56 protein-coding genes and 3 tRNA genes (2 of these 59 running past the window's edge) are annotated in these 55,341 nt (G+C 63.3%); 31 read left to right on the top strand and 28 right to left on the bottom strand.

Translation table 11 applies throughout. The features are described from left to right. On the bottom strand, positions 1-1,169 hold the 5' portion of the coding sequence (gene tig, locus AC07UX_RS04275; RefSeq protein ID WP_495190735.1) for a trigger factor. It extends 433 nt beyond the left edge of the window; the window shows 1,169 of its 1,602 coding nt (coding positions 1-1,169); it begins with the start codon at positions 1,167-1,169; the stop codon falls past the left edge of the window. A 58-nt stretch (positions 1,170-1,227) separates the two neighbouring features. After that, positions 1,228-1,312 (bottom strand) — tRNA-Leu (locus AC07UX_RS04270). A 123-nt stretch (positions 1,313-1,435) separates the two neighbouring features. Here AC07UX_RS04270 and AC07UX_RS04265 point away from each other — a divergent pair. The 3 genes from AC07UX_RS04265 (at position 1,436) to AC07UX_RS04255 (ending at position 3,408) form a co-directional block, all read left to right on the top strand. Next, positions 1,436-1,633, top strand: coding sequence for a hypothetical protein (locus AC07UX_RS04265; RefSeq protein ID WP_495190734.1), 198 nt, complete (start codon positions 1,436-1,438; stop codon positions 1,631-1,633). A gap of 232 nt (positions 1,634-1,865) precedes the next feature. Beyond that, positions 1,866-2,471 (top strand): sigma-70 family RNA polymerase sigma factor, encoded by a 606-nt coding sequence (locus AC07UX_RS04260; RefSeq protein WP_495190733.1) that lies wholly within the window; start codon positions 1,866-1,868, stop codon positions 2,469-2,471. Further along, positions 2,389-3,408, top strand: coding sequence for a FecR family protein (locus AC07UX_RS04255; RefSeq protein WP_495190732.1), 1,020 nt, complete (start codon positions 2,389-2,391; stop codon positions 3,406-3,408). The genes AC07UX_RS04260 and AC07UX_RS04255 overlap by 83 nt, the downstream gene beginning before the upstream one ends. Positions 3,409-3,467: 59 nt before the next feature. Here AC07UX_RS04255 and AC07UX_RS04250 read toward each other — a convergent pair whose 3' ends face one another. The 6 genes from AC07UX_RS04250 to AC07UX_RS04225 all read right to left on the bottom strand — a co-directional run bounded on the left by AC07UX_RS04250 (position 3,468) and on the right by AC07UX_RS04225 (position 9,924). Further along, positions 3,468-5,210 carry an MFS transporter gene (locus AC07UX_RS04250; RefSeq protein WP_495190731.1) on the bottom strand — a complete coding sequence of 581 codons (1,743 nt, stop codon included), beginning with the start codon at positions 5,208-5,210 and terminating at the stop codon, positions 3,468-3,470. A gap of 2 nt (positions 5,211-5,212) precedes the next feature. After that, the gene (locus AC07UX_RS04245; protein WP_495190730.1) at positions 5,213-5,959 is read right to left on the bottom strand and encodes an FkbM family methyltransferase; all 747 of its coding nucleotides are present in this window, start codon (positions 5,957-5,959) and stop codon (positions 5,213-5,215) included. Then, a complete protein-coding gene (locus AC07UX_RS04240; protein WP_495190729.1) occupies positions 5,956-7,101 on the bottom strand; it encodes a glycosyltransferase family 4 protein in 1,146 nt (381 codons plus the stop codon). Before AC07UX_RS04240 ends, AC07UX_RS04245 begins: the two co-directional genes overlap by 4 nt. After that, positions 7,098-8,399, bottom strand: a complete 1,302-nt coding sequence (locus tag AC07UX_RS04235; protein ID WP_495190728.1) for a hypothetical protein — start codon at positions 8,397-8,399, stop codon at positions 7,098-7,100. The genes AC07UX_RS04240 and AC07UX_RS04235 overlap by 4 nt, the downstream gene beginning before the upstream one ends. After that, complete coding sequence (locus AC07UX_RS04230; protein WP_495190727.1) at positions 8,396-9,148, bottom strand: class I SAM-dependent methyltransferase; 753 nt, start codon at positions 9,146-9,148, stop codon at positions 8,396-8,398. The genes AC07UX_RS04235 and AC07UX_RS04230 overlap by 4 nt, the downstream gene beginning before the upstream one ends. A 74-nt stretch (positions 9,149-9,222) precedes the next feature. Continuing rightward, positions 9,223-9,924 carry an NAD-dependent deacylase gene (locus AC07UX_RS04225; RefSeq protein WP_495190726.1) on the bottom strand — a complete coding sequence of 234 codons (702 nt, stop codon included), beginning with the start codon at positions 9,922-9,924 and terminating at the stop codon, positions 9,223-9,225. A 107-nt stretch (positions 9,925-10,031) separates the two neighbouring features. Here AC07UX_RS04225 and dapB point away from each other — a divergent pair, with 107 nt between their 5' ends. The 4 genes from dapB (at position 10,032) to AC07UX_RS04205 (ending at position 12,103) form a co-directional block, all read left to right on the top strand. Further along, positions 10,032-10,796 (top strand): 4-hydroxy-tetrahydrodipicolinate reductase, encoded by a 765-nt coding sequence (gene dapB, locus AC07UX_RS04220; protein ID WP_495190725.1) that lies wholly within the window; start codon positions 10,032-10,034, stop codon positions 10,794-10,796. Further along, positions 10,797-11,459 carry an endonuclease III gene (nth, locus tag AC07UX_RS04215; RefSeq protein ID WP_495190724.1) on the top strand — a complete coding sequence of 221 codons (663 nt, stop codon included), beginning with the start codon at positions 10,797-10,799 and terminating at the stop codon, positions 11,457-11,459. It abuts the gene before it with no gap. A gap of 104 nt (positions 11,460-11,563) precedes the next feature. Beyond that, the gene (locus AC07UX_RS04210) at positions 11,564-11,953 is read left to right on the top strand and encodes a hypothetical protein (RefSeq protein WP_495190723.1); all 390 of its coding nucleotides are present in this window, start codon (positions 11,564-11,566) and stop codon (positions 11,951-11,953) included. 73 nt (positions 11,954-12,026) lie between these two features. Beyond that, positions 12,027-12,103, top strand: a tRNA-Arg gene (locus AC07UX_RS04205). Positions 12,104-12,108: 5 nt separating this feature from the next. On the opposite strand, the gene AC07UX_RS04200 is transcribed toward AC07UX_RS04205, so the two are convergent. The 4 genes from AC07UX_RS04200 to AC07UX_RS04185 all read right to left on the bottom strand — a co-directional run bounded on the left by AC07UX_RS04200 (position 12,109) and on the right by AC07UX_RS04185 (position 18,477). After that, a complete protein-coding gene (locus AC07UX_RS04200; protein ID WP_495190722.1) occupies positions 12,109-12,603 on the bottom strand; it encodes a methylated-DNA--[protein]-cysteine S-methyltransferase in 495 nt (164 codons plus the stop codon). Positions 12,604-12,691: 88 nt separating this feature from the next. Beyond that, positions 12,692-14,104 (bottom strand): efflux transporter outer membrane subunit, encoded by a 1,413-nt coding sequence (locus tag AC07UX_RS04195; RefSeq protein WP_495190721.1) that lies wholly within the window; start codon positions 14,102-14,104, stop codon positions 12,692-12,694. Between the two features lie 2 nt (positions 14,105-14,106). Further along, positions 14,107-17,283, bottom strand: coding sequence for an efflux RND transporter permease subunit (locus tag AC07UX_RS04190; RefSeq protein WP_495190720.1), 3,177 nt, complete (start codon positions 17,281-17,283; stop codon positions 14,107-14,109). Positions 17,284-17,286: 3 nt separating this feature from the next. Beyond that, positions 17,287-18,477 (bottom strand): efflux RND transporter periplasmic adaptor subunit, encoded by a 1,191-nt coding sequence (locus tag AC07UX_RS04185; RefSeq protein WP_495190719.1) that lies wholly within the window; start codon positions 18,475-18,477, stop codon positions 17,287-17,289. Positions 18,478-18,595: 118 nt separating this feature from the next. On the opposite strand from AC07UX_RS04185, the gene AC07UX_RS04180 reads away from it, so the two are divergent. Beyond that, entirely contained in the window at positions 18,596-19,183 is a 588-nt protein-coding gene (locus AC07UX_RS04180; protein WP_495190718.1) for a TetR/AcrR family transcriptional regulator, read from the top strand. Between the two features lie 180 nt (positions 19,184-19,363). Continuing rightward, positions 19,364-19,522 (top strand): hypothetical protein, encoded by a 159-nt coding sequence (locus tag AC07UX_RS04175; RefSeq protein ID WP_495190717.1) that lies wholly within the window; start codon positions 19,364-19,366, stop codon positions 19,520-19,522. Between the two features lie 26 nt (positions 19,523-19,548). Here AC07UX_RS04175 and AC07UX_RS04170 read toward each other — a convergent pair whose 3' ends face one another. From AC07UX_RS04170 to AC07UX_RS04160, 3 genes are all read right to left on the bottom strand, one after another. Continuing rightward, complete coding sequence (locus tag AC07UX_RS04170; protein WP_495190716.1) at positions 19,549-22,440, bottom strand: M16 family metallopeptidase; 2,892 nt, start codon at positions 22,438-22,440, stop codon at positions 19,549-19,551. Between the two features lie 268 nt (positions 22,441-22,708). Then, positions 22,709-24,094 (bottom strand): DEAD/DEAH box helicase, encoded by a 1,386-nt coding sequence (locus tag AC07UX_RS04165; protein ID WP_495190715.1) that lies wholly within the window; start codon positions 24,092-24,094, stop codon positions 22,709-22,711. A 302-nt stretch (positions 24,095-24,396) separates the two neighbouring features. After that, positions 24,397-24,867: a pyridoxamine 5'-phosphate oxidase family protein gene (locus AC07UX_RS04160; RefSeq protein WP_495190714.1), complete on the bottom strand. Its 471-nt coding sequence runs from the start codon at positions 24,865-24,867 to the stop codon at positions 24,397-24,399. 95 nt (positions 24,868-24,962) lie between these two features. Between AC07UX_RS04160 and AC07UX_RS04155 the strand changes: the two genes are divergently transcribed. The 11 genes from AC07UX_RS04155 to AC07UX_RS04105 all read left to right on the top strand — a co-directional run bounded on the left by AC07UX_RS04155 (position 24,963) and on the right by AC07UX_RS04105 (position 34,258). After that, a complete protein-coding gene (locus AC07UX_RS04155) occupies positions 24,963-25,538 on the top strand; it encodes a NifU family protein (protein WP_495191785.1) in 576 nt (191 codons plus the stop codon). A gap of 97 nt (positions 25,539-25,635) precedes the next feature. Continuing rightward, the gene (gene tsaB / locus AC07UX_RS04150) at positions 25,636-26,262 is read left to right on the top strand and encodes a tRNA (adenosine(37)-N6)-threonylcarbamoyltransferase complex dimerization subunit type 1 TsaB (protein WP_495190713.1); all 627 of its coding nucleotides are present in this window, start codon (positions 25,636-25,638) and stop codon (positions 26,260-26,262) included. After that, complete coding sequence (locus AC07UX_RS04145) at positions 26,259-26,738, top strand: GNAT family N-acetyltransferase (protein ID WP_495190712.1); 480 nt, start codon at positions 26,259-26,261, stop codon at positions 26,736-26,738. The genes tsaB and AC07UX_RS04145 overlap by 4 nt, the downstream gene beginning before the upstream one ends. Before the next feature lie 112 nt (positions 26,739-26,850). Continuing rightward, positions 26,851-27,276 (top strand): Ros/MucR family transcriptional regulator, encoded by a 426-nt coding sequence (locus AC07UX_RS04140; protein WP_495190711.1) that lies wholly within the window; start codon positions 26,851-26,853, stop codon positions 27,274-27,276. A 121-nt stretch (positions 27,277-27,397) separates the two neighbouring features. Further along, positions 27,398-27,820, top strand: a complete 423-nt coding sequence (locus AC07UX_RS04135) for a Fur family transcriptional regulator (protein ID WP_495190710.1) — start codon at positions 27,398-27,400, stop codon at positions 27,818-27,820. Positions 27,821-27,825: 5 nt separating this feature from the next. Beyond that, the gene (locus AC07UX_RS04130; protein ID WP_495190709.1) at positions 27,826-28,587 is read left to right on the top strand and encodes a lysophospholipid acyltransferase family protein; all 762 of its coding nucleotides are present in this window, start codon (positions 27,826-27,828) and stop codon (positions 28,585-28,587) included. Positions 28,588-28,595: 8 nt separating this feature from the next. Beyond that, entirely contained in the window at positions 28,596-29,945 is a 1,350-nt protein-coding gene (gene miaB / locus AC07UX_RS04125; RefSeq protein WP_495190708.1) for a tRNA (N6-isopentenyl adenosine(37)-C2)-methylthiotransferase MiaB, read from the top strand. A gap of 121 nt (positions 29,946-30,066) precedes the next feature. Beyond that, complete coding sequence (locus AC07UX_RS04120) at positions 30,067-31,071, top strand: PhoH family protein (RefSeq protein WP_495190707.1); 1,005 nt, start codon at positions 30,067-30,069, stop codon at positions 31,069-31,071. Positions 31,072-31,159: 88 nt separating this feature from the next. After that, a complete protein-coding gene (ybeY, locus tag AC07UX_RS04115) occupies positions 31,160-31,669 on the top strand; it encodes an rRNA maturation RNase YbeY (RefSeq protein WP_495190706.1) in 510 nt (169 codons plus the stop codon). Positions 31,670-31,717: 48 nt separating this feature from the next. After that, on the top strand, positions 31,718-32,659 hold the full coding sequence (locus AC07UX_RS04110) for a hemolysin family protein (protein ID WP_495190705.1): 942 nt from the start codon (positions 31,718-31,720) through the stop codon (positions 32,657-32,659). 156 nt (positions 32,660-32,815) lie between these two features. Next, the gene (locus tag AC07UX_RS04105; RefSeq protein ID WP_495190704.1) at positions 32,816-34,258 is read left to right on the top strand and encodes a DUF2142 domain-containing protein; all 1,443 of its coding nucleotides are present in this window, start codon (positions 32,816-32,818) and stop codon (positions 34,256-34,258) included. Here the strand turns inward: AC07UX_RS04105 and AC07UX_RS04100 are convergent. From AC07UX_RS04100 to AC07UX_RS04085, 4 genes are read right to left on the bottom strand one after another with little or no spacing between them, the layout of a single operon-like run. Then, on the bottom strand, positions 34,232-34,873 hold the full coding sequence (locus tag AC07UX_RS04100) for a phosphatase PAP2 family protein (RefSeq protein WP_495190703.1): 642 nt from the start codon (positions 34,871-34,873) through the stop codon (positions 34,232-34,234). The two genes, AC07UX_RS04105 and AC07UX_RS04100, sit on opposite strands and share 27 nt — an antisense overlap. Next, positions 34,851-36,245 (bottom strand): dihydrolipoyl dehydrogenase, encoded by a 1,395-nt coding sequence (gene lpdA / locus AC07UX_RS04095; protein WP_495190702.1) that lies wholly within the window; start codon positions 36,243-36,245, stop codon positions 34,851-34,853. Before lpdA ends, AC07UX_RS04100 begins: the two co-directional genes overlap by 23 nt. A 17-nt stretch (positions 36,246-36,262) precedes the next feature. After that, complete coding sequence (locus tag AC07UX_RS04090) at positions 36,263-36,679, bottom strand: acyl-CoA thioesterase (RefSeq protein WP_495190701.1); 417 nt, start codon at positions 36,677-36,679, stop codon at positions 36,263-36,265. Next, a complete protein-coding gene (locus tag AC07UX_RS04085) occupies positions 36,679-37,989 on the bottom strand; it encodes a pyruvate dehydrogenase complex dihydrolipoamide acetyltransferase (RefSeq protein WP_495190700.1) in 1,311 nt (436 codons plus the stop codon). Before AC07UX_RS04085 ends, AC07UX_RS04090 begins: the two co-directional genes overlap by 1 nt. Positions 37,990-38,172: 183 nt before the next feature. Between AC07UX_RS04085 and AC07UX_RS04080 the strand changes: the two genes are divergently transcribed. Further along, positions 38,173-38,628: a universal stress protein gene (locus AC07UX_RS04080; RefSeq protein WP_495190699.1), complete on the top strand. Its 456-nt coding sequence runs from the start codon at positions 38,173-38,175 to the stop codon at positions 38,626-38,628. 77 nt (positions 38,629-38,705) lie between these two features. On the opposite strand, the gene rnr is transcribed toward AC07UX_RS04080, so the two are convergent. From rnr to AC07UX_RS04065, 3 genes are all read right to left on the bottom strand, one after another. Next, positions 38,706-41,015 carry a ribonuclease R gene (gene rnr / locus AC07UX_RS04075; protein WP_495190698.1) on the bottom strand — a complete coding sequence of 770 codons (2,310 nt, stop codon included), beginning with the start codon at positions 41,013-41,015 and terminating at the stop codon, positions 38,706-38,708. Positions 41,016-41,332: 317 nt separating this feature from the next. Continuing rightward, complete coding sequence (locus tag AC07UX_RS04070; RefSeq protein ID WP_495190697.1) at positions 41,333-41,986, bottom strand: MOSC domain-containing protein; 654 nt, start codon at positions 41,984-41,986, stop codon at positions 41,333-41,335. Positions 41,987-42,072: 86 nt separating this feature from the next. After that, a complete protein-coding gene (locus tag AC07UX_RS04065; RefSeq protein WP_495190696.1) occupies positions 42,073-42,291 on the bottom strand; it encodes a hypervirulence associated TUDOR domain-containing protein in 219 nt (72 codons plus the stop codon). 124 nt (positions 42,292-42,415) lie between these two features. Here AC07UX_RS04065 and AC07UX_RS04060 point away from each other — a divergent pair, with 124 nt between their 5' ends. The 4 genes from AC07UX_RS04060 (at position 42,416) to AC07UX_RS04045 (ending at position 45,902) form a co-directional block, all read left to right on the top strand. Next, complete coding sequence (locus AC07UX_RS04060; protein WP_495190695.1) at positions 42,416-43,594, top strand: glycosyltransferase family 4 protein; 1,179 nt, start codon at positions 42,416-42,418, stop codon at positions 43,592-43,594. 27 nt (positions 43,595-43,621) lie between these two features. Beyond that, positions 43,622-44,941 carry a replication-associated recombination protein A gene (locus tag AC07UX_RS04055; protein ID WP_495190694.1) on the top strand — a complete coding sequence of 440 codons (1,320 nt, stop codon included), beginning with the start codon at positions 43,622-43,624 and terminating at the stop codon, positions 44,939-44,941. Then, positions 44,938-45,798 carry a hypothetical protein gene (locus tag AC07UX_RS04050; RefSeq protein ID WP_495190693.1) on the top strand — a complete coding sequence of 287 codons (861 nt, stop codon included), beginning with the start codon at positions 44,938-44,940 and terminating at the stop codon, positions 45,796-45,798. The genes AC07UX_RS04055 and AC07UX_RS04050 overlap by 4 nt, the downstream gene beginning before the upstream one ends. Before the next feature lie 29 nt (positions 45,799-45,827). Continuing rightward, positions 45,828-45,902: transfer RNA gene (locus tag AC07UX_RS04045), tRNA-Thr, on the top strand. A 581-nt stretch (positions 45,903-46,483) separates the two neighbouring features. Here the strand turns inward: AC07UX_RS04045 and AC07UX_RS04040 are convergent. Then, positions 46,484-46,924 carry a cupin domain-containing protein gene (locus AC07UX_RS04040; RefSeq protein ID WP_495190692.1) on the bottom strand — a complete coding sequence of 147 codons (441 nt, stop codon included), beginning with the start codon at positions 46,922-46,924 and terminating at the stop codon, positions 46,484-46,486. A gap of 122 nt (positions 46,925-47,046) precedes the next feature. Here AC07UX_RS04040 and AC07UX_RS04035 point away from each other — a divergent pair, with 122 nt between their 5' ends. Beyond that, entirely contained in the window at positions 47,047-47,349 is a 303-nt protein-coding gene (locus tag AC07UX_RS04035; protein ID WP_495190691.1) for a glycine zipper 2TM domain-containing protein, read from the top strand. Between the two features lie 125 nt (positions 47,350-47,474). On the opposite strand, the gene AC07UX_RS04030 is transcribed toward AC07UX_RS04035, so the two are convergent. Both AC07UX_RS04030 and AC07UX_RS04025 read right to left on the bottom strand, forming a co-directional pair. Next, positions 47,475-47,765: a hypothetical protein gene (locus AC07UX_RS04030; RefSeq protein ID WP_495191784.1), complete on the bottom strand. Its 291-nt coding sequence runs from the start codon at positions 47,763-47,765 to the stop codon at positions 47,475-47,477. A gap of 151 nt (positions 47,766-47,916) precedes the next feature. After that, complete coding sequence (locus tag AC07UX_RS04025; RefSeq protein WP_495190690.1) at positions 47,917-48,324, bottom strand: EVE domain-containing protein; 408 nt, start codon at positions 48,322-48,324, stop codon at positions 47,917-47,919. A gap of 106 nt (positions 48,325-48,430) precedes the next feature. On the opposite strand from AC07UX_RS04025, the gene AC07UX_RS04020 reads away from it, so the two are divergent. Beyond that, entirely contained in the window at positions 48,431-49,378 is a 948-nt protein-coding gene (locus tag AC07UX_RS04020) for an isopenicillin N synthase family dioxygenase (RefSeq protein WP_495190689.1), read from the top strand. A 92-nt stretch (positions 49,379-49,470) separates the two neighbouring features. Here the strand turns inward: AC07UX_RS04020 and AC07UX_RS04015 are convergent, their stop codons facing one another. Further along, complete coding sequence (locus AC07UX_RS04015) at positions 49,471-49,854, bottom strand: dihydroneopterin aldolase (RefSeq protein WP_120249962.1); 384 nt, start codon at positions 49,852-49,854, stop codon at positions 49,471-49,473. Positions 49,855-49,977: 123 nt separating this feature from the next. Here AC07UX_RS04015 and AC07UX_RS04010 point away from each other — a divergent pair, with 123 nt between their 5' ends. From AC07UX_RS04010 to AC07UX_RS03995, 4 genes are read left to right on the top strand one after another with little or no spacing between them, the layout of a single operon-like run. Next, on the top strand, positions 49,978-50,514 hold the full coding sequence (locus AC07UX_RS04010) for a GNAT family N-acetyltransferase (RefSeq protein ID WP_495190688.1): 537 nt from the start codon (positions 49,978-49,980) through the stop codon (positions 50,512-50,514). Between the two features lie 42 nt (positions 50,515-50,556). Then, positions 50,557-51,123: a DUF1285 domain-containing protein gene (locus AC07UX_RS04005; RefSeq protein ID WP_495190687.1), complete on the top strand. Its 567-nt coding sequence runs from the start codon at positions 50,557-50,559 to the stop codon at positions 51,121-51,123. Beyond that, positions 51,120-51,728 (top strand): CoA pyrophosphatase, encoded by a 609-nt coding sequence (locus AC07UX_RS04000; RefSeq protein WP_495190686.1) that lies wholly within the window; start codon positions 51,120-51,122, stop codon positions 51,726-51,728. The genes AC07UX_RS04005 and AC07UX_RS04000 overlap by 4 nt, the downstream gene beginning before the upstream one ends. Further along, positions 51,709-52,923, top strand: coding sequence for a CCA tRNA nucleotidyltransferase (locus tag AC07UX_RS03995; RefSeq protein WP_495190685.1), 1,215 nt, complete (start codon positions 51,709-51,711; stop codon positions 52,921-52,923). The genes AC07UX_RS04000 and AC07UX_RS03995 overlap by 20 nt, the downstream gene beginning before the upstream one ends. On the opposite strand, the gene AC07UX_RS03990 is transcribed toward AC07UX_RS03995, so the two are convergent. Both AC07UX_RS03990 and parC read right to left on the bottom strand, forming a co-directional pair. Further along, positions 52,887-54,641: a putative bifunctional diguanylate cyclase/phosphodiesterase gene (locus tag AC07UX_RS03990; RefSeq protein WP_495190684.1), complete on the bottom strand. Its 1,755-nt coding sequence runs from the start codon at positions 54,639-54,641 to the stop codon at positions 52,887-52,889. The two genes, AC07UX_RS03995 and AC07UX_RS03990, sit on opposite strands and share 37 nt — an antisense overlap. Before the next feature lie 88 nt (positions 54,642-54,729). Further along, positions 54,730-55,341, bottom strand: the end of a protein-coding gene (parC, locus tag AC07UX_RS03985; RefSeq protein ID WP_495190683.1) for a DNA topoisomerase IV subunit A. Its footprint extends 1,677 nt past the window's final position; the window shows 612 of its 2,289 coding nt (coding positions 1,678-2,289); its start codon lies beyond the right edge, outside the window — the gene reads right to left on this strand; its stop codon occupies positions 54,730-54,732.

The raw sequence follows: 55,341 nt of genomic DNA, 5'->3' as shown, positions 1-55,341 counted from the left end.
TCACGGTCCTGCGGGCCATACTGCTGCGCAGCCTGCATGATAAGGCGGTTCATTTCCTGGTCGGACACGACGACGCCATTGGCCTGGCCGATTTCCGAAAGGAGCAGGCCGAGGCGGACACGACGCACGGCGATGGCGCGATAATCTTCCTTTTCGGCTTCCATTTCGGCGATCGCGGCGGCCGGATCTTCCTCATGGGTCGCTTCATGCTGAAGCTGCTGCCAGATTTGATCGAACTCGGCTTCCACCATGCTGGGCGGTACGTCGAAGTCGTGGGCAGCGGCCAGCTGATCGAGCAGCTTGCGCTTCATGTAGGTGCGGGTCAGGCCGTTATGTTCCTGCTCGATCTGGCCCTTCAGAAGCTCCTTGAGCTTGTCCAGACCTTCAAGACCCAGCGACTTGGCGAAGTCTTCGTCGACCTTGGGCTTGTCGGCATTCAGGATCGACTGCACGGTGACGTCGAACGTCGCTTCCTTGCCGGCGAGATGCTCAGCGCCATAATCTTCCGGGAAGGTGACGGTGATCGTCTTTTCCTCGCCCTTCTTCACGCCGGTCAGCTGCTCTTCGAAGCCGGGGATGAACTGGCCGGCACCGATCTTGAGGTTCACGCCCTCGGCCGAACCGCCTTCGAACGCCTCGCCGTCCACCTTGCCGACGAAATCGATCTTCAGCGTGTCGCCATCCTTTGCCTTGTGGGCAGCGGGATGTTCTTCAAGAGCGCCCTGCTGGCTGGCAATGCGGCCAGCGGCTTCATCGACCTGTGCGTCGGCAACTTCGACGGTCAGGCGTTCCAGCTTCAGACCATCGACGCTGGGCGCGGCGATTTCGGGCAGCACTTCCAGAGCGACCTTGATCTCGGCGTCCTTGCCGAATTCGAAGCCTTCGTCCAGTTCGACCGAAGGCTGCATCGCGGGACGCAGCTTCTGGTCGGCGATCAGCTTCTGGATGCTTTCCTGGATGCTGTTGTTCAGGGCGTCGCGCTGAAGCGATTCACCGTGCATCTTCTTTACAAGGTTGGCAGGCACCTTGCCGGCACGGAAACCGGGCATGCGCACTTGCGGTGCGATGGCCTGCACTTCCTTGTCGACACGGGCGTCGATGTCCTTCGACGTGATGGTTACGGTGTAGGCGCGCTTAAGGCCCTCGTTCAACGTCTCGACAGTCTGCATCTCTTCTCTCAAACGCTTTCTTCAGCTGAATTTCGGTGGCGTCGCCGCAGGCGGCGTCTGGTGCGGGCGAAGGGACTCGAACCCCCACATCATACGATACCAGAACCTAAATCTGGCGCGTCTACCAGTTTCGCCACGCCCGCATCGGTCGCCGGTCGGCGCGGCATAGAGAAAAGCGCGGTAAGAGGCAAGCTATAGTGGAACGCCCTGCGGAACCGCCCTGCTGCCCGAACGTAGGTCCATTGCGTTACACAGGAGATACAGAGATGGCCACCCGCCCAGACCATAATCCCGACGGCCTCCCCCCGCCCGACCGGATAGAGCCGCAATCACCCGACGAACAGCCCGCGCCCCGTACGCCGGACGAAACCCCGATGACCCAGCCGGACGAAATCAGCCCGGTCGGCCCGGATTACGACCAGCCCGACAGTGCGCCGGCCGAATTGCCGCCGCCGCCGGATTAAGCGGTGCGGCGCTACGGCAGGCGTCACGGCAAAGGATTGCCGCGACACAAGTGTGCGCTTGCCGCAACATATCCACAATTAATTTACGATCGAGGGAACCATTTTGGTATTTTGCCGGAAAATGACTGATCCGTGGCTGGACAGGCCCCTGCATCCATGATTGAAATATGTCATCGAGAAGACAGAAAATGAAATGCTGGAGAGGCGCGGCTGACAAAATAAGGGGGTCAACGTGCATAGGGTTCGCGCTAAGTTAGACTGGTTCAAGACGGTTATCCTGCCACAGGAAGCCGCCCTTCGTGGCCGCCTTCGCAGGATATTGCCATCCACCCACGAGCTGGAAGACATGGTCGCCGAGGTATTGGCCCGCGCCTATGCCACGGAGAATTGGGAGAATGTGACGACAGGCCGCGCCTATCTGTTCACGATCGCCCGCAACCTCGTCATCGATACCGCTCGCCGCAACAAGGTGGTCAGCTTCGAAACCATCGCCGATCTGGAATTGCTGGGTGGCGAAAATAATATCGAGGCGCAGCTTCATGCCCGCGAGGCACTTCGGCAGGTGGAAACCATCGTCGAGTCGTTGCCGACCCAATGTCGCCGCGTCTTCATTTTGCGGCGCATCCATGAAAAATCGATGCTGGAAATAGCGGAGGAAATGACTCTATCCGTTTCTACTGTTGAAAAACATCTGGCCAAAGCCATCGCGATAGTTATGCGGGCCTGGGCAGAACGTGAGGAAACGGACTTCGAGCGTGCAGGCGTCGGGACCAGGGTCGATCAACGTAGGCAGGGACTCGATCGAGGCGCAAGCCGCGCGCCTGCTAGCCCGGCTTAACAGCGCCCCTACACCACAAGACGAAGCTGAAATTTGCGACTGGGTCGAAAGCGACCCGCGCCATGCCATCGCCTTTGCCCGCGCCGAAGCCGCGTGGGAGGCCGCCGAGCGATTGAAGAGCGCCGCGGCCGACGTCACATTGCCCCCCATGGCGGAGATCGTCAGCGAGGAACAGCAGCGCCGCCTGTCCCGCAACATCATGATCGCCGCTGCCATCGCGATCATTTTCTTCATCGTCGCCGCGGTCGTGACCATCCGCACCTTCAACGGCGTCGATCGCTATCAGACCGCGATCGGCGAATTGCGCGATGTGAAGCTGGACGACGGATCGGTCCTGCACCTCAACAGCGACAGCGAAGCCGAAGTGCGGTTCACCGCGCATGGCCGCAAAGTGCGCCTGTTCAAGGGCGAAGCCTCGTTCGACGTCAATCAGGACAAGAAACGGCCGTTCGATGTCGAAGCCCGGTCGGCGGTGATTCGATCCGAAGGCACCACCTTCAACGTGCGGATGCGCCCGTCGATCGTCGAACTGACCGTGACGCGGGGCAAGGTCATCGTCTATTGCAGCAAGGGCAAGCCGCACCCGGTTTCCGCAGGTGGCGGCGCGGTGATCCAGCCCCGCACGGTTGCGCTCACCAACCTTGGCCCCAAGCTGGTCGACCAGCGTACCGCCTGGCGAGCGCAGATGGTCGAACTGGATGGCGAAACGATCGAGCAGGCGGCAGGCGAATTCAACCGTTATCGCGCCGCACCCATATTGATCGGCGATTCGCGCGTGTCGGCTCTGCGTATTGGCGGCCGCTTTCCAACCAAAGGTAGCCGGGAATTTCTGTCGGTGCTGCAATTGAGCCTGCCGATCCGTGCCGTCCATGGCGAAGACGGGTCGGTGATGCTGCTCTATCGCGATGAAGTCGCCGCTGCGCTGACGGTCAATTAGACCGCGCTTTCTTCCTATGCTCGCAATGACGGATTAGGTCAGCTTTATAGGATCGTAGGCTACATCGCGTTGTCGGCGGCGTTCAACGCATCGTCAAAGCTTTCGGGTAGCGGCGGCTGCACCGGACGATCGCAGCCCTGCTCCTTCATATGGGCGCGCAAGGCATCCATGCGGCCGAGATTCCAGCGCGCAAGCGGCACGCCGAGGGGACGAAATTCGGCCCGGTCGAACAACTCCACCACGTAGGATTTGCAGAGGTCGTCCACCTGATCGAGCGACAGCATCCCAAGGTTCATGACCATGGGCTTACCCGGCACGCCGTTGCGACCGCGCACAAGGTCCGTGACATACAGCCCGCCGCGCGGATCGATCAGCACCACGTCCGCCTCGCTCGAATCGATGAGGCGATGGCTGGCGGCATAGGGCGCGACAAAGGCATGGGTGCGCCAGACCAGATAGGTGCTGGCCAGGATGGTGATGGCCATGCCGATAAGGAGCGGGCGCATGGCCCCCTGTGGACGGAAGCGTGCCCAGCCCAAACCGGCCAGCAAACAGAAAGGGCCGATAAAGCCATGGGCATAACGGAAACCCCAACCATAGCCCTGCGCCAATGCCAGCAGGCAGCCGGCAAGGCAGCCCATAGCCAGCGGCAGCGCGATTTCCTGCCCCCGGATCATCGCGCGCCAGCGCATGGCGGCGATGCCGAGCATGGCCAGCGGCACCATCAAAATATTGTTCCAGGCGACGTAACGGGTGATGTTGACCAGCGGTTGCCAACGATCGCCAAGCCGCTCGAACAGGCTGCCCACCTTGTCGGCGACACCGGCGGAGGGACGGATATCGATCGGGGCGCCGAGCGCGTGCATCAAGAATGTCGGCCAGACCTTCGCCCAGATAATGACGATCGCCACCAAGGTCAGCACATGGAAGGCCGCGACCGTCCAACGCCGTGCCAGCAGCATCCACAAGATGAAGGGCGCGATGAAGATCGGCGGAAAATGCCATTGGTGCAGGCCAGCGGCGATCAGCGCCACCACGCCGGCACTCACATGGCCGATCAATCCCCCGCGCAGGACGAGCGCCAGCCAGACCATGTTGAGCGCAAAATGGCCGGTCATGGCATAAGGGGTCATCGCCGTGACCCAAAGCTGGCTGGAGGAGAAGCCCAGCAATATCGTCACCCAGACCGCATCCGGGCGATCGGGCATCAGGTGCAGCGCCACGCGCCACAGCGCAAACAGCCCCACCATCAACAGCGCCGGGCCGGCCAAGTTGGGATCGCCCAATTGCCAGAAGAGCGCCTGGATCGCGCTGTTCACCGGCAGATAGGCTGCCGTCCAATAATCCGCCGCGCCGAAGGGCGAGAAAAATTCCGGCATGATCGCGCGGCGATAGGGTTCCCACTCCATGGGGATCGGCCGGGCAAACAGGCCTTCGCGCATATAGGCAGCGGCGAAGCGGGCGACTTCTTCATCCCGGCTGATCGCATAATCCTGAAACAGGGCATAATGGCCGGCCCATGCCGCCATGCCCAGCAGAACGATGAGCGGCACAACGATGCGCGCGGTCGGCCGGGGGAACGCAAACCCCTTCCCCTCCGCCCAGGGCGCAGCGAGCGCCAGCAACAACAGCGATCCCAAAAGCGCGGGGAAATCCTGATCCAGCAGCAGGATGACGGCCAGGCTGACGCCCTGGCGATAGGTGACATGCCAAAGGAAGGTGGCGCCAAGCCACAGGGCCAGGCCGATCGCTCCAGCCAGAAACAGGCGTCGCGCGCTGACGAACCCGGCTGTGTCGCCCATGGTCAAGCCCCGACCACCGTCCGGTTGACGAATATGCCATCCATTTCGACCAACAGGGGGAAATGGCCCTTATTATTGGCAAAGAAGGCGGAGGGGACGAAGCCGCGATCGGCCAGCCAATCGATCATCTCGCGATAGCCGGTGCCGCCTTCATAGATGGGGCGGACGCCCAGCTCCGTCTGGACGCCAAGCATGTTCGTAAGGACCGCGCCCGCGCCTTCGCACACCGACAGGTCGTGCCCCTGTGTGTCCATCTTCAGGAAAGGGCGCGCAAAGCCATGTTGCGCGACAAGTTCGGGAAGCAGCGTGTCGAGGCGACGGCATTGCATCTCCACCGTCTTCGTCACCTTGTTGCGGTCGGCGAAGATGGGGTCCTGTTCATCCGATGGGTTTTTCAGCGAGCTGAACTGGTCTGCGGCCATGATGTTGAAGCTGGCGGTGCCATCGAAATCGGACAGGGCCATGTTGAAGACGTGCCAGTGCCGGTCGGACGCAGCGGCCTTCTGCAATTCGACGAACACATCCGGGTTCGGCTCGAAGGAGAGGATCAGCCCCTTATAGCCCGCATCCTGGCGCAACATGGTGGCATATTGGCCGCGATTGGCGCCGACATCCAATAGGCAATCGACCGAGAAGACCGACAGGAAGCGCTTGAGCGCCTGAATTTCCGGATATTGGTGGACGCGGCCGGCCAGCGCCAGACGCAGGGCCAGCTTGCGGTCGGCCAGTTCGCGCAGATAACGGTTCATGCGCGCGCGGCCAATGCGGTTTCATAAATGCCGATGGTCGCCACCGCCATATCCTTCCAACTTCCCATTGCCTGTCCATGGGCGCGTGCCTGCGCGCCATGGCTGTGCCTGATGGCCGCGCTTTCGATCAGCGGCAAGAGGGCTTGGGCCAGTGCAGGCGCATTTCCCGCCCGCGCCCTGACCGCGACGCCGTCCGGCAACTGGCCAAACATGCCTGCATCGGACGTCACCATCGCCTTGCCATGGTGAAGGGCGGACAGGAAAGCACCGCTCGAATCGATATGGCGGTACGGGAAGACGATCATGTCGGCCCGGGCCATATGCGCGTCGAGCCGGGCTTCGTTGAGGAAGCCGAAATCAGTGGCGAGGCGGTGAGAGAAGCCGGCCTGGGCGACGGCGTCGATCAGCGGCGCCATGTCCATGAAGGGCTTGCCGGCAAGGACCAGTTGGAAGGCATGGCCGGCGCGCCAGAGCTGAAGGCAAGCCTCGATCAATATATCGACGCCCTTATAGGGGCGGATCGTGCCGAAGAAGAGCAGGCGCGGGATGGTGGCCGCGGGGATGGCGGCGAAATCGGCGGGCGCGGCCGGGGCGAGGCGCATCGGCGGGTGCGGGGTCACCTGGATGCGGGCCGGATCGATGCCCTGCCCGATCAAGGCCGCGCGGGTGGTTTCGCCATGGACGACCAGCGCGTCGAACAGATCGAGCAATGCGCGATAGCCGCGTCCCTGAAGGCCGGCATCGGCATGATAGGCGTCGGCATTATGGACGGTGTGGACCAGCGCCGCGCGCCCCTTCAGCCGGTTCAGCAGCAACCGGTCGGCAGGCGCCAGCGGGAGCCACTGGACATGGACGACATTCGCTTTTGTGAGGGGCGCGATGTCGCCCAATGCGCAGGTCAGGCCATATTCCGCCGCCTTGGCCATGCGGAAGGCGCGCCCTTCCCCCAATCGCGTCCGCAAGGCTTCGCTGCGCCGAAAATATCGCGGCCGATAGGTGTAGCCGCGCGGTACGATCGCGTCGGTGTCGCGCATCGGGCGACCGAGCAGGGTGACATCCATGCCCTGCCCCGCAAGCGCCGCGCACAGGCTGTCGTCATAGCGCCCGGTGAAGAGGGAGGGATCGACCATGGCGACCTTCATGCTCGCACCAACCGACGCAGGGAGAGGAGATGGAGCATGGCCACGCCCGCGAGCGTCAAGGCGTAGAGCGCAAGGAAGGCCAGATCGAACCGGTCTGGCCAGAGCAGGAGGGCAAGCGGCGCGCTCGCCAGCGATCCGGCGAGGAAAGGCAGCGATCGGGCCAGCAATTCGCCAAAGCGCCCCAACGCGCCCTGCACATAGACCGAGACGCAAAGCAGGGTCAGTGCCGCCAGAGCCAGGATGATGAGCAGGATATCCGCCCGGTCGATCGTGGCGCGGCCGTCGAACAGCAGAGCGAACAAGCGGTCGCCAGCCAACAGCAGTACGGCGGACAGGCCGGCGGCAAAGAGCAAGGCCGCCGCCAGAGCACGACCAAGCAATTGGCGCAGGCGCGCAACATCGCCGGCATGGAAAGCACGGGTTATGCGGGGCAAGGCAGCCTCCACCGTGGCGCGGACCAGCATCGACAAGGCGCGCGACATTTTGAAGAAGAAATCGAAGACCAGCATCGGTCGGGCGTCGCTGGTGGCCAGCGCGATCGTGAAATAGGGCGCATTATAGGCGATGATGTCGGAGACGGTGAAGGCCGCCGAGGCCCCGATATCACGCAGATAATGGGCGCGGACATGACCGCCGCCGACGCGAAAGGCGATCCAGTGGCGGCGCGTCATGCCAAGGCGACGATGGACATGGCCGATGGCATAGCCGATCACAAGGATGCTGACCGCCAGTTGCAGCCCGACCGACAAGCGCGGGTCCAGGCCCGCCAGCATCGCAAGCAGCAGGCCGATCGTCACGACGCGCCGCGCGCAATCCAGTCCTTCCCACAGGAAATTACCGTCCACCGCCGCCAGCGCCCGCTTGGCCAGGAGAGCCGGCAGATTGAGACAGGCGGACAGGAAGAAGAGGAGGAAAAGCAAGGGCATGGCGGTCGATAGCCAGCCGCCCGCCAGCGCAATCAGCAGGATCACGGTGGCGCCGACGACCAGCAGGCCGAGAAACAGGAACAGGACGCCCATTTCCTCCAGCCGAAAGCCGCCATCCTGGGGCCCCTCCTCACCGCCAAGCCAATGCCGCCGCAATCGGGCATAAATGATGCTGGTCAGGCCAAATTCCGCCGAGATTGTGAAATTGCCGAACGCAACCAGCAGCAGGAAGGCTTGAAACTCGCCGATCGGCAGCACGCGCACGAACACGAAGGTGACGGCAAAGCCCCAGATCAGCACCAGCCCGACATTGGCGAGCTTAACCAGTGCAAGAAAGCGGGCCGAGCCTTCCAGCCGCGCGAGGCGGCTCACCGTGCGGACTCTCCGCCCGGCTTGCGCGCGCGGAACAGCCGGTCGTCGAGGGCGTGAAAATGGCGGATGTCGTCGTCGATGGATGCGGCGTCAATCTGTTCCAGATCGAAACCGGCGGCGCGGATGCGGTCGGCGAAATCGAGGCCATATTGGCGGACATGGTCCCACTGGCCGAAACGGCGCTCCCGCTCACGCGGCGGGATATCGAAGCTGCCATCTTCGGTCGGCTTGTCCCATAATGGCACGATCAGCCAGGCTTCGCCGCCGGGCTTGAGCGCGCGATGGATGTTGCGCAACACGGCCATGTCGTCGGGCACATGTTCCATCACATGGCTGGCGTAGAAGAGGTCGTAGCGGTCGCTGTCCGCCAATTCCATCAAATCGACGCGGTGCATGTGCGGCACCGTATAGCGTGCGGGATCGAGGTCCGCCGGGACATAGTCGGCGGCGGCGGAAAAGCGCCTGACCAGACTCCCCTCATTGGGGGCCATGTGAAGGATCGCGCCGGCGGTCGGCACGGTCAGCGTCCCCTGCTGGATCAGCCAGTTCATCAGCCGCTCGCGCGGCGAGGCGCCACATTGCGGGCATCCCCATTCGCCATTGTCGCCATAACGGAAGAAGCCGACCACGGCGCTGCCACAGGCCGGGCAGCTGCGCGTGGCGCGTGCGCCCAAAGCCTTGCGCAATGTGAGCGCCGTCTTGGTCAGATGCTTGCCGGCGGCCTTGGCCACCCGCTGGACAGTAATCACTGGTCGCTCCGCGCAGGGTAGGTGAAAGGCCGCGCTATACTATAAGCGACGGGTAATGCGAGAGGCTTTCGGGATCAGGCCAGCAACGTGCGCACCAGTTCGGGCACAAGCTGGCTGGCCGGGCCGAGCCGCGTCTCATCGAAATAGACGCTGCCGGCCGAAGGATCGAGATTGAGTTCCAGCGTGCGGGCACCGACATGACGGGCAGTCTGGACAAAGCCGGCAGCCGGATAGACCGCGCCCGATGTGCCGATCGACACGAACAGGTCCGCGTTGCGTACCGCATCGTAGATCCGATCCATCTCATACGGCATTTCGCCGAAGAACACGATGTCGGGACGCAGGCGCGGCTTGCCGCAGCCATCGCAGATGCTGCCGGGTGGCAGCGCGTCGGCCCATGGGGCCGCCTTGCCGCAGGCGGCGCAAAGGGCAGACTTAAGTTCTCCGTGCATGTGGATCAGCCGCTTGGCCCCGGCCCGTTCGTGCAGATCGTCGACATTCTGCGTCACGATCAGCAATTCGCCGGGCCAGGCGGCGTCGAGCGCGGCCAGCGCCTGATGCGCAGCATTAGGCTGAACCTCCGCCAGCTTCGCGCGCCGCTCGTCATAAAAACGATGGACCAGCGCCTCATCCCGCGCCAGCGCTTGCGGGGTACAGACGTCCTCGACGCGATGGCCCTCCCACAGGCCATCGGGCCCGCGAAAGGTGGCGAGACCGGATTCCGCCGATACGCCCGCGCCGGTAAGGATGACGATAGTGTGGATGTCAGTGCCCATGATAGACGCATTAGAGCGCAAGCGCGGCCGCGCCAAGGCGCAGGGATGACAAAGCCGCGCCGCTCTGGCATCGGCCACGTCCTGACGGATAGGAAATGAGGCGGGACATGACGACGATCGGCATTTTCGGAGCGGCGGGCCGGATGGGACGCGCGATTGCGCAGGTTGCAGCGGATACCGGCCTGGGGCTGGCGGGCGGCACCGATCGCGATCCTGCGGGCGAGATCGCGCCGGGCATCGCCATGACCGCCGACACACTGGCGCTGGCGGAAGCGAGCGAGGTGTTGATCGACTTTTCCGTGCCGGGCGCGCTGTCCGCGCATCTCGACGCCTGCATCGCGGCGAAGAAGCCGATCGTGATCGGCACCACCGGGCTGGAGCCGGTGCATCATGCCCTGATCGACGAAGCGGCCGTGCATATTCCTGTGCTCCAGACCGGCAATACCTCGCTGGGCGTCAACCTGCTGGCGGCGCTGGTGGAGAAGGCGGCTGCCGGCCTGGGCGACGATTGGGACATCGAGATCGTCGAGATGCACCACCGGCACAAGGTCGATGCGCCGTCCGGCACCGCGCTGATGCTGGGCGAGGCGGCAGCGCGCGGGCGGCATATCCCGCTGGCCGAGCATAGCGATCGCGGCCGCGACGGCATTACCGGCGCGCGTACGCCCGGCGATATCGGCTTCGTCGCTCTGCGTGGCGGATCGGTGGCGGGCGACCATCAGGTGATCTTCGCCACCGAAGGCGAACGGATCGAGATCGGCCATCGCGCCGAGAATCGCACCATCTTCGCCCGCGGCGCGGTGAAGGCGGCCCGCTGGCTGGTCGGGCAACCGGCCGGGCGGTACGATATGAAGGGCGTGCTGGGCCTGTAAATGAACAAGGCGCAGGTCTTCGATTTTTTCAGCCGTCTGGCCGAAGCCAATCCGGCCCCGGTGACGGAGCTGGAATATGGCAACGCCTATCAGTTGCTGGTCGCGGTCACCCTGTCCGCCCAGGCGACCGATGTCGGCGTGAACAAGGCCACGCGCGCGCTTTTCCGCGAGGTGACGACGCCGCAGCAGATGGTCGATCTGGGCGAAGACGGCTTGAAGCAGCACATCAAGACGATCGGGCTGTTCAATACCAAGGCCAAGAATGTGATCGGCCTGTCTGAAATTTTGGTACGCGATTATGGCGGCGAAGTACCGGAGGATCGCGATACGCTGACCACCCTGCCCGGCGTCGGGCGCAAGACCGCCAATGTCGTGGTGAACACCGCTTTCGGACAGGAGACGTTTGCGGTCGATACCCATATCTTCCGTGTCGGCAACCGGACCGGCCTGGCGCCGGGCAAGACGGTGCTGGCAGTGGAGGAGAAGCTGGAGAAGCGGGTGCCCGGCCCGTTCCGGCGCGACGCGCATCACTGGCTGATCCTGCATGGCCGCTATGTGTGCAAGGCACGCAAGCCGGAATGCTGGCGCTGCATCGTCAGCGACCTGTGCCGGTTCAAGCCCAAGACGCCCGCGCCCAAGATTTCGGCGGCCAAGGCGGCCTGACACGGTCCAACGTGCATTTTCGCGCCGTTCATGACAAACATAGTACAGATGACGGATCGCGCTACGTGGCGCCGTCGATTCGGCGTGATATGAGGAGAGAAGCCATGTCCGCCCGTTCCAACCATCGCCTTGTCCTGTCCGTCGCACTGGCCTGCATCGCACTGCCCGCCTTGGCCAAGGAAGCGCCCGATCCCTACGTGCCGGCCAAGGGTGCGGCGATAGATTGCGTACAGATCCGGTCGATCCGGTCGACCAATGTGCGCGACGACCGCACCATCGACTTCATCATGAACGGCAAGAAAATCTACCGCAACAGCCTGCCCAGCAGCTGCCCCAGCCTGGGCTTCGAAAAGCGCTTTTCCTATCGCACCAGCCTGTCGCAGCTCTGCTCGGTCGATATCATCACCGTGTTGTGGAATGTCGGCCCTGGATTGCAGCCGGGCGCCAGTTGCGGCCTGGGCAAGTTCCAGCCGATGGAGAAGGCGGCAAAATAAGATCGGCCAAGGTGATTTTGACGCTGGCGCAGGGCCAAGGACTTTGCTACCCGCCCCTCCTGACCAGCGTCATGCACCCATAGCTCAGCTGGATAGAGCGTTGCCCTCCGAAGGCAAAGGCCAGTGGTTCGAATCCACTTGGGTGCACCATTTTCTCACAACAGACCGGCCTGACTTCGTTCGAAATCGAGCAGCCAGCGCTTTACCTCGACGCCGCCGGCGAAGCCGGTGAGCGCACCGTTGCTGCCGATAACGCGGTGGCAGGGTGCGATGATCGAGATGGGGTTGCGGCCATTGGCGGCGCCCACCGCACGACTGGCGGTGGGAAGGCCGATAGCGCGGGCGATGTCGCCATAGCTGCGTGTTTCACCGAAGGGGATGGTGCAGAGCGCCGCCCATACCTTCTTCTGGAAATCGGTGCCGCGAAAGTCGAGCGGCACGGTAAATCGCTGTAAATTGCCGGCAAAATAGGCGGTCAACTCCGTCGCCGTCTGCGCCAGCATGGGATGAGCAGGGCTGTCTTCCCGCATAGTCAGACGGACGCGGGCAGGATCGTCCTCTTCCCACAGGATTGCCACCAACCCTGCGTCGCTGGCCACCAGGGTCAGGACGCCGACGGGCGAGGGAAAGAGCGTTTGGACGAGGGCCATATGTAAATCTCCGCTACCTGCCTATGACCGATAGCGGAGATTATGGGCCAGGGCTTCTCCCGGCTTGCTGTCAAAGTCGGTGAGCGGCTTATTTCAGGCCGCCGCCCATCGCACGATAGAGTTCGACCATGTTGGTCGCACGAGTCAGGCGGGTGGCGACCAGGCTCTGCTCCGCGCTGTAGAGCGAACGCTGGGAATCCAGCGTTGTCAGGAAGCTGTCCACCCCGGCACGGAAGCGAGCCTCCGACAGGGTATAGGCTACCCGTGCGCTATCCCGCTGCGACGTCTGGGCCTCCACCTGCTGCGTCATGGTGCCGCGCCGGGCGAGCGCATCGGCGACTTCGCGGAAACCGGTCTGCACGCTCTTTTCATAGGTGGCGAGCATCGCGTCGTAAGTTGCCCTGGCGTAACGCAGATTACCCTTGTTCCGGCCGAAGTCGAAGATCGGCAGGGTTGCACCGGGCGCGACCGACCAGGTGTCGCTGCCGGACTTGAACAGGCCGGATAGGCCCAGACTGACCGTCCCAAGCGCTGCCGTCAGCGAAATGGTCGGAAAGAAAGCCGCGCGCGCCGCACCGATATTGGCGTTGGCGCCACGCAGATTATGTTCTGCCGACGCGATATCGGGACGGCGCAACAATATGTCGGACGAGATGTTCGCCGGCAGGTTGTCGAGCGTAGCGTCCTTTTGCTCCAGCGAATTGGGCAGATCCGACGCAGGCACGGTCGTTCCTACGAGCAGGTTGAGCGCATTCTGGTCCTGCGCCACCAGCGTCGTGGCCGCCGCAATGTCCGATCGGGCGCTGTCATAGCTGGTCTGCGCCTGACGGACCTCCAGTTCAGATGCGATGCCCCTGGCAAAGCGGGCCTTGTTGAGGTCCAGCGTCTTGCCGAAGGCCTGCTCCAGATCGCGGGCAATGCGCAACCGTTCCTGGTCCGCCGCCATGGTGAGCCAGGCATTGGCGGTTTCCGCGATCAGCGCCGTCTGGGCCGCATTTCGCGTTTCGACGCTGGCGAAATATTGCTCCTGCGCCGCTTTGGTCAGGTTGCGCACCCGACCGAACAGGTCGATTTCCCAAGAAGAAATGCCAAGCTGCGCCTGGTAAACGTCGGTGTTGAGCCGCTGGCTCTGGCCGAACTGGACGAGTGGCTGCTCCGAATAGGTCGCCGTGCCGCTGCCCGCCACGGTGGGGAGCAGGTCGGCCCGCTGCACCTTATATTGCGCCCGTGCCTGTTCGACATTGGCGAGTGCGATACGCAGGTCGCGATTGTTGGCAAGCGCGGTTTCGATCACACGCGCCAACCGCGCATCAGTGAAGAAATCGCGCCATGCCGTATCCGCCGGGACGATCGCCGATCCGTCGCCGGCGGGATAGGCATCACCCTGGGGCGTGCCGGCCGGAACGGGCAGTTCCGGCCGCACATATTTGGGCGCCATGTCGCAGGCGGCCAGCGCCAGCGAAAGGGTGATGGCGCCCAGCGCTTTCATGTTGCGCTTCATCTTCAAGCCTCCTGCGGCGCGTGCGGGGTGTCCGTGTCGCCAGCCGCATCTTCATGGTTCTTATGTTCGCGGAACAGCCGCTTCACGACGGTGAAGAAGACGGGGACGAAGAAGATCGCCAGCACCGTCGCCGACAACATGCCGCCGACAACCGCCCAGCCGATCGCGTTCTGACCGCCTGCACCCGCACCGGTCGAAACCGCCAGCGGCAGCACACCGAAGATGAAGGCGAAGCTGGTCATCAGGATCGGCCGCAAACGCAGCTTGCCCGCTTCCAGCGCCGCCTTGGCCGGCGACAAGCCCTCGCGCATCTTCTCTTCGGCGAATTCCACGATGAGGATCGCGTTCTTCGCCGACACGCCGATGGTCGTGATAAGCCCGACCTGAAGGTAGATGTCGTTGTTGAGCCCCGCCAGCGTCGCGGCGATGACCGCACCCAGCACGCCCAACGGCACCACCAGCATGACCGCGATCGGCACGGACCAACTTTCATACAGCGCGGCGAGGCAGAGGAAGACGATCAGCATCGAGAGCGCATAGACATAGGAGGACTGGCCACCCGACGTCTGTTCTTCGTAGGAGATGCCGTTCCAGCTGAATCCGACGCCGGCCGGCAGCTTTGCAGCATGTTCCTCCATCGCCTTCATCGCGGTGCCGCTCGATACGCCGGGCGCTGGCGCACCCTGGATGTTCATCGAAGGAACGCCGTTGAACCGCTCCAGTCGCGCAGGCCCCTGCACCCAGTCCGTCGTGGAGAAGGCGGACAAGGGGGCCATGGTGCCGGAGCTGCCACGAACGTGATAGGCGCCGATCGCTTCGGGCGTCATGCGGAAGGGCGCTTCGGCCTGTACATAGACGCGCTTCACGCGATCGCGATCGATGAAGTCGTTGATGTAGGAACCGCCCAAATTGGTGCTGATCGTGTCGTTGACGTCCGCCTGGGCGATGCCCAATGCGCCCGCCGCCGCCTGATCGACATTCAGTTTGAGCTGGGGCGTATCTTCCAGACCGTTGGGACGGACCTGCGCCAGGCGCTTGTCCGCCATGGCCATGCCGAGCAGCTGGTTGCGTGCCGCCAGCAGCTTTTCATGGCCCAGATTGGCCTGGTCGAGCAGCTGGAAGTCGAAACCGGAAGCATTGCCCAATTCCTGCACCGCCGGCGGCACGAAGGCGAAGGCCATGCCCGCAGAAATTTTCTGGAAAGCCATGTTGGCGCGCAACGCGATGGCCGGGACATGATTGTCCGCTCCCTTGCGATGCTCCCAATCCTTCATGCGGACGAAGACGATGCCGACATTCTGACCCTGCCCCACAAAACCGAAACCGGCGACGGTGAAGACAGCAGACACATTGGCCTTTTCATCGACCAGATAATGATCGCGCATCTTGGCCAGAGTGCGTTCCGTTTCTTCTATCGTAGCCCCCGCAGGCAAGGACACCTGGTTGATGATCATGCCCTGATCTTCATCCGGCAGAAAGCCGCTGGGCAGTCGCAGGAAGACGAACGCCATGGCCGCTGCAATCAGGACATAGACCAGCATGGTCCGGCCCCAGCGATGCTCGACCTTCTCCACGCCCCGGCCATAGCGAACCACGCCCTTGTCAAAGGTGCGGTTGAACCAGTCGAAGAAGCGGCCGAAAACCGAACCGATCGGCCCGTTCCAGCTATGCCCGTGCGAGGCAGGCTTCAGGATGGTCGCACAAAGCGCGGGTGTAAGAATAAGTGCCACCAAAACCGACAGGACCATCGAGGAGACGATCGTGATCGAAAATTGGCGGAAGATGACGCCCGTGGACCCGCCGAAGAAGGCCATGGGCAGGAACACCGCAGACAGAACCAGGCCGATACCGATCAGCGCGCCGCTGATCTCGTCCATCGATTTCTTGGCTGCTTCTTTGGGTTCAAGCCCCTCATCCTGGATGAGGCGTTCCACATTTTCCACGACGACGATCGCGTCGTCGACCAGCAGGCCGATCGCCAAGACCATGCCGAACAGGGTCAACGTGTTGATGGTAAAGCCAGCGACGCTAAGGATCGCGAGCGATCCCAGCAGCACCACCGGAACGGCGATTGTCGGGATCAACGTCGCGCGCCAGTTCTGAAGGAACAGGAACATGACGACGAAGACCAGCAGCACGGCTTCGAACAGGGTATGGATGACCTGTTCCACCGACAGCTTGACGAAGGTCGAGTTGTCGACGGGGAAGTCGTACTTCACCCAGTTGGGGAAATTCTTCGACAGTTGATCGACGCGGCTCTTCACCGCCTCCACCGTGTCGAGTGCGTTGGCACCGGGCGCCAGCTTCACGCCGAAGCCCGAAGCGGGATGGCCGTTGAATTTCACGCCAAAGCCGTAGGTTTCGGCGCCCAGTTCGACCTTGGCGACGTCCGACATCAGCACGACAGAGCCATCGCTGTTGCTGCGCAGGCGGATGTTGCGGAATTCTTCGGGCGTACGCAGACGCGACTGGGCCGTGACGGTCGCATTGAGCGCCTGCCCCTTGGGCGAGGGCGATCCACCGATCTGGCCAGCCGACACCTGGGCGTTCTGAGCCGTGATCGCCGATTTGACGTCGCCCGTGGTGACGCCCAGATTGGCCATCTTATACGGGTCCAGCCAGATGCGCATGGCATATTGCGAACCGAACAATTGCGTGTCGCCGACGCCGGTGACGCGGCTCAGCGGGTCTTGCAGGCTGGACGCAATGAAATCGCTCGCATCTTCCTGATCGTGGATCCCGTCATCGGAATAGACGGCCATGATGAGGAGGAAGCTGGACGTCGACTTGCCGACACGCAGGCCTTGCTGCTGCACTTCCTGCGGCAGCAGCGGCGTTGCTTGCGACAGCTTGTTCTGAACCTGCACCTGCGCGATGTCAGGGTCCGTTCCCTGTTCGAAGGTCAGGGTGATGTTGAGCGTGCCCGACCCGTCGCTGGTGGACGAGAAATAGCGCAGATTATCGATGCCCTTAAGCTGTTGCTCGATAATCTGCGTGGTCGTGCTTTCCAACGTCTGGGCGTTGGCACCGGGATAGGTGGTCTGGATCGTCACCGCAGGCGGCGCGATTTCCGGGAACTGCGCGACCGGAAGCGACCGGAGCGAAAGCAGGCCGGCCAGCATGATGACGATGGCGATGACCCATGCGAAGATGGGTCTGTCGATAAAATAGCGGGCCATGGCTTAGTGTGCCCCGCCCTGCTTGTCGGCCGGCGACGCGCCCTGGGCTGCCGCACCGCCTTCAGGGGCAGTGACCTGTTGCGGGGCTCCGGGCTTTACCACGGTGCCGGGACGCAGGTTCACTAGTCCTTCCACGATCAATTTGTCGCCAGCCTTGAGCCCATCGGTAACGATCCACTTGTCGCCGACGGCGCGATCGACCGTGACCTGGCGCATTTCGACCTTGTTGTCCTTGCCTACGACCATGGCGGTCGCGCGGCCCCGCGCGTCGCGAGTGATACCCTGCTGCGGCGCCAGAATAGCCTGGGTCCGTTCGCCTTCGATCAGCTTGGCGCGGGCGTACATGCCCGGAAGCAACAGACCGTCCGGATTGGGGAAGGTCGCACGCAACGTCACCGCACCCGATGTGGAATCCACCGTGACTTCGGAGAATTGCAGGCGCCCTTCGATCGGGTAGAGGCTGCCGTTGGGCAGGATCAACTGGATGCGGGCCCCCTGCGCTTCGCTGATGCCGCCCTTTTTCATCGCCTGCTTCAGATCGATGATCTGGGCCGCCGATTGCGAGACGTCGACATAGACGGTGTCGGTGCGCTGAATGGTGGTGAGCGCATCGGCCTGCCCCGCCTGCACCAATGCGCCCGGCGTGAAGAGCGAGCGGCTGATCCGGCCGGAAATAGGCGCGCGAATGCGCGTGAAATTCTGATTTACCTGGGCCGCCTGAAGCGCGCCACGCTGCGCCGCAACATTGGCACGTGCCTGCTGAGCGGCCGCATCCGCATCGTCATATTCCTGCTTCGACACGGCATTGATGCCGACCAGATCCTTATAGCGCTGTGCCTGCAAACCGGTCGATCGAATGGCGGCCTGGGCATTGGCAAGCGAACCCTGCGCCTGCGCCAGCGCAGCCCGATAGGGTGCATCGTCGATTTCGTAGAGAAGCTGCCCGGCGCGGACATAGCCGCCCTCCTCAAACAAACGGCGGCGAATCACGCCGCTGATCTGGGGCCGAACCTCTGCCGTTTCGACTGCAACGATGCGGCCCGGAAGTTCGTTCAGCAATGGTGCCGACTCGGTCTTGAGCGTCACGACACCCACTGCAGGCGGCGGCGGCGCAGGCTGTTCCTGCTGTCCACATGCGCTGAGCGCAAAGGCCGAGGCACATGCCAGCAGCCCGATGATTGTCCCCTTTTGCATCGATTGGATTCCGTTTTTTTAGGGATCGAAGATTTGGAATGAACGTTCATTCCGCTTGCCCGGCAGGTACGATCATGGCAATGCGATTTCAAGAGGCAAAAAAGCCGAAAGGGTGAATATGGTTGCAGTGCAGCAAGAAAAAAACGGTCAGTCTCGTATTCTGACGGCCGCGCGCACCTTATTCGATAGTCACGGCTTTCACCAGACGTCCATGGCAGAGCTTGCCAGCGCAGCCCAGGTGTCGGTCGGCCAGATCTATCGCCTGTTCAAAAGCAAGGAAGATATCATCGAAGCCCTGGTGCATGACGATGCGGACCAGTGGTGCGAGCAATTGGGCACATTGCAGGCGCGACTGGATGACGGCGAGTTGACCGTGGAGGAGACGTTCGAACAATTGCTGTTGCAGACGATCGACGAAAAGGACGAGGCGCTGGCCTTCGACATTTTGGCCGAAAGTTTCCGCAATAGTGAAGTGGCCGACACGATCGGGGTCATGTGCCAGCGCTTTCGCGTCTATATCCGCGATTTCGCCTGTGCCGCGAACGACCGGCTATCGGGCGAGACTCTGGACGCGGCCGAGGAAATGCTGCTCGCCTGTCTGTTTGGCCTGGGTCATCGCAGCATATCGCGGCCGCGCTTGTCTGCCGCGATCGCTGCAAGGCGGACCGCGCAGATGATCGTCGCCGCGCTGCGCGGGGTGCAATAACTTCCCTTCGACAAGCCTCCCCCGATCCCGTGAGGGAAAGCGACGCGAAGTTCGGTAAGGCCACAAAGCCTTTCCACCCCGTCCCGCCAATGCCTCTTCCCATCGCGGATATCTCTACATCGCTGCAACTTACCCGATCCCGACGGACTTACCCGCAATAGGTTTTTCGGAAGGTATTTCATGCAGATAGAGACATCGTTCGATCGCACTTATTTCGAGGCGCGGATGGAACGGAACCGCCAACTGGCCGAACGATCAAGTGACCCGACGATCCGTGACCTGCATCTGGAATATGTCCGCCTCTACGAACAATTGATGGAAGCGCCGCAACCCGTCTGATGCGCGGGGGCGGCGCTTCCCGATTATCAGCGTGCCACCGCTCCCTCCGGCAGGACAACGGCAGACCAGCTCTTGCCCGGCACCAGATATTTGGCGGCAAGCGCCTGTAGCTGGGCCGGCGTCACGCTCAGCATATCCTGCGACATATTCTTCATCGCCTCGACATAGCGGGCATCATGGGTGGCGCCCTCCATCTGGTTCATCCAGAAGGCGTTGCCGGTGCTGGCCCGCATCAGCAACTGGCGCATCGGCGCCACCGCGCGTTGCAGTTCGTCATCGCTGACCGGCGTCTTCGCAAGGTCAGCGGCCGTATCCTTCACCACGCCGTAGAAATAGGCGATGCGATCCGGCCGCACCTGGCTGGTGACGAGGATGTAGCCGCCGCTTTCGTAGGAAAAGGGCCAGTTGTTCTGGACGCTGGGCGAATAGGCCGCACCCTCGGTCGATCGCAATTTGTCGAACAGGCGATCGTTGAAGATCTGCGTCAGAATTTCCAGCTGGCGCCCTTCCTTTTGCAAATCGAAGCCGCCCGCCGTCGGCCAGGCCATGACCGCTGCCGCCTGCTCCTTGTCGCCCTTATGCCGCAAGACGACCGGGGTTTCGACATGGGCGGGGAAGCGCATCGCCTTGTTCGCAGCAGGAACCGGAACATCGGGGCGAGCGGGAAGCGCGCCGAAGGTGGCCGCAACCGCCTGAATCGCCTCATCCGCCTTTACTTGACCGAAAATCTGGACCTCGATCGGGCCAGAGGCGAGGATCGGTTCCCATGTGGCCCGGAACGCCTGCGGCGTCAGTCCGTCGATTTCGGCACGGGACGGCGTACGGAAACGCACATCCTTGTCATGCAGAAGCCAGTTGAGATCACGCCCCAGCACCGAGTCCGGCGAGCGCGACATGGCGTCATAGGCGACGGACGCCCCGGTCTTCACGCGCGCGATCGGCGCGGGGTCCCAGCCGGGCTGCGCCAGCTTGGTCGCGAACAGACGCAACTGATCCCGATAGTCGGCCGGGCGCGTTACCACCTGCATTTCGAAGGCATCGTCATCCATGTTGAAATCCATGCCCATGCGCCGGCCGTTGGTCAGGTCGTCCAGTTCGCGCTGGCCCAGCTTGCCGATGCCGCTGGCCACCAGCGCATAGTCGGCGGCCCAGCTCGGCACTGGCTTGGTCGGGGAAAAGGCCTGCTGACCATGACCGAAGCGGACGTTGACGCGCACCTTTTCCGTTTCCGCATCATTGGCAAACAGCGTCAGTTTGACGCCGTTGGAAAAGGTGATGCTTTCCATCCCCTGCAATGCGATCGGGGTGCGCGATACGACGGTACCGGGCGGGCCGAGCTTGGGCAAGTCGTCCATCGTGACCGCCTTGTCAGCCAGGCGCGCATTGGTCGCGGCCTTGACCGGCGCAGCGACCGCGGCCGCCAGTTTAGCGTCGAGGCCGGGCTGGACCTTGCCCGTTACCAATAACGCGCGGAACACGCCGGCGGAAAAGAGCCTGCGGGTGGAATCGAGGATCTTTTCAGGCGTCATGGCCGGCTTGCCCGCGCGGAAGATTTCGACGGCCGCGTCCGGGCTGACCGTAGTTTCACGGATATCGACCGCGCTGACAAGGTCGCTGGCCTGCTTGGCGCCCGCTTCTGTATCCGCATTTTCGACCTGGATCGAAAGCGCAGTGTTCATCTGCGCATATTCGCGGTCGATTTCGGCCTGGCTGGGCGGGGCAGCCTTTGCGTCCTCAACCACGGCGCGCACGTCGGCCAACGCCTTCTCCCAATTCTCGCCGGTGGGGATGATGGTCATGAAGGTGCCGTCGACGGAGCGGCTGACATCCTGCTGCTCGACCCCAGCCTGGAGGAAACTCCCGCCAGCCCGCGCCGCCTGCTCCAGCCGGCGGCTGATGATTTGCAGCGCCAGCACATCGGTCAATTTGTCCTGATTATAGAGGATCGTGTCGGCATGGGGCGTCCAGGGGCGCAGCCAGGCGAGCGTAAGGCCGAGCGGCACGCCCGGTTCCACCACCACGCGGGTTGCCGGCAATTTGGCGTTGGGCGTGCCGAAATCGGGCAAGGGCGCGCCCTTGCCGGCGACAGTCCAGCTGCCGAAATGATCCTTGATCAGTTGTTCGGCCTGCGCCGGATCGATGTCGCCCGAGATCGCGATCACGGTATTTTCCGGTCGGTACCAGCGCTGATGGAAAGCCTCCACCTTGGCGGCTGTCGCGGCCGTCAGCGTGGCCACCGTGCCGATCGGCGCATGATCGGCCAGCGCCTGACCCGCGAAGAAATGCAGGCGGCTGGCATCGGACATCCGCATTTGCGGGCCGTCGCTTTCCCGTTTTTCCGCCAGCACCACGGCGCGTTCCGCGTCCACGGCGCTGTCCACGATATTGGGGTCGGTCATCATGCCGGCAATGATCTTCATGCTTTCGGCGAGGCTGGCCGGCGTCGCCTGTGGCAGGTCGAGCGCGTAGGTGGTGCCGGTGGGCGTGGTCGCGGCATTGCTGTCGCTGCCGAACGTAACGCCAAGGCGCTGCCAGATCCGCTTGGATTCGCCGTCGGGCACGTGGCGCGACCCGCGCATGGAAAGATGCTCGATGAAATGGGCGTAACCCAGTTCATCGGGCCGTTCCATCAGCGAACCGGCATCGACGCGGAGGCGCATCGACACCTGCCCCGGCGGCACGCCATTGCGACGGACGGCATACCGCAAGCCGTTGGGCAGCGTGCCGAAGCGCCAGGCCGGATCGATCGGCACATCGCTATTTTCATAGAGCCACGGCCGCACCTGCGCCTGGCCGGCGGGGACAGCCTGTGTTGCGGTGGCAGGCGCATTGTCGGTCCGGGCCGCCAAGGGCGATCCAGACAGAAGTAGAGCAAGGACAGAGAGCGAAGCGGCCGAACGGCGAGGGAAAAAGCGCATAGGCAAGAGAGCCTAACGGCATTTTCCTGAATGACCACTGACAAAGCGGTCATATTTGGGGTGATGTACCGCCGCACGACCCCACTTCCGGTCGGGCCGAGCCTGTCGAAGCCTTATGGTTCGTCGCGGCGCTGGCAGAAAAGAAGAGCAGGCGTTCGACAGGCTGAGCGCGAACGGGTCATGAGTGGGCCAGTTTTCTTCCCATGACGCAAAAAGGGGGGAGAGGCCACGTGCAGGCCCCTCCCCCCTTTTTTCCTATTGCTTGATATCAGCGCGGTGCGCCGGTGCGCTGGACGGCGCCCTTGTGCGTACCGACGCCGCCACGACCACGGCCACGACCACGGAAGGGTTTCTTCTCACCGCCCTCGGCGTCGGTGCGATGCGCACGGTCGGGGGCGCCGCGCTGCTGCCTCTGGCCGTCCTGATAGCGACGCTGGCCGTCGGCGCGACGGGCCTGTTGCTGCGGGGTCTGGCTCGGCCCCTTCTTGGGTGCGGCGGGCTTTGGCAGGTTGCGGACCGCTTCCATGAAATTTTCAGGCAGCGGTTCGATTTCCAGCTTCACGCGTGTCGCGCGCTCGATCGCCTTGAGGAAGGGCCGTTCGTCATCCGCCACGAAGCTGATTGCGACGCCCTCCGCCCCGGCGCGCGCGGTGCGGCCGATGCGGTGGACATATTGTTCAGGCACATTGGGGATTTCGAAGTTGATGACATGGCTGACGCCCGACACGTCGATGCCGCGCGCAGCGATATCGGTCGCGACCAGCAGCTTCACCTTGCCCTGGCGGAAGGCCTGAAGCGCGGTGGTGCGCTGGCCCTGGCTCTTGTTGCCATGGATGGCGAAGGCGTCAATGCCCGCGCCTTCCAGGAAGCGCACGACGCGGTCGGCGCCATGCTTGGTGCGCGTGAAGATGAGAGCGCGGTCGATATCCTCATTCTTGAGGACGATGTGCAGCAGCGCCTGCTTTTCGGCTTGATTGACGAAAGTGGCCTGCTGACGCACGCGCTCCGCCGTGGTGGACTGCGGCGCGACGCTGACCTTGACCGGATCGTTCAGGAACTGGGCGGCGAGCGCCTCGATTTCCTTGGGCATGGTGGCCGAAAAGAACAGGTTCTGCCGGTCCTGCGGCAGCATCTTGGCAACGCGCTTGAGCGGATGGATGAAGCCCATGTCCATCATCTGGTCGGCTTCGTCGAGGACGAAGATTTCCGTATCCTTGATGGTGAAGGCGCGCTGGTCGATCAGATCGAGCAGGCGGCCGGGCGTGGCGACGACAATGTCGACGCCGGCGGACAGGGCACGGATCTGCTTGCCGATCGGCACGCCGCCGAACACGGTTTCGACCGACAGTTTCAGGAAACGGCCATAGTCGCGGAAGCTCTGGGCGATTTGCGCGGCGAGTTCGCGGGTCGGAGCAAGCACCAGCATGCGGCAGCCCTTGATCGGGGTCGCCTTGGGATTGCGGGCGAAATAATCGAGGCTGGGCAGCGCGAACGCCGCCGTCTTGCCAGTGCCGGTCTGGGCGATGCCGCACAGATCACGCCCTTCCAGCAGGACGGGGATCGCCTTTTGCTGGATCGGGGTCGGCGTCACGTAATTTTTGGAGGCGAGCGCCTTCATGATGGGCTCGGCGAGACCAAGTTCGTTGAATTGCATTTGGAAAACTCACAAATCGGCCATGGCGCCAACTTGCTCTGCAGACGCAGGAAGGGCGCGAGGCGGGTTACGAAACGACCCGCGTGAAAAGGGAAGCCTCAAGCTTGGCGCAGACTCTCATTGGCCGGTCCGTGGTCCTCGCCTGACCCTGTGGTCACTTGGGATTGCGGACGATCACGCTGCCAATCGCTAGGGGACCGAGGCGGTCCTTCTGCTGCGCTGCAACGCATATGGCGAAGTTGCAGGCAAATAGCAAGTGGCCGCGATTTTACCCGCGGCCACCCATTTGGTCGAATATGGCGTCAGAGCGCCACTTCGGCATGCTTGCCCTTCATCTCGTCGCGGACGTCGCCACCGAACATCATCTTGAACACGCCCTTGAGCGACATGTCCGATCGCCAAATTTCCGCCGTGCCCAGGTCGAAGCGCAGCATCAGCAAATTGGGGTCTTCGCGGCCGCCGGGATACCAGGCTTCCACTTCCTTCGACCAGTAGCGATCGATGATCGCGGGATCATTTTCGGGCGCGAGGGCCCCTTCGACACAGGCAAAGAGATTATGATCCTTCGCCGCGAATTGCGCCATGGCCGGGCCACCGGGCGCCAGCCTGTTGTCGCGCGACGTATAGAACCAGAAGCAGTGATTGGCTTTTGGATCGAGTTGCGCCGTCATCGGAAGGCTGTGTTCGGTGCTGTGGCTCAACCCTATCATGACGAAAGGACTGGCGGACAGTTCGGCCCAAAAACGGTCCTTGATATCGGTCGTGTCGGTCATCGTCCAAACTCCTTGCTGTTTTCCCTTCAATCGCCGGGTTGCGACGAAGTTCCGAAACGCTTGATCTTGGCCCCGACCATCGCCACATGGGCGCCATGCTGATCGAGACCGAACTGACGCCCAATCCGGCGACCATCAAATTCCTGCCCGGCCGTGAGGTCATGGGGTCTGGAACCCGCGATTTCGCAACGCCGGAGGAAGCGGAGGCTTCCCCCCTGGCGGACGCATTGTTCGGACTGGGCGATGTCACCGGCGTGTTTTTCGGCAGCCATTTCGTGTCGGTCACGATCGCGCCCGGCGCCGAATGGTCCGATGTGAAGCCGGACGTTCTGGCCACCCTGCTTGAGCATTTTTCGGCCAACATGCCGTTGTTCGCCCCCGGATCGGCCGCCGGTATCAGCGTGCCGGCCGACAATGGCGACTTCGCCGACGATCCGGAAGATGCCGAGATCGTCGAGCAGATCCGCGAATTGATCGACACGCGCGTCCGCCCGGCAGTGGCCAATGACGGCGGCGACATCATCTATCGCGGCTTCGACAAAGGCACCGTCTATCTCCAGATGCAGGGCGCCTGTTCTGGCTGCCCGTCGTCGAGCGCGACGCTCAAAAACGGTATCGAGCAGTTGCTTAAACATTATGTGCCCGAAGTGACAGAGGTGCGCGCAGTCTGATCGCGCGCATCGGGTCGCGGCGCATTTGGCAAATCCGGACGGATCGACTAACCGCAAGACGAATCCACATGCTGTGGATGCGTAAGGGGAGTTTCGTTTGCGCCTTCTGGTGATCGACACCGCCACCCAGGCCCTGTCCGTCGCGCTGCTGGAAAATGGGGTGCCGATCGGGCGCTTCCATGAAGTCGTCGGGCGCGGCCATGCCGAAGCGTTGCTGCCGGCGATCGCCGCCTTGCCCGATGGCGGCCGGGCGGACGCCATAGCGGTGGATGTCGGGCCGGGCAGCTTTACCGGCGTGCGGATCGGCATCGCGGCGGCGCGCGCTCTGGCGCTGGCCTGGTCGATACCGTTGCGTGGCTATAGCGCGCCGGCTTTGATCGCGGCCAAGGCTGCACAGGACCACGCAGGCGGGCCGATTGCCGTGACCATCACCGGTGGCCATGGCGAGCTGTTCTGGCAATGTTTCGCCCCCGATGGTCTGCGCCCGACAAGTTCCATCGCCTCTACCCCGATCGCGCAACTGGCAACGACGCTGGATGCGGCCATGATCTACGGCACCGGCGCGGAGGCGTTGGTCACGGCGCGGGGAGACGGCATGGCGATCAGCCTCTACCCCGACGCGGCCGATTATGGACTGATCGCGGGCCTCCCCCCCCTCCCCTCCAGCCCGATCTATGGGCGCGGCGCGGATGCCAAGACCATGGCCGAGCGGGCGGCGTCATGATCCCGGCCATGCAGCTCGACACCTATGACGATGGCGACCGCAATGCGCTGGGCGACGCCATGGACGTCATGGTTCGCGCCTTCGATCCGGTTTATGGAGAAGCCTGGACCCTGTCGCAATTATCCGGCGTCATGCTGATGCCCGGTACATGGTTGACGGTCGCGCGGATCGATGCCGCCCCGTTGGGCTTCGCGCTGGTACGATCGGTGCTGGACGAATGCGAATTGCTGCTGCTTGCGGTCGATCCGCTGTGGCGCGGGCGCGGCGTTGGCGAAACACTGCTGCGCGACAGTCTGCGCACCGCGCGCCGCCGCGGGATCACTTCCATGAACCTGGAAGTGCGTTCGACCAATAAGGCTGTAAAACTATACGAGAAAACCGGATTCGAATATGTACATCGTCGCCCCGGTTACTATCGCGGTAATGATGGTCAACTTCACGATGCACTTAGCTTTCGCATCGATATGATGGTTTGATACAATATCCCCTTGCGAAATGATGCTGCAAGGTCTAGCGGGCATATACCGCTCATGAAACAAGTTCCTGGGGCGGGTCGCATCACAATATAGCCTTGTAGGAAACGGTAAAATGGAAACCGAATCGGCCCAGAGCGAGTTGCTCATTACTTTGACGTCGGACATTGTCGCCGCGCACGTCTCCAACAACAGCGTCGCCGTCTCCGACGTGTCTTCGCTGATACAGAATGTGCATGCCGCGCTCGCCGGCCTCAGCCAGCCCGCGCCCGCGCCGGAAGTGAAGCTGGAACCCGCCGTTTCGGTACGTTCGTCGATCAAGCCCGACTACATCATCTGCCTGGAAGACGGCAAGAAGCTGAAGATGCTCAAGCGCCACCTGATGACGCATTACCAGATGACGCCAGACGACTATCGCGCCAAGTGGAGCCTGCCCGCCGACTATCCGATGGTGGCCCCCAATTATGCCGAACAGCGCCGCAATCTGGCGAAGAAGATCGGCTTGGGTACCAAGCGCCGCCGTACGCCCCGCGCCAAGTAATCGGCACACCGATCACAAGCGTTGACGGAAAGGGGCGCGTCGCCGACGCGCCCCTTTCCTGTTTGGGGAAAAGCCGCTAGGCTTATCCCGATCTTTCGCAAAAGCAATCAAGCGAGCCTTCATGAACCGCAAAATCGACGTCGAAGCCCTGTGTCATGAAAAGGGGCTGCGCATCACCGAACAGCGTCGCGTCATCGCCCAGGTGCTGAGCGACGCGACCGACCATCCCGATGTCGAGGAATTGCACAAGCGTTCCGCCACCATCGATCCTGGCATCTCGATCGCTACCGTTTACCGCACCGTGCGCCTTTTCGAAGAAGCCGGTATATTGGACCGCCATGACTTCGGTGACGGTCGCGCCCGTTACGAAGCGGCACCGGAATCGCATCACGACCATCTGATCGACGTCGAGACAGGCAATGTCATCGAATTCGTCGATCCGGAACTGGAACAGTTGCAGAAGCTGATCGCCGAGAAGCTGGGCTTCCGCCTGGTGGATCACCGTATGGAATTGTACGGCGTCGCGCTCGACCGCAAGAACTGATCCTCTTGGGCAGCGTCCGTCGCCTGTTGCGGTTGGCGGCGCTGGCCGGCAGCCTGTTGCTCTGCCTGTTTCCCCATCTGCTATGGCGTATCGCACGCCGCCCCTCCCCCTGGCCGCGTCGCTTTCTGGCACTCGCGGCCCGGTCGGTCGGCGCGCGCGTCAGGATCGCCGGGCAGCCCCATGATGGCGACATGTTTCTGCTCGCCAATCATGTCAGCTGGATCGACATATTGGCCTTGGGTGGCGCTACCGGCGCCGCCTTCGTCTCTCATGATGGCGTGTCGCGCTGGCCGGTGATCGGTTGGCTGGCGGCGCAGAACAACACGTTGTTCGTCGCGCGCGAACGGCGTGGCGCGCTGTCGGGGCAGCTGGATGCGTTACGCGCAGCGCTGCTTGGCCATCAGCCGGTGGCACTCTTCCCCGAAGGCACGACCAGTGATGGCAGTGGGTTGCTGCCGTTCAAGCCCGCTCTGCTCGCCGTGCTATTGCCGCCGCCGCGTGCGGTGATGATCCAGCCGGTGCATATCGATTATGGCGCCGATAATACCGCAGCCATCGCGTGGTACGGGGATGAAGGCGCCGAGAAAAACGCGAAACGCATTCTGGGCCGCAAAGGAGCGATGACTGTGACGCTGCGCTTCCTGCCGCCGTTCGATCCCGCCGCCTGCGCCGATCGCAAGGCGATCGCTGCCATGGCGCGCGAACGGATCGCCGCCAGCATGGCAACGCATCAGCACCCTTCCGCTTACGCGGCTCCGCCTGTATAGCGGGTAAGATGAATCGTAACGACGCCCAAAAGACTCCAGCGACTTTCCACGTCAAATCCTTCGGCTGCCAGATGAACGTCTATGATGGCGAGCGCATGGCCGAGATGCTGGGCACCCGCGGCATGACCGCTGCGGCCGATGGCGCCGAGGCCGATCTGGTCATCCTCAATACCTGCCACATCCGCGAAAAGGCGGTGGACAAGGTCTATTCGGACATCGGCCGCATGGTGCGCGACGATGGCAGCCGCCCGATGATCGCGGTCGCCGGTTGCGTCGCCCAGGCGGAGGGCAGCGAGATCCAGCGACGCGCGCGCAATGTCGATATCGTCGTCGGCCCGCAGGCCTATCACCGCCTGCCCGACCTGATCGACAAGGTCGGACGCGGCGAGGAAGCGGTGGACACCGACATGCCGCTGGCATCCAAATTCGGCGCCCTGCCCGCCCGCACCAGGCAGGCGCGACCGACCGCCTTCCTGACCATCATGGAAGGGTGCGACAAATTCTGCACCTATTGCGTGGTGCCCTATACCCGCGGCGCCGAAATCAGCCGCAGCTGGAGCGCGATCATCGACGAGGCCAAGGCACTGGTCGATGGTGGCGTGCGCGAAATCACGCTGCTGGGCCAGAATGTGAACGCCTGGACCGGTGAGGACGACAAGGGTCGTATGCAGGGCATGGACGGCCTGGCCCGTGAACTGGCCAAGATCGGCGACCTCAAGCGCATCCGCTATACCACCAGCCACCCCAACGACATGAGCGACGGCCTGATCGCCGCGCATGGCGACGAACCCAAGCTGATGCCGTTCCTGCACCTCCCGGTGCAATCGGGCAACGACCGCATCCTCAAAGCCATGAACCGCAGCCATAGCGTCGACAGCTATCTGCGCATCATCGATCGGGTTCGCGAGGCCAGGCCGGACATCGCGCTTTCCGGCGATTTCATCGTCGGCTTCCCCGGCGAAACCGACGCGGAATTTGAGGACACGCTCAAGATCGTCGAGCAGGTGCGCTACGCCCAGTGCTACAGCTTCAAATATAGCCCCCGTCCTGGCACGCCTGCGGCCGATATGGATCATCAGATCCCGGCGGCGGTGATGGACGATCGGCTCGCCCGCCTTCAGGCCGTCATCAATCGGCATCAGGTAGAGTTCAACGCCGCCACCGTTGGCCGCACCACCGACATTCTTCTGGAGCGCAAGGGCCGCTACCCCGGTCAGCTGATCGGCAAGTCGCCCTGGCTTCAGTCCGTGGTCGTGACCGCGCCGGATCTTACCATCGGCGACATGGTTGAAGTCGATATCATCAGCGCCGGCCCGAACAGCCTGGCCGGCGAAATCAGCAGGAGGAAGGCCGCTTGAACCAAAACACCGTCGTTCCCGCACTTGCAGGAACTCATCTTCGCCCCTGTCCACCAGGATCGAACGGCGGAAGATGGATACTCGCCTTTGCGAGGATGACGGAAACGGGAAGGGGCTGACCATGGGCAAGAAACCGAACCACCACCATCGCGAAGATGTTGCCGAACGGGCACGGCTGGAGGTCGTTTTCGAACGGCCCCATCTGCTGACCACGCTCTTTGGCCAATATGACCAGAATCTGGTCGCGATCGAAAATCGGCTGGGCGTGTATATCGCCGCGCGCGGCAACAAGTTGCAGATCGAGGGCGAAGCCCATGCAGCCGCACGCGCCCGCGACGTGATGACCGGCCTTTACAACCGCATCGTTGCGGGGCAGGAAATCGACGCCGGCGCAGTCGAAGCGGTGATCGCCATGTCGTCCGAACCAACGCTGGACGGCATCATCCGCCAGGATGTCGCCGAGCCGCCCAAGGTGATGATCCGCACGCGCAAGAAGACGATCGTGCCGCGCAGTGCAACTCAGGTCACCTATATGGAGGCGCTGAACCGCAACGACATCATCTTCGCGCTTGGCCCGGCAGGGACCGGCAAGACCTATCTGGCGGTCGCCCAGGCGGTAAGCCAGCTTATCACCGGCAGCGTCGACCGGCTGATCCTGTCGCGCCCGGCCGTGGAGGCCGGCGAGAAGCTGGGCTTCCTGCCCGGCGACATGAAGGAGAAGGTCGATCCCTATCTCCGCCCGATCTACGACGCGCTGCACGATACGCTGCCGGCCGAGCAGGTCGAACGGCGGATCGCAAGCGGCGAGATCGAGATCGCGCCGCTGGCCTTCATGCGCGGCCGGACGCTGGCCAACGCCTTCATCGTGCTGGACGAGGCGCAGAACACCACGATCGCGCAGATGAAGATGTTCCTGACCCGCTTTGGCGAAGGCAGCCGCATGGTCATTTGCGGCGACCCCAAGCAAGTCGATCTGCCGCAGCCGGGCATATCGGGCCTGGCGGATGCGGTGGCTCGCCTGGACGGCGTGGAGGGCATCGCCATGGTGCCGTTCGGCATCTCCGACGTCGTGCGTCACCCGGTCGTCGGGCGGATCGTGCAGGCTTATGAGGGGCCGGATGCGTGAAGTCGCCATCCGTCCGCTTCGAACGTGTCGGGGAGCGTCGTGCATAGCCGGTTCTCGACAGGCCCGAACCGAACGGAAAGTATGTTGAATGATTGAAGTCGCCGTCCTCCATGAAGCGGGCTGGCCCGGTATCGACTGGGAATTTCTGGCCCAGCGCGCCGTGGCCACCGCCATCGCGCACAGCCCCTATGCGGCCTTCGCGGCCGACCAGACGCTGTATGAAGTGGCGGTCAAGCTGACGTCCGATGAGGAAGTCCATAGCCTCAATCGCGCCTATCGCGACAAGGACAAGCCCACCAACGTCCTGTCCTTCCCGATGGTGCAGGACGATTTGCTTCAGGCCACCGCCAATACCGACGATGGCGAAGTGTTGCTGGGCGATATCGTGCTGGCGGAGGGCGTTTGCGTCGCCGAAGCGGCGGAAAAGGGGATTTCCGTCGCCGATCATGCCACGCATTTGATTGTTCACGGGACTTTTCATTTGCTTGGATATGACCATATGGACGACAATGAGGCCGAAGCGATGGAAGCGCTGGAGATTGCAGCGCTTCTGAGCTTGGGCCTTGCCGATCCCTATGGAGATCGGGAGGGCGTTTGATATCGCGTTGTCCGATCGACACGCGCTGACAGGGGATTGAGCGAAATTATGGCTGACGGCAGTCCGAAGGACGGCACCGCTTCGAAAGAAGGGGACAGTAGCAACGAGGGCGGCTTATGGAGCGGCATCAAGTCGCTCCTGTTCGGCGAGGGCGAGGAAACCAGTCTCCGCAAGGAGCTGGAAGAAGCGCTCGACGAATATGACGAAGACGAGCTGGATGAAAATAGCGCGCCCCCGGCCAAGGGCGACCTGTCCGCGATAGAGCGGCAGATGGTGCGCAACCTGCTCCATTTTTCCGAACATACGGTCGATGACGTCGCCGTGCCCCGCGCGGACATTATCGCGATCGAGGAGAAGGCGAGCTTCGCCGATCTGGCCGATCTGTTCGCCGAGGCCGGGCATAGCCGCATCCCGGTCTATCGCGACACGCTCGACACCATTGTCGGCATGATCCACATTCGCGATGCCTTCGCCATCCTGGCCGGCAAGTCCCCGGTTCCCGAGACGCTGGAACCGCTGATCCGCCAGCCGCTCTATGTGCCCGAAAGCATGGGGGCGCTGGACCTGTTGGCGGAAATGCGCGCGAAACGGACGCATCTGGCCATCGTGCTGGACGAATATTCGGGCACGGAAGGGCTTTTGACGTTCGAGGATCTGGTCGAGGAAATCGTCGGGGACGTCGAAGACGAGCATGACGATGCGCCCGAAGCGATGCTGGTTCCGCTCGAAGGCGGCCTGTGGGAGGCCGACGCGCGCGCGGAGCTTGACGATGTCGCGGACGAAATCGACGAAAAGCTGGGCGAGGTCGAGGAAGATGTCGACACGTTGGGCGGCCTGGCCTTCGTTCTGGCGGGGCGCGTGCCTGATCCGGGTGAGATACTGGACCATGTCCCCAGCGGATGGAAGCTGGAGATCGTCGCCAGCGATGGTCGCCGCGTCACGCGGCTGCGCCTGCATCCGCCGGTCGCACTGGAAGAGGCGGAGGAGTAAGCGGCCCCTACCAGCAAATCGTCAGCAGAAATGCAATATAGAGGCGAAATATTAAGCCTGCACGCGCATAGCCTGCCATAGGGACCCGTCTTTTGACGAATATGGCAGGCGATGCGAAACGAGCGTAGCAGATTTCAGAGCGGCGGTAGTGCGGACATGAGTTTCGCCACGCCATGGTCGCCGATCGAGACATTGCTGCTGGCGCTGCTGTGCGCCGCGACCCTGTTCTTTACGGTCATCACCCCGCCCTTCCAGGCACCGGATGAGAACCAGCATTATATGAAGGCGCTGGCGCTGGCCCAGGGCGACGTTTTGACCCGGCAACAGGGCGAGGCTATCGGCACCGATTTGCCCCGTGCGGCGCTGGACATTCACGCCGTCGATTTCCCGACCGATGTGCCGCCTACCCTGCGCCGGTTCGATCGCGCGCGGATCGCCGCCAGTGCGCAGGCGGATGCCGGACGAACCGGAACCGCCTTTGCCGACTTCCCCAATGTCGCCAGCTATGCACCGAGCCTTTATGCACCGGGCGCGGCGGGATTGATGCTGGGCAGGGCGATGGGCCTGCCCTGGATCGATGCTTTCTATGCCGGGCGGCTGGTCAATGCGCTGAGCGGCCTGCTGCTGCTGATCGCGGCGCTGCGGCTGTTGCCCTTCGGGCGCAATGCACTGCTGGCGACGGCGTTGCTGCCGACATTTGCCTATCAGACCGGATCGCTATCGCCTGATTCGGTTATCAACGGGCTAGGCTTCCTGGGGCTGGCGCTGACATTGCGCACGGGTTTCATGGCCTCCACGCCTGCGCGATCGGCTGCCCTGCTGGTGACCGGGCCGCTGCTGGCGCTGTGCAAGGGCGTTTATCTGCCGTTGCTGGCGGCGGGGTTGCGCTGGCAGCAGCATCGTCGCGACCTGAGGCCGGGGCTGATCCTGGGCGCGATGGCGCTGGGCGCGTTCGCCTTTGTCGGATGGATGCAGTATTCGGGCGGTAGTCAGGCGCTCTATCATATCCAGTCGCGCCGGACCGGCGAGACGATGATGACCGCGCCGCTCAGCGAGCAACTCAAGGTCATATTGCATGATCCGGTCGCCTATGCCCGAATCCTTGTCGGCAGCGTGATCGAGCGGGCGCCGGTCTATGCGTTGCAGATCGTCGGGCGGTTTGGCTGGAACGCGATTCTGTTGCCGCTCCTTGCCTATCCGCTGGCTGCACTGATGCTGGGGGCCGGCGTCGCCAACGGGAGCGGCGCGCGTTTCGGCCTGGGCCAACGACTTTGGTGGCTGGCGGTGGCGGCGGGTATCGCGCTGTTGATCGAAACGGCCATGTATCTGACCGGGACGCCGCTGGGCGCGGACTATATTCAGGGGACGCAGGGGCGATATTTCCTGCCCATCCTGCCACTTGTGCTGATTGCCCTGTCGCCCGCCGGGCCGGTGCGCGGGGGGCAGAAGCTGTTCGCGATCACTGCGATCCTGCTGGCCACGATCGCGGCGGCGACCGTGTTTGACAGCTTCTGGGTCCATGGGTTCATTACCAGCGACGGCATGCCGCCCCATGGCAGCATCGGCCGGGCTTTACTGCTCCCCTCGCCGCGCTGGTAGCCAGAGGCGGCAGAAGGCCAGCCAGCCCAGCCCTTCGACCCAGCCGGCGGTGACGTCGCTCGGCCAATGCACGCCGAGCCAGACGCGGCTGATGCCGATGAGCGCGATCATCGCCACGGCCGCGACATAAGCATTGCGGTGCGCCAGCAGCATAGCCAGCGCGCCGAAGAACATCATGTTGCCCGCCGCATGACCGCTGGGGAAGCTGTAGGTGTGGACGCTATCCAGATGCGGCAAAAGGTCGGGGCGCGGAGCGGCGAAAATCTGCTTGAGAATGAGGTTCAGCGCCGTGCCCCCCGCCATCATTGCGGCCAGCCACCAGGCGTCCCTTCGTCGTCCGACCCAGAATAGCGTACCCAGCGACAGGGCCAGCAACATCAGGCGGCCGGCCGTTCCGCCGATGGCGGATGCGCTGCGCATCCATGGCGTGACATGCTGCCCCAAAGCACTATCCCGCGCGGCCCCTGCCCGCTCCATCAGCCCGACATTCAGTCCGTCGAGCCAGCCCGCACGCTGCATGAGTGCGATCGCCAGAACGCAAAAAAGCGCGAGAGCCAGAGCCCCCGCGCCTTTTGCTGGCGATATCCGCCGATCAGATATGGAGCGCACGCCCATAGGCCGCCAGCACGCTTTCATGCATCGATTCCGAGATGGTCGGATGCGGGAAGACGGTGTGCATCAATTCCGCCTCGGTCGTCTCCAGCGTCTTGCCGATGGTATAGCCCTGGATCATTTCCGTGACTTCCGCGCCGATCATGTGGGCGCCCAGCAATTCGCCGGTCTTGGCGTCGAACACGGTCTTGGTGAAGCCTTCCGCCTCGCCCAGCGCGATCGCCTTGCCATTGCCGATGAAGGGGAACATGCCGACCTTCACCTCATAACCGGCTTCCTTTGCCTTGGCTTCGGTGAGGCCCACGCTTGCGATCTGCGGGTGGCAATAGGTGCAGCCGGGAATGTTGCGAACGTCCATGGCGTGCGGGTGCTTGCCGGCGATCGCTTCGGCCACGATCACGCCTTCATGGCTCGCCTTGTGCGCCAGCCATGGCGGCGCGGTCACGTCGCCGATCGCCCAGATGCCGTCCACATTGGTTTTGCAGGTCGGATCGGTTACGATATGGCCCCGCTCCGTCTTGATGCCCAATTCTTCCAGGCCGATATTCTCGGTGTTGGGGACGATGCCGATCGCGACGATGACATGGCTGTACTCGCCATTCACGACCTTGCCGTCCTTGTCCTTGATCGCGGCCTTCACGCCGTTCGCGCCGACTTCCAGCTTGTCGACGCCAGCGCCCGTCAGAATGGTCATGCCCTGCTTCTTGAGCGCCTTTTCCAGGAAGGCGGAGACGTCCTTGTCCTCGACAGGGACGACGCGATCCATCATCTCGACCACGGTGACGTCTGCACCCATGTCGTTATAGAAGCTCGCGAATTCGATACCGATCGCACCGGAGCCGATGACCAGCAGCTTGGTCGGCATTTCCGCCGGGGTCATGGCGTGGCGATAGGTCCACACGCGCTTGCCGTCCGCCTTGGCGAAAGGCAGGTCGCGGGCGCGGGCGCCTGTGGCGACGATGATGTTCTTCGCCGTCAGCTCTTCAGTCTTGCCGTCCTTGGTAACGGTCAGCTTGCCTTTGCCGGTGAGCTTGCCATCGCCCATGTGGACGGTGATCTTGTTCTTCTTCATCAGGTGCGTGACGCCCTGATTAAGCTGCTTGGCAACACCGCGCGAACGCTTCACGACCGCTTCGATATCGGCGCTGATCTTCTCGGCGGCGAGGCCATAGTCGCCGGCATGCTGCATATAGTGGAAGATTTCCGCCGAACGCAGCAGCGCCTTGGTCGGGATGCAGCCCCAATTGAGGCAGATGCCGCCCAGATTTTCGCGCTCCACGATCGCGGTCTTCAGGCCCAGTTGAGCCGAACGGATGGCGGCCACATAGCCGCCGGGGCCGGAGCCCAGAACGATGACATCATAAGTATCAGCCATGATCAGTCTCTCTAATCTTACTTCGCCGCGCCGGTTTCGATCGGCAGGGGCGGAACGGAACGGGGCTGGCGATCCTCTCCGATCGCCACGAAGCTGAAGGTCGCGTGGGTTACACGATAGGATCGGTCGTCATGCCGCGCGCGGCGCCATGCCTCGACATAGATTTTCATCGACGTGCGACCGACCGACTTGAGCGTCGCAAAGACCGACAGCTCATCGCCGACCACGACCGGGCGGAGGAAAGTCATCCCTTCCACCGCGATAGTCACGGCGCGACCATGGCTGTGCCGGGCGGCAACGGAGCCAGCCGCCGAATCCATCCAGCTCATCAACCAGCCGCCGAAAATATCCCCATAGGGATTGGTGTCGGTCGGCATGGCGATGACGCGGACTGCCGGACTGATATCCGGCGGGATTTCGTCGACATAGGCCATCAGGCGAGCAGACCGATCGGATTCTCGATCAGCTGCTTGAACGCCTGCATCAGGCGGGCGCCGTCAGCGCCGTCGATCGCGCGATGGTCGAAGCTGCCGGTGGCCGACATGACGGTCGCGATCTGGACAGCGTCATCGACAATATAGGGACGCTTCTCACCCGCGCCGATCGCCATGATCATGGCCTGGGGCGGGTTGATGACGGCTTCGAACTGCTTGATGCCGAACATGCCCATGTTGGAAAGCGAGGCGGTGCCGCCCTGATATTCTTCCGGCTTCAGCTTGCCGTCCTTGGCGCGGCTGGCCAGATCTTTCATCGCGGTCGAAATGGAGGCCACGCCCTTGCCTGCGGCGTCCGTGACGATCGGGGTGATGAGACCGCCGGGGATCGACACGGCGACGCTGATGTCGGCACGCTTGAATTGCAGCATCTGGTCGCCGGCGAACTGCACGTTACATTCGGGCACCTGCTCCAGCGCGACGCCCAGCGCCTTGATCAGCAGGTCGTTGACCGACAGCTTGACCTTGCGGCTTTCGAGGCCGGCATTGAGCTCGCCGCGCAGTTTCAGCAACTTGTCGAGCTGAATATCGACGGTCAGGTAGATGTGCGGCACCTGCTGCTTGGATTCGGTCAGGCGGCGCGCGATCGTCTTGCGCATGCCGCTGAGCTTCACGACTTCATGCGGGATGCCGAAGTCCTGCGCGGCGGCAGCGACCGGTGCGGGGGCTGCGGCGGCCGGGGCAGCAGCGGCGGCCGGCGCGGCAGTTGCCGAAGTGGCGGCGGGTGCGCCGGCCTTGGCGCACTCAATATCCGCCTTCACGATGCGGCCGTTGGTGCCGGTACCGGTGACGCTGGCAAGGTCGATGCCCTTGGCTTCGGCGAGGCGACGAGCGAGCGGGCTGGCCTTCACGCGGTCGCCCGACGCGACGCTGGGCGCGGCCGCAGCCTTGGCGGGAACGGGGTCGGCCTTGGGTGCGGGGCTTTCGGCCTTTTCAGGCGCCGGATCGGCCTTGGGCGCGGCGGCGTCAGCCTTGCCGCCACCGGCTGCGGCGGTCGCGACATCTTCGCCTTCTTCAGCGATGATGGCTATCACGGTGCCGACCTTCACGCCTTCGCTGCCTTCGGATACCAGGATCTTGGCGATGACGCCTTCGTCCACGGCTTCAAATTCCATCGTCGCCTTGTCGGTTTCGATTTCGGCGAGCAGGTCGCCCGACGACACGGTGTCGCCTTCCTTGACCAGCCATTTGGCCAGCGTCCCTTCCTCCATCGTCGGGGACAAAGCGGGCATCTGGATTGTCTTGCTCATGCTTTCGGGCCTCTTCTTGGCTTTACGGCTTTGGTCGTTGGCGCCGTGTTTTCACCCATTCGCCGCTCTGGTCAAGAGACGCCGGAGCGGACCCTCTTTTATGGCTTTGATTTTACCGCTATGGTTCGTCGAGATGTTTTACAGAAACATCGCGCCATAAATATCATGCAGGGACGATAAGAAGTGCGGACATATCTGGTCGTCGTGGACGAATCGCCCGAAGCCGAAACCGCGCTGCGGTTCGCCGCGCGCCGCGCCGCCAAGACGGGCGGTGCCGTGCGCATCCTGGCGCTGATCCCGCCGGCCGAGTTCGTCCAGTGGGGCGGCGTGCAGGCGACGATGGAGGATGAGGCGTTGCAACGCGCCGAGGCGCTGGTGACCAGCGCGGCCGGCACGCTGACCGACGAATCCGGTATCCGCCCCAGCATAACCGTGCGACAGGGCGATGCCGTGGCCGTGGTGCGCGGTACGCTGGAGGAAATGGACGATGTGGCCGCGCTGGTGCTGGGCGCGGCGGCCAGCGGCAATCCGGGCAAGCTGGTGACGCACTTTGCCGGTGCGGACGCTGGCAAGCTGCCCTGCCCGCTGATGATCATTCCGGGCGGGCTGGATGCAGAGGCGATCGACCGGTTGAGTTGAATTTCGGCCTTGCGAGCGCGGCGGAGCCATCCATGGACGCTTGCCTGGATCGCTTCGCTACGCTCGCAACGACGATATCAGCGCTTATGCTTGCCCCGCTTCGCCCCGATGTGGCGGATATTCTTCGGGCGGCCGCGATGGACGACGCCCGGACGGGTGCGGTCGCGCTTCATCGGGCCACCGCGCGGGGCGGGATTGTCCGGTAGTTCGAAGCGGAGCGATCCGTTGATCGGGTCCGCCTCCGCCAGCCGCAGTTCGAGACGCTGGCCGACAGTGTAGCGATCGCCGCTGTCCACGCCCTGCAACGCCTTGCCCGCTTCATCGTAGAAGAAATGTTCTGCACCCATGGTCGATACCGGGACCAAGCCGTCGCCGCCCAGCCCATCGACCGTGGCGAAAAAGCCGAAATTCTGAACGCCGGTGATGCGCGCCTTCACGATCTCGCCGACATGGGCGGACAGGAACGCGGCGACATAGCGGTCGATCGTCTCCCGCTCCGCCTCCATCGCGCGGCGTTCGTGGCCGGAAATCATCTCCCCGACCCGGCCCATATTCTCATAATCCTCCTGGCTGAGGGAGGAGCGATCCGGGATCGCCTTGTCCTTGGGCGCGGGCAGGTCCAGGCCATAGGCCCCGACCAGCGCGCGATGGACCAGAAGGTCGGCATAGCGGCGGATGGGCGAGGTGAAATGGGCGTAGCTGCCCAGAGCAAGGCCGAAATGGCCCATATTTTGCGGACTATAATAAGCCTGGGTCTGGCTGCGCAGGATCTGGGTCATGATCTGCTCCTTCTCCTCCGATTCCCCGACCTTGCGGATCAGGGCGTTGAAGGTTGCGGGACGGATCACCTGACCCAGTGCGAAATCGATGTCGAAGGTGGCAAGATATTCCTTGAGCGCGACCAGCTTGTCGCGACCCGGCGTTTCGTGGACGCGGTACATGACAGGCGCTTTTTTCGCTTCCAGTGCCTTGGCCGCCGCGACATTGGCGGCGATCATATAATCTTCGATCAGCATATGCGCGTCGAGCCGTTCGCGCACGGCGACGCTGACGATCTTGCCGAATTCGTCCAGCACCACGCGCCGTTCGGGGAGGTCAAGCGCCAGCGGATCGCGTGCGTCGCGCGCCTTGCGCAGCAGCGCCCAGCAAGCCCAGAGGGGCTTGAGCGCGGGTTCGAGAAGATCATTCTCCTTCATGCCGTCGATTGCCGCCTGCGCATCTTCATAAGCGAGCACCGCCGCGACGCGGATCACGGCACGGGTGAAGCGCCAGGCCGTGACCTTGCCCTGTGCATTGATGGTGAGGTGGCAGGCCATGGCCGCACGGTCCTGCCCCGCGCGCAGCGAACACATGTCGGATGACAGTTCATGCGGCAGCATCGGCACGACCTGATCGGGAAAATAGACGCTGTTGCCGCGCTTGCGCGCTTCCTTGTCCAGCGCGCTGCCGGGGCGGACATAGTAACTGACGTCGGCGATGGCGACGATCGCCCTGAACCCGCCGACATTGCCTTCATCCTCGTCCGGTGCCGCCCATACGGCGTCGTCATGGTCGCGTGCGTCGGACGGGTCGATCGCGACGATCGGAAGGTGGCGCAGATCCTCGCGCTTGTCCTCATGCAGCGGCAGGGCCGATGCCTTGGTCGCTTCCTCCTCCGCCCGATCCGGGAAGACATGCGGGATGCCATGTTTGTGAATGGCTATCATGCTGAAACTGCGCGGGGCAAAGGGATCGCCGAGGATGTCGGTAACGCGCGCGGAGATGCGCGGCGGGCGGCCATGGGGCTCGGCCAGCACCAGATCGCCGGGCTTGGCAGTGCCGACGTCGCTGATCAGCGTGTCCTTGCGGATGCGCTTGTCGACCGGGCGCAGCCATAGCTTGCCGTCGGCCATCTGCTCGACAACGCCCAGCAATTCCTCGCTGGCCTTGGCAAGCTTCTTCATCGGATGCGCAACCCAGCCGCGACCGGCCTCTTCCGTGCGCGCAAGGATGCGGTCGCCAATCGTCAAAGCGCCGCGCTTGCCACGCTCCACCACGCGCAGGCGGGGCGCAGGCTGGCCCTCGGCTTCCCACCGTTCGGGGGTGGCGATCAGGGTCGTGTCGTCCACATCGACGATGCGCAGGACCGTGACCTTGGGCACGCCGCCCATCTTGTGGAAGGCGCGCGCCGGGCCGAGGTCGATCAGTCCCTCGTCCGCCATGTCCTTCAGCAACGCCTTAAGCGCGATCTTCTCCTGCCCTTTCAGGCCGAACGCCTTGGCGATTTCGCGCTTGCCGGCGGGCTGGTCCGATGTGGTGATGAATTCCACCACCTGATCGCGGGTCGGAAAACCGGCGGGACGGACTTTGGTGCGGGCGGGTGTCTTGCTTTTGGGGGTCGATGCCATGGACCAGCTATAGGGATGCGGCGGCGGCTATGCCAGCGCTATGGCGCGCAGCGGCAACGCGGCGTCGAGGGCTTGATGTGCCACCGCAGCGAACAGGATTTGCGGCGCTTAACTTCGCACATTTCCCGCTGATTTCGACATTTTGATGCGGGAATAGGACATTTTATTGTGCGGTTAAGACGTTTGAAGGAACAGCGTGCAGCCTAGCACGAACTGAGGTCTGTAGGACAGATATGGTCGATTGGGTGGCTTCCGGTCACAAGGCCCCTCTCTTGAGTGGGAGGGGTGAAAGCATGCTCAACGTCTGGCCAAAACCCCTACCCCGCCAGCTTGCGGGCACGCTCCCGCCAGCTAGTCGCGAGGACCGCCGTATCGGCCAGCGCTCGAACGCCTTCGGGATCGCGTTTGTGGCCGCCACCGATCAGCAGGTGGAAGACGCGGGCGACGGGCCAGTCGGGCAAGGGGCGTTCCAGCAGGTCCATGGCCATGCCCGCATGCGCCTCCCCTTCGCGCACGACGCGCAGATAGAGGCCGCTGCGCGCGGTCTTGACGATGGTCGCCATGACGTCGCGGGTGCCAAACCGATGGTCGAGCTTCCAACAGGGCTGGCGGCCATGACTGACCTCCACGATCGCACTACCCAGCGAAAAACGATCGCCAAGGCAGATGTCGGTTTCGGTGAGGCCGCGCGAAGCAATATTTTCGCCAAAGGCGCCGGGCGCATCGAGCAGGCTCTGGTCGGGGTTGCGTGACCGCCACCAGCGATAATGATCCTGGGGATAGAGATGGATCGCCTTGTCCAGCCCGCCATGATGGATGCGGTCGGCGACGGCATCGTCGGCAAATCCCTCCCATGTGATGCGCACCGGGCCTGCGACCGGCCTCTTGCCGATCGCACTATAATCCTGGCCGCGAAAAGGCATGGGCTTGCCGATCAGCAGCGCGTCGATGGTCATGGAAGGCGTGGTCATGGCCCTATCCTGCCATGGTTGCACGCGGCAGGCGATGGCCGGTTTGCGGGGAGCGGCCTTGAAGCAGGCCTGCTCGCTGCGAAGCGTCAGCCGGCGCTCAGTTCCGAACGAAGTTTCAACACTTCCCCGCCGTTGTCGGCGGTAATGAGGAAGGCAGGGTCGCTGGGCGAGCCGTTACGGCGGATGCGCGAGCCTTCGATCGTGCGCTCGACATGGCGGTCGAACCGTTCCGCGATACGCCCTCGGCCGACGCCCTGCCCCCAATTCCACTTGACCCGCGTTCCCTTACGGAATGTCTCGGCCATGGGCATCCTCTCCTTCTTGGGTCCATGCTGCGCCGGCCGTTACTCGTCGTCAGCGAAAAGCAAAATTCCCGGAAGGCCAACTGGTTCCCTTGGGTTTTTTGGCGGGTTGATATAAGGCGCGCCGATGGATTCTACCGGCCTGCGCGTTGCCCTGTTCAGCGGCAATTACAATTATGTCCGCGATGGTGCGAACCAGGCGCTCAATCGCTTTGTCGGCTATCTGCTCAGGCAGGGCGCCGCGGTGCGCGTCTATTCGCCGACCACGGACACCCCTGCCTTCGATCCGGCCGGCGAACTTGTCAGCACGCCGTCCTTCCCGGTGCCGGGACGCAAGGAATATCGCGTACCCTATCGCATGTCCGCGCAGGTCCGCCGCGATCTCAAGGCGTTCGCGCCCAATATCGTCCATCTTTCCAGCCCCGATCCGCTGGGCCATCGCGCGCTCAGCTGGGCCCGCGCACGCAACCTGCCCACGGTCGCGTCGGTGCATACGCGGTTCGAAACCTATCCGCGCTATTATGGGCTGGCCTTTCTGGAGCCGCTGATCGAATCCATCCTGCGGCGCTTCTATCGACGTTGCGACGCGATCGTCGCGCCGTCCGAATCGATGGCGCAGCTGCTGCGCAACCAGCGGATGAACTATGATGTCGGCATCTGGACGCGCGGCATCGACCGCGACATCTTCAACCCCGGCCGGCGCGACATGGCATGGCGGCGGTCGCTGGGCATAGGGGACGACGCGCCGGTGATCGGCTTCATCGGCCGCCTTGTGATGGAAAAGGGGCTGGACGTCTTTTCCGACACGATCGATCAACTGGCCGCGCGGCAGGTACGGCATCGGGTGCTGGTCGTTGGCGACGGCCCGGCGCGCGAATGGTTCCAGAACCGGCTGCCCAACGCCGTGTTCACCGGTTTCCAAATGGGGCAGGATCTGGGCCGCGCAGTCGCGGGCATGGACATGTTGTTCAACCCTTCGGTGACCGAGACGTTCGGCAATGTGACGCTGGAAGCGATGGCGTGCGGCCTGCCCACGGTGGCGGCGCGTGCGACAGGCAGCGAAAGCCTGGTGACAGAAGGCGTAACCGGTCGGCTGATCCGCCCCGGCGCGATCAGTGCCTTCGCCGACGCCCTACAGGCCTATTGCATCGACGCGGACGCTCGCCACGCCGCCGGCTCCGCCGCGCAGGCGCGTGCGGAGCGCAACGGATGGGATCAGGTCAATCAGGCGCTGATCGACACCTATCTGCGCATCATCCGCCAGCGGGCGCAGGGGCTGGCGCCGCGATCCAGCCCGGTTCCATAATCCATCCCATCACCTATATCGGTGGCAATGGCCGACCTTTTCGCTCCCGATGACATGCCCGGCGCCGACGCGCCGGCCGATACCGCCCCCCTTGCCGACAGGTTGCGTCCGCGCACGCTGGCCGATGTGGTGGGGCAGGAACATCTGACCGGCCCGGACGGCGCGATCGGGCGCATGGTGGCGGCGGGGCGGCTGTCCTCCATCATCCTGTGGGGGCCGCCCGGCACCGGCAAGACGACCACGGCGCGGCTGTTGGCCGATGCGGTGGGGATGCGGTTCGCGCCGATATCCGCGGTATTTTCGGGGGTGGCGGACCTCAAGAAACTGTTCGCTACCGCCAAGGAGCACGCCCGACGCGGCGAGAAGACCTTGTTGTTCGTGGATGAAATCCATCGCTTCAATCGGGCGCAGCAGGACGGCTTCCTGCCCTTCGTCGAGGATGGCACTGTGACCTTGGTCGGGGCGACGACCGAAAATCCGAGTTTCGAGTTGAACGCGGCCTTGCTGTCGCGGGCACAGGTGTTGATCCTGCGCCGGCTGGATGCGGCCGCGCTTGCGCAGTTATTGGACCGGGCCGAGGCGCTGACCGGGCGGCCGGTGCCGATCAACGCCGCCGCGCGCGAGGCGCTGGTAGCGAGCGCGGATGGCGACGGGCGTTTCCTGCTCAACCAGGTCGAGACACTCTATTCGATCGACCTGCCCGAACCGCTCGATCCGGCTGGCCTGTCCGCCCTGCTCCACCGCCGGGTCGCGGTGTATGACAAGGATCGGGAGGGGCATTACAACCTCATATCCGCCCTGCATAAGTCGTTACGGGGGTCGGACCCGCAGGCGGCGCTCTATTATCTGGCGCGAATGCTGACGGCGGGCGAAGAGCCGCTCTATGTGCTACGGCGGCTGGTGCGCTTTGCGACCGAGGATATCGGCCTGGCCGATCCTCAGGCGGTGGTGCAATGTCTGGCGGCGAAGGACGCCTATGATTTCCTGGGTTCGCCGGAGGGAGAACTGGCGATCGTGCAGGCCTGCCTCTATTGCGCGACCGCGCCCAAATCCAACGCGGGCTATATGGCGATGAAAGCGTCGTTCAAATCGGCGCGCGATACCGGATCGTTGATGCCGCCGATGAACATCGTCAATGCGCCGACCAAGCTGATGAAGCAGGTCGGTTATGGCAAGGGCTATCAATATGACCATGACGCGGCGGAGGGATTTTCCGGGGCCAATTACTGGCCGGAGGAGATGACGCCGCAGACCTTCTACGCCCCCACCGATCGCGGGTTCGAGGCGCGGATTGCCGAGCGGATCGCCCATTGGGACCGGTTGCGGGCGGAGCGTGGCGGCCAGTGACGCCCTGCTTCGCCCGGTTCGCGGCGATCGACTGGTCTGGCGCCAAAGGCGCGCGGCACAAGGGGATCGCCGTGGCGCTGTGCGAAGGGGGCGACGCCGTGCCGACACTGGTCCCTGCGCCGGGCGGCGGCGCCTGGTCGCGGCAGGGCGTGGCGGACTGGCTGGTGGCGACGGCAGGGGAAATGCCGACGCTGTTCGGTTTCGATTTCAGCTTTGCGCCACCCTTCGTCGCGCGGGGAACCTATCTGCCGGGCGATGTGGTGCCGCAGGACGGGCCTGCCTTTTGGGCCTATGTCGATGCGATCTGCAAGGATGCGGACCTGGGCGCGGCCAGCCTGCTGGAGGTCGCGCATCGCCGCCATTTCTATTTCGGCAAGGCGGACGGGGTGAAGGCGCACTATATGCACAACCGCGCCTGCGAAGCGCATTATAATGCGGGCGGCGGCGGCAAGCCGTCCACAGTCTATGACGCGATCGGCGCAGCACAGGTCGCCAAGGCCAGCTTTGCCGGCATGCGGTTGCTGCATCATGTGCGGCCGCATGTACCGGTGTGGCCGTTCGATCCGCTGCCCGGCGCCGGATCGCTGGTGGTGGAAATCTACACCAGCATCGCGGCACGCGCCGCCGGCCGGCCCAAAGGGCGCACGAAGATGCGCGACAAGGTGGCGCTGAACGATGCGTTATTGGCGCTGGGATCGCAGGCGCATGTCGGTTCGATGCCGGACGATCATGGCGCCGACGCGATCGTGACCGCCGCGTGGATGCGGCAGGCGGCGCAGCGCCCGGCCTTATGGGCGCCAGCTGCACTTACGCCGCAAATAGCGCGCACTGAGGGCTGGACCTTTGGCGTGAACTGATAGTAAGGGCGTCGCACCCGAAACGGCGCGCCGGATTAGCACAGCGGTAGTGCAGCGGTTTTGTAAACCGAAGGTCGGGGGTTCGATCCCCTCATCCGGCACCATTTCGGGCAGATCATGATCCGGTAGATCGCATGGCACCAGATCGTTGTTCAGATGTCGCGCGCCCCTCAACGCAAAATGGGGGCCGGCATCGCTGCCGGTCCCCACTTCCGTCGGACTGCTCCTTACGCATTTTTCGAATAGTCGGCGCAAACCGGCATGTTCGAAGATGATAAGGCGATCCGCGTCTCACGAAGAGATGCGATCATCGGTCCGCCGATCCTGTGCGTCATCCTTCGGGCGAAGGCGCCGCGCAGGTTTTGCTCCGACTTCTGGCCAAAGGCCGCCCGTCGAGGCTTGAATGCCTGCTTTCCATGCCCGACGTTCACTTTCGCGCGTACCCGGCAAGGTCTTCAAGCATCCCGTCCGCCTGCCCGGCTCCATCCTTTGGGGATATTGCCTGCCGTTGGACTATCGTTACGGATCAAAACCCTGATTTCTCAGTGATTTCTGGATCCGGATCGCTCCGTTTCCACCGTTCCGATAAAGGGATGGTGTCACCCCATCCGAGTCGTTCAAAGCGAATTCGGACAGATTTTTGACAGCTATCCTGCAAAAGCTGTGGATAAGTGTGGATAAGTTTTCAGCCGGGCGGTGACCAATCCGGTGCCGCCAGCGAAAAGCCTGCAAAATCAAAGCCCGGCGTCACCGTACAACTGACCAGCGTCCAGCCGCCTTGCGGGGTCGATGCCTGCCAGTGATGCGCGGGTACCCACCCCTGCGGCATCTGCCCGGCCAGAACGTCCGGTCCCAGCAGAAGGTCGCGGGCGCCTTTTTCCGGTGCGGCAATGGACAGGATCAGCGGCGCACCGGCGTGCCAGAACCAATGTTCGTCGGCATCGACCCGGTGCCAGTGCGATCGCTGGTGCGCCTCCAGCAGGAACAGGATCGCGGTACCGGCAGCCCGCTCGTCTGGCGCGGCAGTGGCGCGCCATGTCTCCCGATACCATCCGCCTTCGGGATGGGGCGACAGGTCCAGGGCCTCTATCATCTGCCGTCCCGCCTGTTCGTCGTCGCCTTGCATCCATTCACCTCAAATTTTATTGCCATGGAAACAGTCACTTAATTTGTTGCCTGACGTTCATGCAACCTGGATCAATGTAGAGGGGTTGAAGCGACAAATCACGCATTTCGGAGGAGATACACATGCGTAACGCCCTGCTCGCCCTGGCCGCCGTCTCGCTGGCCATTCCCGTGTCCATGGCCGTCCCGACGGATGGCGCCCAGGCGCGCAAACATTATCGCTACAAGGAATGGCGCGGCCGCGACGGCCGGACCTACTGCCGCAAGTCGAACGGCACGACCGGCCTGATCGTCGGCGGCGTCGGCGGTGCGCTGGTCGGCCGCGCGATCGATACGCGCGGGGACCGCGCGACCGGTACGATCCTGGGCGCAGCCGGTGGCGCGCTGCTGGGCAAGTCGATCGACAGCAAGCGGACCTGCCGCTGACGCCGATAACCGGCGCGTGTCAGGAGCGCGCGCCGGTTGTTCTGCGGCTGGCCCCGCTGAGCGGCAACAAAAAAGGGACGGCATCCCGTCGGATGCCGTCCCTAACTTTTTGAAGCGTCCGCCGATTAGTCGACAGAAGCGTCCGAGGCGGCGCCGCGCGCGTCCTCGACCTTGAAGGCGACCTGCTGACCGCCCGATACGCCCGAAACCTTGCCGTTCTTGACGGCCAGGTTGAAGGCGACGGCGTCAGGGAAACGACGACCCGAAATCACCTTGCCAGCCTTGGTGTCCTTCACCTGATAGACATAGGTGTAGCCTTCGTGGGTGAAGCGCTGCTTGGCAGCGGCATCTTCAGCCTGCGCGGCGGTGGCGGCAATGGCGCTGATGGCGCTGGCGACAATGAACTTGGACAGCATTCGCATGGGTAAACTCCTTGTGAATGCCGATCAAACACCTCTTATATTCTTGTTCTGTTGAAGATCGTCATATGTTGCAGTGCGACAAAGCGACAATCGCAAAAAATGACGATCCGATTGCATCATGTGCAACCGCGTCCCACGCCCAGGATTAAGCCTTTGATAGCGCTACTATATGGTCGAACTCGGCTTTGGTCAGCGGGGCGACGGACAGGCGCGACTGGCGCAGCATCACCATGCCGGCAAGGGCCGAATCGGCTTTCATCACCTTCAAAGTGACCGGTTTGGCGAGCCGTTCGACCGGGGCGACATGGACCGCGATCCACTTGCCCGTATCGTCCGTGCTGTCGGGCGCGGCCTCCTCCACGATGGTCATGATGCCGACGGCCTCGACCCCGATATTGCTGTGATAGAAAAAGGCGAGGTCGCCCTTGCGCATCGCCTTCATATGGCCCTGGGCAGCATGATTGCGCACACCATCCCATTCGGCCTTCCCCTTTTTGACGAGATCGTCATAGGAGAAGGCATCGGGTTCCGATTTCATCAGCCAGTAGTTCATTCTGCCTCCTTGCAACAGCGCCCCGGCGCGATCAAGGATGCGTCATGCGCGGGCTGCGCCTATATGATGAGCCACGGCCCCATCTGAACGAAACTGGAGATAAGACGTGTCGCAAGCGGTACTGGATCAGGTGCCTGTCCTGTCCATGGCGGAAATGAGCAAGCCGGATTTCGCCGAAGCCTTCGGGCAATCCTTCCAACGCTTCGGCTTCGCGATGGTCAAGGACCATGGCATGGACCAGAAGCTGGTCGACGATGGCTGGGCGCTGGCGCGCCGCTTCTTCGACCAGCCGGTGGACATCAAGCGCGCCTACGACGCCAAGTTCAACGGCGGCCAGCGTGGCTATACCGCGTTCGGCGTGGAAATCGCCAAGGGCGCGAGCGAGAATGACCTGAAGGAATTCTGGCATGTCGGCCGCGACCTGCCGGAAGGCGATCCGCTGGCGCAAACCATGCCGCCCAATGTGTGGCCGAGCGAGATGCCGGAGTTCGAGCCGGTCTTCGCGAAACTCTATCGCGAGTTCGACCGGGTGGGCGCGGAATTGCTGTCTGCGATCGCCCTCTATCTGGGCCTTTCGGAACGCTGGTTCGATGGCCCCATCGAAAATGGCAATTCGATCCTGCGCCTGCTTCATTACCCGCCGGTGTCGCCGCAGGCACCGGGCATTCGCGCGGGCGCGCATGAGGATATCAACCTCATCACCCTGTTGCTGGGCGCGGAGGAAGGCGGGCTGGAATTGAAGGATCGCAATGGCAACTGGCTGCCCGTGGTGCCGCCGCCGGGTGCGCTGGCGATCAATGTCGGCGACATGTTGCAGCGGCTGACCAACCATCTGCTGCCATCGACCAGCCATCGCGTGGTCAACCCTCCGCCGGAACGACGCGGGCATTCGCGCTATTCCATGCCGTTCTTCCTGCATCTGCGTCCCGATTTCATGATCGACGCGCTGCCGCAATGCGTGAGCGAGGATAATCCGCGTCGCGATCCGCCGATCAGCGCGCATGATTATTTGACGGAACGGCTGATCGAGATCGGGCTCATCAAGAAAGGATAGAAAATTCGGTTCGGTTCGAGCAGCCTTCGAGCGAAGTCGAGAAGGCGCGTCGAGAAAGATTCCCGACAAGCTCGAACCGAACGGACCCTGACCTACCTGCGCCCACGACCCAGGGTGATGCCGATCTCCTCGCCGCGCTCGCTCAGCGCCAGTTTCACGATCTTCACTTCGACATGGCTGACCTTGTCGTCCTGAAGGAAGATGGTGTCGATGATATGATCGGCCACCGCCTCGATCAGCGTGAAATGCACCCCTTCGGGCAGCGCGGTCGATGCGGCGTGCTTGAGGTCCATATAGTTTTTGGACGCGGTCAGCGGCGTTTCCGGCTCATAATGATCGGCGATTCGCAGGCGCGCACGGATGGAAATGCGCAGCGGCTGGGGGAGATGCGTCTCCTCCGAATAGATGCCGGTCAGCACATCGACATGCAGGTCGTTGACCTCCAGCGTCAGAAAATCGTCAAATCCAGTCTGCATAGCCTTGCCACATCCAGGCCGCGCCCGACCATATATCATGGTGCGGGCAAAGGCCTATTTAGTCTTTCATTTTGCGAAGCGGGCGCTAAAGCCCCGCTTCCGGCGCTGCCCCATGCGCCATTGATGGCGGATCGGCAAGACGTGTCAGACATTGTGCCCCTCAACAGTCAGCCCGAAACGGCTATCGAACGACTGCTCGACGCGGCTTTCGGCCCGGACCGTCACGGCCGCACCGCCTATCGCATCCGCGATGGCATGCCCTGGCTGCCTGCCCTCTCCTTCGCAACGGTCGATGCCGGCGGCGCGCTGATCGGGTCGCTGCAAACTTGGCCGGTGGCGCTGACGGATGCGGACGGCCAGCAGACGCCGCTGATCATGGTCGGCCCGGTAGCTGTCGCGCCGACGCATCAATTTGGCGGTCATGGCCGTGCGATGATGGACGCGGTGGTAGCCGCTGCACGGACGATGGCGTGCGAGCCGCTGATGATGATCGGCGATCCGGAATATTATGGCCGCTTCTGGGGCTTTGCCGCCGATGGCACCGCCGGATGGGACGCCCCCGGGCCGTTCGAACCGCGCCGCCTGCTGGCCCTGTCGGTCGATGGTCGCCCGGTCGGCGGCATGGGCATGCTCAGCCCCAGAATATCCGTCGCGGCTTGATTAACTCTTTGCCTGCGGGCCAGAGCCTCCTATCTCCGGCCCATGCCGATGGAACCACTGCCCGACCTGTCCACCCTTTCGCTCGCCGATATTGCGCGGCTGGCCGCCGAAAAGCGCCTGCCCCCGGTCGAGAAATGGAATCCCGACCATTGCGGCGATAGCGAAATGCGGATCGCGCGCGACGGCACCTGGTATCATCAGGGGTCGCCGATCGGCCGGGAAACGATGGTTCGGCTGTTTTCCACGATCCTGCGGCGCGAGCCGGACGGCAGCCATGTTCTGGTGACCCCGGTCGAGAAGCTGGACATCGAAGTGGAGGACGCCCCCTTCGTCGCGGTCGAACTGAAGAGCGAGGGCGAAGGGCGCGCGCGCAGCCTCGCATTCCGCCTGAACAGCGGGGATATCGTCACCGCCGGGCCGGACCATGGATTGACCGTGCGCGAGACGCCGGACGGACCGCATCCCTATCTGCATGTACGCGGCGGGCTGGAAGCGCTGGTCGGGCGCAGCGTCTATTATGAGCTGATGAACCTGGCGCTGGGCGAAGAGGGCGAACGGGTCGGCCTTTGGAGCGAGGGCGCTTTTTTCCCGCTGGATGGCGCCGCATGACGCTGGCGCAGCGGCTGCGCGCCGCCCTGGAAGACGGACACAGGCGGACCGATATCGCGCCGGTCGACAGGCGCGATCCGCGCATCCAGGGTGAGATCGCGCTGGCGCCCGCCGCCGTGCTGGTGGCGATCACCGACCGACCCGAACCCGGCCTGATCCTGACCGAACGCGCGACGACGCTGCGCAAACATGCGGGTCAAATCGCCTTTCCCGGCGGCCGAGTCGATGATGGCGATGCCGACGAGATTGCCGGCGCGCTGCGGGAAGCGCAGGAGGAGATCGCCCTGTCGCCCGATCAGGTGGAGGTCGTGGGCGTGTCCGACCGCTACAGCACGTTCACCGGTTTCGATATCGTGCCGGTGCTGGGCGTCATTCCCCCCAACCTGCCGCTGCGCGCGCAGGAAAGCGAGGTGGCGGACTGGTTCGAACTGCCGCTGGCCTATGCGCTCGATCCGGCCAACAGGATGCGGCATGAGGTCGAGTTTGCCGGCGCGATGCGCCATTATTACGAGATTTTCTGGGAGGGCCGGCGTATCTGGGGCATCACGGCGGCGATCCTGGCCAATTTGTCGCGGAGGCTGGGCCATGACCATCCTGCCGCCTGACGCCGAGTGGCGCCACCGTTCCGGCCTGGACGGATTGCTGGACGCGCTGGACGTTGCGAAGGGCCAGGCGCGTTTCGTCGGCGGCGCCGTGCGTGACGGCCTGCTGGGCCTGCCGGTCAACGATCTGGATATCGCCACGGTGCTGGACCCGCATGATGTTGTCGATCGGCTGAAGGCCGCGGGGATCAAGGCAGTGCCGACCGGTATCGACCATGGCACAATCACCGCCATTCTGCCCGACGGTCCAGTGGAGATCACCACGCTGCGCCGCGACGTCAGCACCGACGGGCGCCGCGCGACCATCGCCTATACCGACGACTGGCGCGAAGATGCGGCGAGGCGCGACTTCACCATCAACGCCCTCTATGCCGATCCGGTCACTGGCAAGATCAGCGACTATTTTGGCGGGCTTGCCGATCTGGCGGCGCGACGGTTGCGCTTCATCGGACACGCATCTGCCCGGATCGCCGAGGATCATCTGCGCATATTGCGCTATTTCCGCTTCCTGGCCCGTTATGGCGACAACGAGTTGGACAGTGATGCGTATGATGCGTGCGTTGCCGCCGCCAATAGCCTGATGGCGCTGTCGCGCGAGCGGATCGCAGACGAATTGCTGAAATTGCTGGGGGTTGCCGCGCCTGTCCACGCGCTGCGGCTGATGGTCGAAGGCGGGATATTGCGCCCGGTGCTGCCGGAAGTGAATGTCGGCGGCGTGGAGCGGCTGGAAACGCTGATGGCGCGCGAAGTGGAGAGCGGGATAGGCGGATCGGCGCTACGCCGGCTGGCGGCCTTGCTGCCCCCTGACCCGACGCTGGCCGATGGCGTGGGTGCAAGGTTGAAACTGTCGAACAAGGCGCGCAAGCGGCTGGTGGTGGCGCTGGAGCCGGCACCGGAGATGGCGGAAACGCCCCGCGCGCTGGCCTATCGGGTGGGCGTGGAAGGCGCGATCGACCGCTTGCTGCTCGACCCGGACCAGCCCTTGTCGGCGCTGGGCGCGCTGGAGGGCTGGACGCCCCCTGTCCTGCCCATCGGCGGCGGCGCGTTGATCGCGCGCGGCCTGCCGGCCGGGCCGGACGTGGCCAAAGCGGTGCAGGCGGTGCAGGCGATGTGGGTAGCAGAGGATTTCCCCGATGCCGACCGCGTCGCGGCCATCGCCGATCAGATCGTCTCGAAATTCCAGCGCGCGCGCCAATAGTCGTACGCATCATTTTCAGCCATCGGACGGGCAAAATGATAGCCCTGCCCCTGCCAGCAGCCCATTTGCGCAAGCGCAAGGGCCAGCGCCTGCGTCTCGATCCCCTCGGCCGTGACCTTCAGGTTCAGCGATTCGGCGAGCGACAGGATCGTGCGGACGATCACCGCCTTGTCATGATCCTCCAGCATGGTGGACACGAAGCTGCGGTCGATCTTCAATATGTCGATCGGCAGGCTGTGCAGGCTGGCGAGGTTGGAGAAACCGGTGCCGAAATCGTCCATCGCGATCGGCATCTGCAACCCCTTGAGCGCGAACAGCAATTTGCGTGCCTTGTCCGGATCGGCGATGATCGCGCTTTCCGTCAGTTCGGCTGTCAGCCGGCTGCCCGCGATGCCGGCATAGCGCAGCGCTTCCTCGAACATCGATGCGACATCGTCGCGCGCCATCTGGATCGGGGAGAGGTTGACGTTGACGCCGACAGGCAGCGCCTGGCCGAATTTCGCGTCCCAACGCGACAGCGCCTGCGCCGCTTCATAGGCAGCCCAGCGACCAAGCGGCGTGATGAGGCCGCTTTCCTCCGCCACGGCGATAAATTCGACCGGGGACACATGTCCCAATTCCTCGTCATTCCAGCGAGCCAGCGCCTCAAATCCGGTGATCTCGCCGGTCTGGAGATGGATGAGCGGCTGGAAAGCGAGCGTCAGGCCGCCCTGGGCCAGCGCATCGCGCAAGCGGCTTTCGATCGAAAAGCGGCGTTGCGCTTCCTTGAGCACGCCGTTGCGATAGATTTCGACCTTGCCGCTGCGCTTGGCGATCTTCACCGCGGCCTGCGCCTTGCGCACGACGTCGTCGGGGTCATCGTCCAGGTTAAGTGACAACGCGCAACCGATCGCGCAGTCCACGCGAATTTGCAGGTCGCTCAGGCGAATGGGCGAGCTTAGCGCTTCCTTGATCCGCTGAACGATATGAAGAGCGTCGGATAAACCGTTGTTAAGGCGCGAAAATATGGCAAAATCATTGCCGCCGATACGGGCCAGCACGTCCCCTTGCCGAAGGCTGGATTTCAACCGCTTGGCAACGGTGATGAGCAATTCGTCGCCCGCCATCGGACCAAGCGATTCATTCACCCGGCTGAAGCGGCTGAGGTCGATGGCGATGATCCCGAACTGCGCATTGTCCGGCCATGGGGCATTGGCAAGGCGATCGTCGATCTCCTCGCCAAAACCGGTGCGATTGGGCAGGGCCGTCAAACCGTCGGACAGGAGTTCACGGCGCAAATTCTTCTCGATCGTCCGCTCGCTGGTCCGGTCGATCGCGGTGAAGAGATAATATTCGGGCTGACCTTCGGAGGCGGGCAGACGGCCCAGGGTACACATGAAATATTCCGGGCCGAGCTTGCCGTCCCGGCGCAGTTCGAAACTGTCCGAATCGCGGCCCGACTGGATGAAGCTATCCACCCGCTCCCGCCATTCCTTCGTCACCCGTTCCGACATGGGGCTACGCTCAGCACCGGAGCGGAACACAGTTACAAAGCGCGCATTGCCCTGCCGAAAGACGATTTCGCCGTTTTCATGAGAAAAAACGGCTGCAAGCTGAGGAAGGGCCGACAGCCATTCCGTTATGCCGACATTGCGGTCGAGGCATGAGTCGTCGCCCCCGGCCAAGGGGGTGCCGCTGGTCTGTGCGACCGGCAAATTGCGCACCGAAGTCGATTCCATACCCCCGCTGTATCCAGAAGGAGTAAATTTTCGGGAAACGCTAATGGCCGAATTGACGAAAGTTCGACCAAAAGAGAAAAAGCTGAAATCAGAAGCGATTGTCGCGCGGGAAGCCCGTCGGCGGCATGCGGCCGGCCGCACCACGGGCAACCTTCCATGGCATCATGTCGCTTTCCGTGCGGGTACGCCCCGAATCGCCACCCATGGCCCAGCTAAGACCATCCGACAGTTTGAAGGCGATCGCATCGGACAGGCCGCCATCACGATAGCGCTGCATCTGCACCCCCTGCCCGCGCGTCATTTTCGGCATTTCCGTAAGGGCAAAGACCAGCAGCTTGCGGTTTTCACCAATGACCGCGACGCTGTCCGCCTCTGCCGGGATCGGGCGGATGATGCTCAATTTCGCGTCGGCGCGGACATTGACCACCTGCTTGCCCTTGCGGGTTTCGGCCATCAGGTCGGTCACCGCGGCGATGAAACCGCGTCCGTCGGAGGAAGCCAGCAGCAGTTCCGTGCCCGCACGCGCGGGCATGAAGGCGACGATTGCCCCTTCATTATCCATATCGACCAGCGAGCGAACCGGATCGCCAAAGCCCCGACCGCCCGGCAGCTTGTCCGATGCCAGCGTGTAGATGCGCCCGGTCGCGGTCGCCATCAGCAGCTTGTCGGTGGTATAGGCGTGGAAGGCATATTGCGGCCC

This window comes from Sphingobium sp. GW821-FHT02B05 (assembly GCF_059421905.1).
Note: the sequence above shows the minus strand (reverse complement) of the source record. Positions and strands in the feature narration are given on the sequence as shown.

What these genes read in the sequence shown, in the direction of transcription:
- AC07UX_RS04145 (WP_495190712.1), top strand. Translation starts at nt 26,259, where the DNA reads ATGATCCCGGCCATGCAGCTCGACACCTATGACGATGGCGACCGCAAT.
- AC07UX_RS04035 (WP_495190691.1), top strand. Translation starts at nt 47,047, where the DNA reads ATGCGTAACGCCCTGCTCGCCCTGGCCGCCGTCTCGCTGGCCATTCCC.
- AC07UX_RS04005 (WP_495190687.1), top strand. Translation starts at nt 50,557, where the DNA reads ATGCCGATGGAACCACTGCCCGACCTGTCCACCCTTTCGCTCGCCGAT.
- AC07UX_RS04180 (WP_495190718.1), top strand. Translation starts at nt 18,596, where the DNA reads ATGGTTGCAGTGCAGCAAGAAAAAAACGGTCAGTCTCGTATTCTGACG.
- AC07UX_RS04090 (WP_495190701.1), bottom strand. Translation starts at nt 36,679, where the DNA reads ATGGCCTATGTCGACGAAATCCCGCCGGATATCAGTCCGGCAGTCCGC.
- AC07UX_RS04025 (WP_495190690.1), bottom strand. Translation starts at nt 48,324, where the DNA reads ATGAACTACTGGCTGATGAAATCGGAACCCGATGCCTTCTCCTATGAC.
- AC07UX_RS04140 (WP_495190711.1), top strand. Translation starts at nt 26,851, where the DNA reads ATGGAAACCGAATCGGCCCAGAGCGAGTTGCTCATTACTTTGACGTCG.
- AC07UX_RS04250 (WP_495190731.1), bottom strand. Translation starts at nt 5,210, where the DNA reads ATGGGCGACACAGCCGGGTTCGTCAGCGCGCGACGCCTGTTTCTGGCT.
- AC07UX_RS04040 (WP_495190692.1), bottom strand. Translation starts at nt 46,924, where the DNA reads ATGCAAGGCGACGACGAACAGGCGGGACGGCAGATGATAGAGGCCCTG.
- AC07UX_RS04210 (WP_495190723.1), top strand. Translation starts at nt 11,564, where the DNA reads ATGTCCGCCCGTTCCAACCATCGCCTTGTCCTGTCCGTCGCACTGGCC.
- AC07UX_RS04200 (WP_495190722.1), bottom strand. Translation starts at nt 12,603, where the DNA reads ATGGCCCTCGTCCAAACGCTCTTTCCCTCGCCCGTCGGCGTCCTGACC.
- AC07UX_RS03990 (WP_495190684.1), bottom strand. Translation starts at nt 54,641, where the DNA reads ATGGAATCGACTTCGGTGCGCAATTTGCCGGTCGCACAGACCAGCGGC.
- AC07UX_RS04185 (WP_495190719.1), bottom strand. Translation starts at nt 18,477, where the DNA reads ATGCAAAAGGGGACAATCATCGGGCTGCTGGCATGTGCCTCGGCCTTT.
- AC07UX_RS04265 (WP_495190734.1), top strand. Translation starts at nt 1,436, where the DNA reads ATGGCCACCCGCCCAGACCATAATCCCGACGGCCTCCCCCCGCCCGAC.
- AC07UX_RS04015 (WP_120249962.1), bottom strand. Translation starts at nt 49,854, where the DNA reads ATGCAGACTGGATTTGACGATTTTCTGACGCTGGAGGTCAACGACCTG.
- AC07UX_RS04000 (WP_495190686.1), top strand. Translation starts at nt 51,120, where the DNA reads ATGACGCTGGCGCAGCGGCTGCGCGCCGCCCTGGAAGACGGACACAGG.
- lpdA (WP_495190702.1), bottom strand. Translation starts at nt 36,245, where the DNA reads ATGGCTGATACTTATGATGTCATCGTTCTGGGCTCCGGCCCCGGCGGC.
- AC07UX_RS04060 (WP_495190695.1), top strand. Translation starts at nt 42,416, where the DNA reads ATGGATTCTACCGGCCTGCGCGTTGCCCTGTTCAGCGGCAATTACAAT.
- AC07UX_RS04100 (WP_495190703.1), bottom strand. Translation starts at nt 34,873, where the DNA reads ATGGGCGTGCGCTCCATATCTGATCGGCGGATATCGCCAGCAAAAGGC.
- ybeY (WP_495190706.1), top strand. Translation starts at nt 31,160, where the DNA reads ATGATTGAAGTCGCCGTCCTCCATGAAGCGGGCTGGCCCGGTATCGAC.
- AC07UX_RS04070 (WP_495190697.1), bottom strand. Translation starts at nt 41,986, where the DNA reads ATGACCACGCCTTCCATGACCATCGACGCGCTGCTGATCGGCAAGCCC.
- AC07UX_RS04160 (WP_495190714.1), bottom strand. Translation starts at nt 24,867, where the DNA reads ATGACCGACACGACCGATATCAAGGACCGTTTTTGGGCCGAACTGTCC.
- AC07UX_RS04105 (WP_495190704.1), top strand. Translation starts at nt 32,816, where the DNA reads ATGAGTTTCGCCACGCCATGGTCGCCGATCGAGACATTGCTGCTGGCG.
- AC07UX_RS04170 (WP_495190716.1), bottom strand. Translation starts at nt 22,440, where the DNA reads ATGCGCTTTTTCCCTCGCCGTTCGGCCGCTTCGCTCTCTGTCCTTGCT.
- AC07UX_RS04240 (WP_495190729.1), bottom strand. Translation starts at nt 7,101, where the DNA reads ATGAAGGTCGCCATGGTCGATCCCTCCCTCTTCACCGGGCGCTATGAC.
- AC07UX_RS04165 (WP_495190715.1), bottom strand. Translation starts at nt 24,094, where the DNA reads ATGCAATTCAACGAACTTGGTCTCGCCGAGCCCATCATGAAGGCGCTC.
- rnr (WP_495190698.1), bottom strand. Translation starts at nt 41,015, where the DNA reads ATGGCATCGACCCCCAAAAGCAAGACACCCGCCCGCACCAAAGTCCGT.
- AC07UX_RS03995 (WP_495190685.1), top strand. Translation starts at nt 51,709, where the DNA reads ATGACCATCCTGCCGCCTGACGCCGAGTGGCGCCACCGTTCCGGCCTG.
- nth (WP_495190724.1), top strand. Translation starts at nt 10,797, where the DNA reads ATGAACAAGGCGCAGGTCTTCGATTTTTTCAGCCGTCTGGCCGAAGCC.
- AC07UX_RS04190 (WP_495190720.1), bottom strand. Translation starts at nt 17,283, where the DNA reads ATGGCCCGCTATTTTATCGACAGACCCATCTTCGCATGGGTCATCGCC.
- AC07UX_RS04245 (WP_495190730.1), bottom strand. Translation starts at nt 5,959, where the DNA reads ATGAACCGTTATCTGCGCGAACTGGCCGACCGCAAGCTGGCCCTGCGT.
- AC07UX_RS04110 (WP_495190705.1), top strand. Translation starts at nt 31,718, where the DNA reads ATGGCTGACGGCAGTCCGAAGGACGGCACCGCTTCGAAAGAAGGGGAC.
- AC07UX_RS04155 (WP_495191785.1), top strand. Translation starts at nt 24,963, where the DNA reads ATGCTGATCGAGACCGAACTGACGCCCAATCCGGCGACCATCAAATTC.
- AC07UX_RS04065 (WP_495190696.1), bottom strand. Translation starts at nt 42,291, where the DNA reads ATGGCCGAGACATTCCGTAAGGGAACGCGGGTCAAGTGGAATTGGGGG.
- AC07UX_RS04225 (WP_495190726.1), bottom strand. Translation starts at nt 9,924, where the DNA reads ATGGGCACTGACATCCACACTATCGTCATCCTTACCGGCGCGGGCGTA.
- AC07UX_RS04055 (WP_495190694.1), top strand. Translation starts at nt 43,622, where the DNA reads ATGGCCGACCTTTTCGCTCCCGATGACATGCCCGGCGCCGACGCGCCG.
- AC07UX_RS04030 (WP_495191784.1), bottom strand. Translation starts at nt 47,765, where the DNA reads ATGCTGTCCAAGTTCATTGTCGCCAGCGCCATCAGCGCCATTGCCGCC.
- miaB (WP_495190708.1), top strand. Translation starts at nt 28,596, where the DNA reads ATGAATCGTAACGACGCCCAAAAGACTCCAGCGACTTTCCACGTCAAA.
- AC07UX_RS04175 (WP_495190717.1), top strand. Translation starts at nt 19,364, where the DNA reads ATGCAGATAGAGACATCGTTCGATCGCACTTATTTCGAGGCGCGGATG.
- AC07UX_RS04010 (WP_495190688.1), top strand. Translation starts at nt 49,978, where the DNA reads ATGGCGGATCGGCAAGACGTGTCAGACATTGTGCCCCTCAACAGTCAG.
- AC07UX_RS04195 (WP_495190721.1), bottom strand. Translation starts at nt 14,104, where the DNA reads ATGAAGCGCAACATGAAAGCGCTGGGCGCCATCACCCTTTCGCTGGCG.
- AC07UX_RS04135 (WP_495190710.1), top strand. Translation starts at nt 27,398, where the DNA reads ATGAACCGCAAAATCGACGTCGAAGCCCTGTGTCATGAAAAGGGGCTG.
- AC07UX_RS04120 (WP_495190707.1), top strand. Translation starts at nt 30,067, where the DNA reads ATGGGCAAGAAACCGAACCACCACCATCGCGAAGATGTTGCCGAACGG.
- dapB (WP_495190725.1), top strand. Translation starts at nt 10,032, where the DNA reads ATGACGACGATCGGCATTTTCGGAGCGGCGGGCCGGATGGGACGCGCG.
- AC07UX_RS04085 (WP_495190700.1), bottom strand. Translation starts at nt 37,989, where the DNA reads ATGAGCAAGACAATCCAGATGCCCGCTTTGTCCCCGACGATGGAGGAA.